Annotated in this window: 57 protein-coding genes and 4 pseudogenes (1 of these 61 cut by a window edge); 29 read left to right on the top strand and 32 right to left on the bottom strand. The window is 59.3% G+C overall.

Going from position 1 to position 53,878, the window contains the following annotated elements; all coding sequences use genetic code 11:
• Nucleotides 1–648: 648 nt before the first annotated feature.
• Both NDO48_RS17065 and NDO48_RS17070 read right to left on the bottom strand, forming a co-directional pair.
• Entirely contained in the window at nucleotides 649–903 is a 255-nt protein-coding gene (locus NDO48_RS17065; protein WP_267321844.1) for a DUF1344 domain-containing protein, read from the bottom strand.
• Nucleotides 904–1,081: 178 nt separating this feature from the next.
• Entirely contained in the window at nucleotides 1,082–1,399 is a 318-nt protein-coding gene (locus NDO48_RS17070; protein WP_267321845.1) for a hypothetical protein, read from the bottom strand.
• Between the two features lie 200 nt (nucleotides 1,400–1,599).
• On the opposite strand from NDO48_RS17070, the gene NDO48_RS17075 reads away from it, so the two are divergent.
• Nucleotides 1,600–1,869, top strand: a complete 270-nt coding sequence (locus NDO48_RS17075; RefSeq protein ID WP_267321846.1) for a hypothetical protein — start codon at nucleotides 1,600–1,602, stop codon at nucleotides 1,867–1,869.
• A 156-nt stretch (nucleotides 1,870–2,025) separates the two neighbouring features.
• On the opposite strand, the gene NDO48_RS17080 is transcribed toward NDO48_RS17075, so the two are convergent.
• On the bottom strand, nucleotides 2,026–2,274 hold the full coding sequence (locus NDO48_RS17080; RefSeq protein WP_267321847.1) for a hypothetical protein: 249 nt from the start codon (nucleotides 2,272–2,274) through the stop codon (nucleotides 2,026–2,028).
• A gap of 180 nt (nucleotides 2,275–2,454) precedes the next feature.
• Here NDO48_RS17080 and NDO48_RS17085 point away from each other — a divergent pair, with 180 nt between their 5' ends.
• Complete coding sequence (locus NDO48_RS17085) at nucleotides 2,455–2,580, top strand: hypothetical protein (RefSeq protein ID WP_267321848.1); 126 nt, start codon at nucleotides 2,455–2,457, stop codon at nucleotides 2,578–2,580.
• 591 nt (nucleotides 2,581–3,171) lie between these two features.
• Here the strand turns inward: NDO48_RS17085 and NDO48_RS17090 are convergent.
• Nucleotides 3,172–3,621, bottom strand: coding sequence for a MucR family transcriptional regulator (locus NDO48_RS17090; protein WP_267321849.1), 450 nt, complete (start codon nucleotides 3,619–3,621; stop codon nucleotides 3,172–3,174).
• A gap of 171 nt (nucleotides 3,622–3,792) precedes the next feature.
• Between NDO48_RS17090 and NDO48_RS17095 the strand changes: the two genes are divergently transcribed.
• Nucleotides 3,793–4,269 (top strand): hypothetical protein, encoded by a 477-nt coding sequence (locus NDO48_RS17095; RefSeq protein WP_267321850.1) that lies wholly within the window; start codon nucleotides 3,793–3,795, stop codon nucleotides 4,267–4,269.
• Between the two features lie 189 nt (nucleotides 4,270–4,458).
• Nucleotides 4,459–4,854, top strand: coding sequence for a hypothetical protein (locus tag NDO48_RS17100; protein ID WP_267321851.1), 396 nt, complete (start codon nucleotides 4,459–4,461; stop codon nucleotides 4,852–4,854).
• Nucleotides 4,855–5,077: 223 nt separating this feature from the next.
• Here the strand turns inward: NDO48_RS17100 and NDO48_RS17105 are convergent, their stop codons facing one another.
• The 4 genes from NDO48_RS17105 to NDO48_RS17120 form a co-directional block, all read right to left on the bottom strand.
• Nucleotides 5,078–5,353 (bottom strand): HK97 gp10 family phage protein, encoded by a 276-nt coding sequence (locus NDO48_RS17105; RefSeq protein ID WP_267321852.1) that lies wholly within the window; start codon nucleotides 5,351–5,353, stop codon nucleotides 5,078–5,080.
• A 21-nt stretch (nucleotides 5,354–5,374) separates the two neighbouring features.
• Entirely contained in the window at nucleotides 5,375–5,608 is a 234-nt protein-coding gene (locus NDO48_RS17110; protein WP_267321853.1) for a hypothetical protein, read from the bottom strand.
• 97 nt (nucleotides 5,609–5,705) lie between these two features.
• Nucleotides 5,706–6,203 carry an RES family NAD+ phosphorylase gene (locus NDO48_RS17115; RefSeq protein ID WP_267321854.1) on the bottom strand — a complete coding sequence of 166 codons (498 nt, stop codon included), beginning with the start codon at nucleotides 6,201–6,203 and terminating at the stop codon, nucleotides 5,706–5,708.
• Between the two features lie 8 nt (nucleotides 6,204–6,211).
• Nucleotides 6,212–6,562 (bottom strand): antitoxin Xre/MbcA/ParS toxin-binding domain-containing protein, encoded by a 351-nt coding sequence (locus tag NDO48_RS17120; RefSeq protein ID WP_267321855.1) that lies wholly within the window; start codon nucleotides 6,560–6,562, stop codon nucleotides 6,212–6,214.
• Between the two features lie 338 nt (nucleotides 6,563–6,900).
• Between NDO48_RS17120 and NDO48_RS17125 the strand changes: the two are divergent.
• The 3 pseudogenes from NDO48_RS17125 to NDO48_RS17135 form a co-directional block, all read left to right on the top strand.
• A pseudogene (locus NDO48_RS17125) lies at nucleotides 6,901–7,375 on the top strand (ParB/RepB/Spo0J family partition protein); the annotation flags it as partial.
• Nucleotides 7,326–7,721, top strand: a pseudogene (locus NDO48_RS17130) (SDR family NAD(P)-dependent oxidoreductase); the annotation flags it as partial. The pseudogenes NDO48_RS17125 and NDO48_RS17130, both read left to right, overlap by 50 nt.
• Nucleotides 7,715–8,369: pseudogene (locus NDO48_RS17135) on the top strand (alpha/beta fold hydrolase). The pseudogenes NDO48_RS17130 and NDO48_RS17135, both read left to right, overlap by 7 nt.
• A gap of 75 nt (nucleotides 8,370–8,444) precedes the next feature.
• Here the strand turns inward: NDO48_RS17135 and NDO48_RS17140 are convergent.
• Entirely contained in the window at nucleotides 8,445–9,395 is a 951-nt protein-coding gene (locus NDO48_RS17140) for a DMT family transporter (RefSeq protein WP_323848107.1), read from the bottom strand.
• Nucleotides 9,396–9,500: 105 nt separating this feature from the next.
• Between NDO48_RS17140 and gcvA the strand changes: the two genes are divergently transcribed.
• Nucleotides 9,501–10,409 carry a transcriptional regulator GcvA gene (gene gcvA / locus NDO48_RS17145; RefSeq protein ID WP_267321998.1) on the top strand — a complete coding sequence of 303 codons (909 nt, stop codon included), beginning with the start codon at nucleotides 9,501–9,503 and terminating at the stop codon, nucleotides 10,407–10,409.
• 319 nt (nucleotides 10,410–10,728) lie between these two features.
• Here the strand turns inward: gcvA and NDO48_RS17150 are convergent, their stop codons facing one another.
• Nucleotides 10,729–10,884 (bottom strand): hypothetical protein, encoded by a 156-nt coding sequence (locus tag NDO48_RS17150; protein WP_267321856.1) that lies wholly within the window; start codon nucleotides 10,882–10,884, stop codon nucleotides 10,729–10,731.
• A gap of 212 nt (nucleotides 10,885–11,096) precedes the next feature.
• On the opposite strand from NDO48_RS17150, the gene NDO48_RS17155 reads away from it, so the two are divergent.
• Together NDO48_RS17155 and NDO48_RS17160 are read left to right on the top strand one after the other, a co-directional pair.
• Nucleotides 11,097–11,420: a hypothetical protein gene (locus NDO48_RS17155; RefSeq protein WP_267321857.1), complete on the top strand. Its 324-nt coding sequence runs from the start codon at nucleotides 11,097–11,099 to the stop codon at nucleotides 11,418–11,420.
• The gene (locus NDO48_RS17160; RefSeq protein ID WP_267321858.1) at nucleotides 11,395–11,895 is read left to right on the top strand and encodes a ferritin-like domain-containing protein; all 501 of its coding nucleotides are present in this window, start codon (nucleotides 11,395–11,397) and stop codon (nucleotides 11,893–11,895) included. The genes NDO48_RS17155 and NDO48_RS17160 overlap by 26 nt, the downstream gene beginning before the upstream one ends.
• Before the next feature lie 138 nt (nucleotides 11,896–12,033).
• Here NDO48_RS17160 and NDO48_RS17165 read toward each other — a convergent pair whose 3' ends face one another.
• Nucleotides 12,034–12,642, bottom strand: a complete 609-nt coding sequence (locus tag NDO48_RS17165) for a cysteine hydrolase family protein (RefSeq protein ID WP_267321859.1) — start codon at nucleotides 12,640–12,642, stop codon at nucleotides 12,034–12,036.
• A 374-nt stretch (nucleotides 12,643–13,016) separates the two neighbouring features.
• On the opposite strand from NDO48_RS17165, the gene NDO48_RS17170 reads away from it, so the two are divergent.
• Nucleotides 13,017–13,280 carry a DUF6894 family protein gene (locus tag NDO48_RS17170; protein ID WP_267321860.1) on the top strand — a complete coding sequence of 88 codons (264 nt, stop codon included), beginning with the start codon at nucleotides 13,017–13,019 and terminating at the stop codon, nucleotides 13,278–13,280.
• A gap of 1,031 nt (nucleotides 13,281–14,311) precedes the next feature.
• On the top strand, nucleotides 14,312–14,938 hold the full coding sequence (locus tag NDO48_RS17175; RefSeq protein WP_267321861.1) for a hypothetical protein: 627 nt from the start codon (nucleotides 14,312–14,314) through the stop codon (nucleotides 14,936–14,938).
• Between the two features lie 19 nt (nucleotides 14,939–14,957).
• Here NDO48_RS17175 and NDO48_RS17180 read toward each other — a convergent pair whose 3' ends face one another.
• The 3 genes from NDO48_RS17180 to pobA form a co-directional block, all read right to left on the bottom strand.
• Nucleotides 14,958–15,497 carry a DUF6894 family protein gene (locus NDO48_RS17180; RefSeq protein WP_267321862.1) on the bottom strand — a complete coding sequence of 180 codons (540 nt, stop codon included), beginning with the start codon at nucleotides 15,495–15,497 and terminating at the stop codon, nucleotides 14,958–14,960.
• A gap of 14 nt (nucleotides 15,498–15,511) precedes the next feature.
• A complete protein-coding gene (locus tag NDO48_RS17185) occupies nucleotides 15,512–17,623 on the bottom strand; it encodes a catalase (protein ID WP_267321863.1) in 2,112 nt (703 codons plus the stop codon).
• Between the two features lie 1,017 nt (nucleotides 17,624–18,640).
• Nucleotides 18,641–19,813 carry a 4-hydroxybenzoate 3-monooxygenase gene (pobA, locus tag NDO48_RS17190; RefSeq protein WP_267321864.1) on the bottom strand — a complete coding sequence of 391 codons (1,173 nt, stop codon included), beginning with the start codon at nucleotides 19,811–19,813 and terminating at the stop codon, nucleotides 18,641–18,643.
• Between the two features lie 113 nt (nucleotides 19,814–19,926).
• Here pobA and NDO48_RS17195 point away from each other — a divergent pair, with 113 nt between their 5' ends.
• A complete protein-coding gene (locus NDO48_RS17195) occupies nucleotides 19,927–20,811 on the top strand; it encodes a helix-turn-helix domain-containing protein (protein WP_267321865.1) in 885 nt (294 codons plus the stop codon).
• A 138-nt stretch (nucleotides 20,812–20,949) separates the two neighbouring features.
• Here NDO48_RS17195 and NDO48_RS17200 read toward each other — a convergent pair whose 3' ends face one another.
• Nucleotides 20,950–21,720 carry an alpha/beta hydrolase gene (locus NDO48_RS17200; protein ID WP_267321866.1) on the bottom strand — a complete coding sequence of 257 codons (771 nt, stop codon included), beginning with the start codon at nucleotides 21,718–21,720 and terminating at the stop codon, nucleotides 20,950–20,952.
• Nucleotides 21,721–21,817: 97 nt separating this feature from the next.
• A complete protein-coding gene (locus tag NDO48_RS17205) occupies nucleotides 21,818–22,633 on the bottom strand; it encodes an AraC family transcriptional regulator (protein WP_267321867.1) in 816 nt (271 codons plus the stop codon).
• Between the two features lie 353 nt (nucleotides 22,634–22,986).
• On the opposite strand from NDO48_RS17205, the gene NDO48_RS17210 reads away from it, so the two are divergent.
• Complete coding sequence (locus NDO48_RS17210; protein WP_267321868.1) at nucleotides 22,987–23,430, top strand: DoxX family protein; 444 nt, start codon at nucleotides 22,987–22,989, stop codon at nucleotides 23,428–23,430.
• A gap of 58 nt (nucleotides 23,431–23,488) precedes the next feature.
• On the opposite strand, the gene NDO48_RS17215 is transcribed toward NDO48_RS17210, so the two are convergent.
• On the bottom strand, nucleotides 23,489–24,661 hold the full coding sequence (locus NDO48_RS17215) for a DUF5624 domain-containing protein (RefSeq protein WP_267321869.1): 1,173 nt from the start codon (nucleotides 24,659–24,661) through the stop codon (nucleotides 23,489–23,491).
• An 18-nt stretch (nucleotides 24,662–24,679) separates the two neighbouring features.
• Entirely contained in the window at nucleotides 24,680–25,783 is a 1,104-nt protein-coding gene (locus NDO48_RS17220; protein WP_267321870.1) for a hypothetical protein, read from the bottom strand.
• Nucleotides 25,784–26,066: 283 nt separating this feature from the next.
• Between NDO48_RS17220 and NDO48_RS17225 the strand changes: the two genes are divergently transcribed.
• The 6 genes from NDO48_RS17225 (at nucleotide 26,067) to NDO48_RS17250 (ending at nucleotide 33,422) form a co-directional block, all read left to right on the top strand.
• A complete protein-coding gene (locus NDO48_RS17225) occupies nucleotides 26,067–26,870 on the top strand; it encodes an HpcH/HpaI aldolase family protein (RefSeq protein ID WP_267321871.1) in 804 nt (267 codons plus the stop codon).
• Between the two features lie 26 nt (nucleotides 26,871–26,896).
• The gene (locus tag NDO48_RS17230) at nucleotides 26,897–27,775 is read left to right on the top strand and encodes an amidohydrolase family protein (RefSeq protein ID WP_267321872.1); all 879 of its coding nucleotides are present in this window, start codon (nucleotides 26,897–26,899) and stop codon (nucleotides 27,773–27,775) included.
• A 103-nt stretch (nucleotides 27,776–27,878) separates the two neighbouring features.
• Entirely contained in the window at nucleotides 27,879–29,915 is a 2,037-nt protein-coding gene (locus NDO48_RS17235; protein ID WP_267321873.1) for an ABC transporter ATP-binding protein, read from the top strand.
• Nucleotides 29,916–29,919: 4 nt separating this feature from the next.
• Nucleotides 29,920–30,873: an ABC transporter permease gene (locus NDO48_RS17240; protein WP_267321874.1), complete on the top strand. Its 954-nt coding sequence runs from the start codon at nucleotides 29,920–29,922 to the stop codon at nucleotides 30,871–30,873.
• Between the two features lie 4 nt (nucleotides 30,874–30,877).
• Nucleotides 30,878–31,792: an ABC transporter permease gene (locus NDO48_RS17245; RefSeq protein WP_267321875.1), complete on the top strand. Its 915-nt coding sequence runs from the start codon at nucleotides 30,878–30,880 to the stop codon at nucleotides 31,790–31,792.
• Between the two features lie 40 nt (nucleotides 31,793–31,832).
• Nucleotides 31,833–33,422: an ABC transporter substrate-binding protein gene (locus NDO48_RS17250; RefSeq protein WP_267321876.1), complete on the top strand. Its 1,590-nt coding sequence runs from the start codon at nucleotides 31,833–31,835 to the stop codon at nucleotides 33,420–33,422.
• 52 nt (nucleotides 33,423–33,474) lie between these two features.
• Here the strand turns inward: NDO48_RS17250 and NDO48_RS17255 are convergent, their stop codons facing one another.
• Nucleotides 33,475–34,365 carry a LysR family transcriptional regulator gene (locus NDO48_RS17255; RefSeq protein ID WP_267321877.1) on the bottom strand — a complete coding sequence of 297 codons (891 nt, stop codon included), beginning with the start codon at nucleotides 34,363–34,365 and terminating at the stop codon, nucleotides 33,475–33,477.
• 202 nt (nucleotides 34,366–34,567) lie between these two features.
• Here NDO48_RS17255 and NDO48_RS17260 point away from each other — a divergent pair, with 202 nt between their 5' ends.
• Nucleotides 34,568–35,386, top strand: coding sequence for an AraC family transcriptional regulator (locus NDO48_RS17260; protein WP_267321999.1), 819 nt, complete (start codon nucleotides 34,568–34,570; stop codon nucleotides 35,384–35,386).
• Between the two features lie 106 nt (nucleotides 35,387–35,492).
• Nucleotides 35,493–36,530, top strand: a complete 1,038-nt coding sequence (locus tag NDO48_RS17265; RefSeq protein WP_267321878.1) for a threonine aldolase family protein — start codon at nucleotides 35,493–35,495, stop codon at nucleotides 36,528–36,530.
• A gap of 86 nt (nucleotides 36,531–36,616) precedes the next feature.
• On the opposite strand, the gene NDO48_RS17270 is transcribed toward NDO48_RS17265, so the two are convergent.
• Entirely contained in the window at nucleotides 36,617–37,558 is a 942-nt protein-coding gene (locus tag NDO48_RS17270) for a LysR family transcriptional regulator (RefSeq protein WP_267322000.1), read from the bottom strand.
• A 95-nt stretch (nucleotides 37,559–37,653) separates the two neighbouring features.
• Here NDO48_RS17270 and NDO48_RS17275 point away from each other — a divergent pair, with 95 nt between their 5' ends.
• Nucleotides 37,654–39,069 carry an aldehyde dehydrogenase family protein gene (locus tag NDO48_RS17275; RefSeq protein WP_267321879.1) on the top strand — a complete coding sequence of 472 codons (1,416 nt, stop codon included), beginning with the start codon at nucleotides 37,654–37,656 and terminating at the stop codon, nucleotides 39,067–39,069.
• Between the two features lie 233 nt (nucleotides 39,070–39,302).
• Here NDO48_RS17275 and NDO48_RS17280 read toward each other — a convergent pair.
• Nucleotides 39,303–39,747 (bottom strand): annotated as a pseudogene (locus NDO48_RS17280) (Lrp/AsnC family transcriptional regulator).
• A 778-nt stretch (nucleotides 39,748–40,525) separates the two neighbouring features.
• Nucleotides 40,526–41,452: a hypothetical protein gene (locus tag NDO48_RS17285; protein ID WP_267321880.1), complete on the bottom strand. Its 927-nt coding sequence runs from the start codon at nucleotides 41,450–41,452 to the stop codon at nucleotides 40,526–40,528.
• 578 nt (nucleotides 41,453–42,030) lie between these two features.
• Here NDO48_RS17285 and NDO48_RS17290 point away from each other — a divergent pair.
• On the top strand, nucleotides 42,031–42,921 hold the full coding sequence (locus NDO48_RS17290; RefSeq protein ID WP_267321881.1) for a DUF6328 family protein: 891 nt from the start codon (nucleotides 42,031–42,033) through the stop codon (nucleotides 42,919–42,921).
• Nucleotide 42,922: 1 nt separating this feature from the next.
• Here the strand turns inward: NDO48_RS17290 and NDO48_RS17295 are convergent, their stop codons facing one another.
• Nucleotides 42,923–44,224 (bottom strand): Nramp family divalent metal transporter, encoded by a 1,302-nt coding sequence (locus tag NDO48_RS17295; protein ID WP_267321882.1) that lies wholly within the window; start codon nucleotides 44,222–44,224, stop codon nucleotides 42,923–42,925.
• Between the two features lie 590 nt (nucleotides 44,225–44,814).
• Here NDO48_RS17295 and NDO48_RS17305 point away from each other — a divergent pair.
• Entirely contained in the window at nucleotides 44,815–45,057 is a 243-nt protein-coding gene (locus NDO48_RS17305; RefSeq protein ID WP_267321884.1) for a hypothetical protein, read from the top strand.
• A gap of 173 nt (nucleotides 45,058–45,230) precedes the next feature.
• Here the strand turns inward: NDO48_RS17305 and NDO48_RS17310 are convergent, their stop codons facing one another.
• A complete protein-coding gene (locus tag NDO48_RS17310) occupies nucleotides 45,231–45,578 on the bottom strand; it encodes a hypothetical protein (protein WP_267321885.1) in 348 nt (115 codons plus the stop codon).
• A 178-nt stretch (nucleotides 45,579–45,756) separates the two neighbouring features.
• On the opposite strand from NDO48_RS17310, the gene NDO48_RS17315 reads away from it, so the two are divergent.
• On the top strand, nucleotides 45,757–46,215 hold the full coding sequence (locus NDO48_RS17315; protein WP_267321886.1) for a nuclear transport factor 2 family protein: 459 nt from the start codon (nucleotides 45,757–45,759) through the stop codon (nucleotides 46,213–46,215).
• A gap of 58 nt (nucleotides 46,216–46,273) precedes the next feature.
• Here the strand turns inward: NDO48_RS17315 and NDO48_RS17320 are convergent, their stop codons facing one another.
• The gene (locus NDO48_RS17320) at nucleotides 46,274–46,444 is read right to left on the bottom strand and encodes a hypothetical protein (protein ID WP_267321887.1); all 171 of its coding nucleotides are present in this window, start codon (nucleotides 46,442–46,444) and stop codon (nucleotides 46,274–46,276) included.
• Between the two features lie 651 nt (nucleotides 46,445–47,095).
• On the opposite strand from NDO48_RS17320, the gene NDO48_RS17325 reads away from it, so the two are divergent.
• Nucleotides 47,096–47,686: a DNA-3-methyladenine glycosylase gene (locus NDO48_RS17325; protein WP_267321888.1), complete on the top strand. Its 591-nt coding sequence runs from the start codon at nucleotides 47,096–47,098 to the stop codon at nucleotides 47,684–47,686.
• Between the two features lie 227 nt (nucleotides 47,687–47,913).
• Here the strand turns inward: NDO48_RS17325 and NDO48_RS17330 are convergent, their stop codons facing one another.
• Together NDO48_RS17330 and NDO48_RS17335 are read right to left on the bottom strand one after the other, a co-directional pair.
• Nucleotides 47,914–48,216 carry a hypothetical protein gene (locus NDO48_RS17330; protein ID WP_267321889.1) on the bottom strand — a complete coding sequence of 101 codons (303 nt, stop codon included), beginning with the start codon at nucleotides 48,214–48,216 and terminating at the stop codon, nucleotides 47,914–47,916.
• A 64-nt stretch (nucleotides 48,217–48,280) separates the two neighbouring features.
• Nucleotides 48,281–48,511, bottom strand: a complete 231-nt coding sequence (locus NDO48_RS17335; protein ID WP_267321890.1) for a hypothetical protein — start codon at nucleotides 48,509–48,511, stop codon at nucleotides 48,281–48,283.
• A gap of 161 nt (nucleotides 48,512–48,672) precedes the next feature.
• On the opposite strand from NDO48_RS17335, the gene NDO48_RS17340 reads away from it, so the two are divergent.
• Nucleotides 48,673–48,924, top strand: a complete 252-nt coding sequence (locus NDO48_RS17340) for a DUF1344 domain-containing protein (RefSeq protein WP_267321891.1) — start codon at nucleotides 48,673–48,675, stop codon at nucleotides 48,922–48,924.
• Between the two features lie 51 nt (nucleotides 48,925–48,975).
• On the opposite strand, the gene NDO48_RS17345 is transcribed toward NDO48_RS17340, so the two are convergent.
• Entirely contained in the window at nucleotides 48,976–49,341 is a 366-nt protein-coding gene (locus NDO48_RS17345; RefSeq protein ID WP_267321892.1) for an NUDIX hydrolase, read from the bottom strand.
• A gap of 100 nt (nucleotides 49,342–49,441) precedes the next feature.
• A complete protein-coding gene (locus tag NDO48_RS17350; RefSeq protein ID WP_267321893.1) occupies nucleotides 49,442–49,684 on the bottom strand; it encodes a hypothetical protein in 243 nt (80 codons plus the stop codon).
• Nucleotides 49,685–49,870: 186 nt separating this feature from the next.
• On the opposite strand from NDO48_RS17350, the gene NDO48_RS17355 reads away from it, so the two are divergent.
• A complete protein-coding gene (locus NDO48_RS17355; protein ID WP_267321894.1) occupies nucleotides 49,871–50,590 on the top strand; it encodes a DUF1236 domain-containing protein in 720 nt (239 codons plus the stop codon).
• A 67-nt stretch (nucleotides 50,591–50,657) separates the two neighbouring features.
• Here NDO48_RS17355 and NDO48_RS17360 read toward each other — a convergent pair whose 3' ends face one another.
• From NDO48_RS17360 to ligD, 3 genes are all read right to left on the bottom strand, one after another.
• A complete protein-coding gene (locus tag NDO48_RS17360) occupies nucleotides 50,658–51,209 on the bottom strand; it encodes a hypothetical protein (RefSeq protein ID WP_267321895.1) in 552 nt (183 codons plus the stop codon).
• Nucleotides 51,210–51,224: 15 nt separating this feature from the next.
• Complete coding sequence (locus NDO48_RS17365; protein WP_267321896.1) at nucleotides 51,225–51,929, bottom strand: DUF4142 domain-containing protein; 705 nt, start codon at nucleotides 51,927–51,929, stop codon at nucleotides 51,225–51,227.
• A 363-nt stretch (nucleotides 51,930–52,292) separates the two neighbouring features.
• Nucleotides 52,293–53,878: the 3' portion of a DNA ligase D gene (gene ligD, locus NDO48_RS17370; RefSeq protein WP_267321897.1), read on the bottom strand. 922 nt of this gene lie beyond the right edge of the window; the window shows 1,586 of its 2,508 coding nt (coding positions 923–2,508); its start codon lies beyond the right edge, outside the window; its stop codon occupies nucleotides 52,293–52,295.

A 53,878-nucleotide genomic window follows, 5' to 3' on the forward strand; every position in this document is an offset into this window, starting at 1 on the left:
CAGTGCTGCTTAGGCGGCGACTTCTCTAGCTGTCGCTCAATGGCGAGGAGCAGCGCTGTCCCTATGCGGAGGGCCAGGTTGTCGTCGTGCAGTGCCTCGGCCTTGTGTTGGGCCTGCGCGAGCAGCGCAATTATCTCATCCATTTCGCGCGTCATGCACCCTCCCGACGCCGCCGGGCGCGGTTCTAATAACCTACATCAAAGACGGTCTCAGTATCTGGATTTGCGCCAACCTGCGGAGCGCAGAGCAGAACCACTGTTCGCCGAACTCGGGCCTAATGATCGTCTCATCATAGCGCCTCTGGCCGGGCACGTGAAAGATGCGCTCGCCGGTGTCTATGCTGATGTTGCCCTTGATGTCGCAACTTCCCGACGCCTTGCTGACGACGGCCTGAGGGGCAAGCGAGACAATATGGTCAAGGTAAAATCCTGCAGCCGCAGACCCTGCCAACGCAGCCACAATTGGTGCGCTGATGGTTCGGGATCGTCTCATAGTTGCAAAAATAGCTAGCCAGCATTGCCGAATTAGCAAAACCGACTGTGCAATCTTAACAAACCATCAAGTCAGGGCAGGGGCAATCCGGTAGCTCGTTGCGTTCGCAACACCCAGCCGCATCGCTCCCACCCCAACTTGTGAGGCGGGAATCGTTTACTTGGCGGGTTCGATGCTCTGCACTGTGGTCTTGCCGGCGGTGTCTGTGTAGGTGATCAGGACTTTTTCACCTTCCTTCAACGTGCTGGCCTTGATGGTTGCCGGAAGCACGACTGATTTGCCATTGTCCAGCACGACGGTGCTTGTTGCGGCGTCGATAGTCTTGATGGTCGCCGTCATATCTTTCGCGAAAACTCCAGTCGCAGCAACAACGAAAAGCGCTGCGGTGGCAATGAGAGCGCTAGTTTTCATGGTTCACTCCCTTTTGTTGAGCGAAGCAGGATAACAGCCTGAACTACGAGCATGTTGCCGCCAGTATGACGATTGGTAAGGCGAAATCGAAAGCGCCTTACGGGGCTGACTTCGCTTCGCTGGTCGCCTGCTCAAGCGGCTTCAACGGCGGCTGCCAGGACGCCCACTCTATAGGGGATTACCCGCACACCCTGACCTGTTCGATCACCCTGTGGTGGTGACGCCAGTGTCGTATGATTTCTGTCCGACAGTGCTGCCGATGGTGGCGGTATTGCCAATTCCCATCCCGCATATCGCCGTACTGCTCGCCACTATAGTCTCGTGCGTGATGATGGCGCACGTACATGCCGCCATAGTCCGGCGAATACCGGTCGGAGTAGCCATCCGAGTACATTCCGCCGTCACCTTCAATGGTAATGGATGTCGCCCTGGTTGGACCAATAAGGGCAGCCATCGAGCCTACAGCGATGATCGACGCGAAGATCACGTTTTTCATATCGGCCTCCTCTGCTGATCATTTCTAAACTCGCTGTGGTCGGCTGGCGTTCCTTTACAAATTCGTAAAGTCTACCACCAGCCGAACGTGGCGCCGAAGGAATGAACGCCCGGCGCATCCTTCCATCACTCTCGACACCCGTCGAGATAAGTTCCCGGCCGGGCGGGCGATCCCGGCAACCAACCCCGAAAGGAAACCTGATGCGATTGATCCGAAGCTTCTTCGGTGGCCCCGCCATGCTTGCGCCTGCCATCTTCTTCAGCATGCCGGCGTCGGCGCTGGACCGTTTCGACGGTCTCCACAGCGCGTCACCTGCCGTCTATGTCCACGTGCTGCCCGATGTGGCGCCGGTCGACGCGTTCATCGTCGCGGAGCGTCGACATGAGACGCGATGTCGTGACGCCCACGCTGTGGCCTACGCCGTTGCCAACCAGCCGCTGACCGCTTGGCGTCTCGCGGTCGACAGCTAACTCGCACATCGACCCGCACATTGCGGTTGCCTGCCCCTCAAAGGGCCGGTTGCCTAAAGCGGCGCCGGCCCGCTCCGCTTCTGTGGTTTGCCAAGAGCTGACCTATCGCTCAAGCCTCCCGCTATACTTTGAGAAGCGAGCGGCCAAGCAATTTTGCTACCGTGCGATCTTAACGTGTTCGCACAGCGCAGTGATCTCGCTCCAGTGATGGACGCTTCCAGATCGCGTCGTGATCATGCAGCGCGGCCGATGGCTATCGTGCATAGTCTCGACGGCATACTTCAGCGCAGCTGACAAGCTCGCGAACGGGATCATGTCGATTGCGGCAAGTGCTTGCCCCTTCTTTTCTTTGAACGAAAGTTCTGCAGGCTCGTCCAGGTTCACGGCCTCAAAACGGCTGTTCATAAGAAGCTCCCTTCCAATGTGTGAAAGCAACCACAGGTAAAGCACCAATGGCGCTGACCGACAAGCAGCATAACTTCGTCACCGGATACCTTGGCGGCACCGCGTATGGTTCCTTCAAATCAGTATGGAGAAGCCCGGCTCGCCGGCCGTTATTCGGAGTTTGGGAGATTCGGATTCCTCGTGACCATCGGTCTCCCAGGTGATGCTAGCCGTCCCGTTGCTGCGTCAGGTCCGCGCCACTTCACCGGCCGCGAGAAGCTGATCGCACAGTTCAACGAACTGAACGCCCAGGCGGCCAGCGAGTAGGCGCCAACTCGAGGGACGATCATGGCCGATATCTACGGAACCCTCGCAGGGGCTACGGCCTATCACGCCGATTGGGACAATTCGGCCTGGGTTGCTACCGGCGTCACCGATGCCAAGCGCAACGCCGCCCTTGTACGCGCCGCCGCTGCGCTTGATGGCTATTATGGGGGACAGTTCCCCGGCCGAAAGACCGGGGGGCCGTGTGCAGGCCCTGGCATGGCCGCGAACGGGTGCACGAGACCACTGTGCCGGTGAGGACATCCCGGATGATGAAATCCCGGCTCAGGTCGTCAGCGCGGCCTAGGAGCTTGCACTAACCGAGCTGCAGTGGCCGGGCTCTTCATCGCCGACGGTAACACCGGGCAGGGTGGCCAAGCGACAGAAGGTCGAGGGCATCGAGCGAGAGTTCTTCTCTGCATCAGAGGGCGGGTTCCATGTCGCCCGATGCTAGGAGGTCTGAATTGATGGCCGTGGAAGACGCCCTGCGGTGCATCTTCACGCCGGCCAGCGCGTCGGTAGATTTGCTGCGGGTGTAGTGCCTGCTGGTCCCCGCTACTGGGGCCAGCGCCCGCATCATCAGTAGGGCTTGTCCTATGCCTTCGCCTTCCGCGGGGCTCGCTTCGCAGGCGTCTTCTCGGCAGGCTTGCGGCCAAGGCCGAGTTCCTTCGCCAGCTGTGAACGCTGTGCGGCATATTTGGCGGCTACCATCGGATAGTCTGCGGGCAGGCCCCATTTGGCGCGATATTGATCCGGAGTAAGCCCACGGATCGATAGGTGGCGCCTCAGCGTCTTGTACTGCTTTCCGTCCTCAAGGCTGATGAGATAGTCGGGCGTAATTGTCTTCTTGATTTGGACCCGCGGCGTCGGCGGTACTTCCGCTGGGACTGCTGGAGTGCCCAGAGTGCTGATGCTCGTGTGAATTTGGGCAATCAAACCTGGCAAATCCCCGGCGGGAATGGGGTTATTGGAAACATAGGCCGATACGATGTCGGCGGTCAGCTCAATCAGCTGATCATTCGGTTTGGACAATACTTCGGTCATTAGATTTCTCCGGCTATATCTCCCCGCTGAAATTCGGGTAGCCGAGATTTCGTTCCTGCGAAAGCAAAAATGTCAGTGCTCTGATGGTCGGCTTCTACGACGAGATGGCAGACATGGCGGGAACTTCTCGCGCCTGAACACGAAGGCGGGTTAGGGCACGGTATCGTCCAGTTGAAGCGCGTCACCACAGCACCGTGGCCGGACGAATGGACGCCGGGAGTGGAGACCGTCGCGACTTGGCCACTGTCCGCAACGGCCAAGAGGCTGCACCAACGCTACGAGAATGGCGTACTGATCGTCCAGGCCGGCGACATGGTGACGTTGGCGATGCCGGAGGTTGAACCCCAGATCACCGACAAGCTTGTCATTGATGGCGCTGAACGTGCCATCACGAACCTAACACCGATTCCGCCGGCAGGAACGTCGTGGTTTGGAAGGCGCGGTGCGCCGCTTAGGAATAGGCCGCACTTGCAATCAAATACGCCACCAGTGCTAGCGCGAGTAAAAATTGCATCGTCATTGATGGTGCATTCGCTTGTCTTAATGCTCAAACGCCGATCACCTCGCGAGCGGGTAGAACAGCTTGTCCCGAAAACGGTCGTAGAGTGGAAGGCGCGCGGGCGGCTTGGGGCTTCAAGTTGCGCCTGACTTCTTCGACTTCTTCGCGAGCAGGCGTGTCTGGGTTCTGTGCCGGATTGTCGCGAGTATCCCTAACGGGTTTCTCTTTCGCCGGATCTGGCTTGGGCTTAGGCCGCTTCTCCGTCTTCACATGTTTGGTCATGGGACCGATCTCCCTTTGAGATCGACCAACCCGTTGACCACAACGATGGTTCCCCGATGCTTGTTTCTCTGACGCCTAGGCAGCGGCTGGAAATCCTCGCCAACCCGCTCGAGCCTCTATTGCGTGCTGCCTTCATGGAGGCGATTGAGGATATCAGGTCGCATGGCGTCCTGCGCCGGATTCTTGAGCGTCTGGAGCGTGATGACATCGCCGGCGCCCTGGATGGCATGAACCTCGAGTCTCAGAACCCAATCGACCAAGTCGACAAACCCAAACCGAGCGCTCTCAAATGTCCCGACACCAACGGGGGAGTATTTGAACTGCTTACGAAAACGCAGTCAGGGCAAAAGATCAAAACGCTCGTTCAGTTTCGAGGCGCAGAGATTTGGACATCAAAATCATTGATGTCTATTACACGAAAGGCTCCACCGAAGTCTGGGACGAGCCTCTGACAATCGATCTCAGTAAGAAAAATTCCCATGACGCGAACGTGGCCGCTGAGAAAATCCTGAAAATCGTCCGAGCCATTACGCTCAAGGTTTGCAACGGCACTTCAGAGCAAAAGGAGCACTTTGAACGATACCTCCGCGATAATGAGGCCAAGCTATAGCCCCAGCCGCTACCTTTCGCCAGACTTCTCCGCCACGATCATTTCCCACCTCTGCGCTACCATCGTCACCCAAGGCCGTGGTGCCCCTGTGCTCCGAAATGCACGAACGCGGCATAGTTCGCGCTATAGCCGAGGTAGATCGTGTCCCTGAGGCCGGCGCCGTTGATGACCAAGATCACGTCACCCAAGTCCGCCGGCACCGCAACGCCGGGGTTGGCTCGCGACAGCGTTGGCATCGCGTCTGTCGACGCCATAAGCGCCGCCCGGAGGAAGCCCGTATCAACTGGCGCAAGCTGGTTCAGTTGCGACACCAACTCCTGGGCGGCTTCCTTGACCAACATCGCCGGTGCCACCGGTGCGACCTACGCACTGGTGGCCGGTGACGCGACCAGGAGCATTTCGGTCAAGCGATAGGCAACTTCGAGAGCGAGCAGGAACGCTATCACCGGCATCTGGCCGATGCGCGCCGCAGGCTCGCATCCTACCAGGCCCAGGGCGATGGCGGCGAATTCGCGTTCTCGGGCGATCTCGCGGAAAAGCGGCGGCAGCTTGCGGAGGTCGAGGCCGTGCTGGCGAAGGACATCGATGTCATTCATGAGCCTGCGACGATCGCGGCATAATGACTGAATTGGCCGGTTGCGCCGTTGTGCTCAGCTGGCCTTTTTCATGTCGATAGGACGGTCCGCGCCGAGGCTATCGCGACAGTCGACCTTCGTCGTCGATCAGCGTCAGCCGGCAGTGTGCCGCATCGCTCCATGTCCAAAGGACGAGGTTGGCGTCGTCTCGGGTGGCGCCGGGCGCGAAGCTTCTTACGATCATTCCATGATAGCCGGCAGCAGTGAGCCGCCCGGCGAAGGCTTGCGTCTTCGCTTCCCCGGATACCTTCATCTGGTCGCGCCATGTGTGGTCGGCGAGGCTCGCATCGTCCATGCCTTCGGCGTGCAGGGCGACATCGTCCCGCGTGTCGAAAATGCGTTCGAACGCCGCATCGTAGGAGACAAGCGTCGTCGGTTGCAGTGCACCAGCCTGATTGGCTTCGCGCAGCGCCGTGACGATCGACAACGACGTATAGAGTGCCGGCGTCCCCTTTCGGTTGAACCGGCCTCTGTAGAGCTCGGCGCCGCGCCCCGACATCGGTTCGCGCGCATAGATCGGGTTGAGCGCCCGGTAGAGTGTCCCTCGAAACCTCATCGGCCAAATTAGGCGTGAACGCCGGCGTCGACCGCGTCGATATAGTCGAGGACCTCGTCGGCGCGACCGTCGCGGACGAGCTGCATCGCCGTGAAGCCCGAAAAGCCGGGCAGAGGTTCCGACCGATACCAGGCATAGGCCATCAGGGCGGAGCCAAACCGGGGTTCGACCTTGTTGACGATCTCGGTCATTTCCCGGAGGCGTCGCTGCGTCTTGTCCGAGCGAATGCGGTCCTTCCGCTGGATAGCGTCCTTCCCGAGCCCTGCGGTCCGGGCGATCTCTTCGCTTGTGGTGTGCAGGGCACTGGCAATTTTGCGTGGCGAGAAAAGCCCGCCATCGGCATATTGGGCGAGACCCATCTCGCAAATCTCCATTCGATCGGCCAATGATTATGACGCAATATAGCGTCAGAAAATGCGGACTTCAATATGATTGGGGAAAGGATGGGAGAGGGAAAAGGGTAAAGCATCCTGCTCGCAGATCGGGCAGGCCGGTGACGCTGGCGCTCAAGCGCGCCGCTCGCGATCCCGGCCCGTCGTCCTGCGCAGGGCTGTCAGACCCGCTTGTCCGGCCAGGCAGGGATGCTCGGCCGCAGTTGCATCGGCCCGCCCGCTCCACGGGCCGGAGGGTCTTCTGGAAGAAGACGGAAAAAGGACCGGTGCAGGCTGAGTCCGCAATCCCCTAAAGGAGCAATACCATGCATCTCATGAAGGTCGATCCGCGCGCTGAAGGACAATCCCGACCGCGCACGTCAGACGAAGTCCAGCCCGCAGGCGCTGCTACTGGCCACGATCAAGGCCGTGGGCGTTGTCCAGCCGCCCGTCATCGCACCCGAGATGGGCGGCGGCAACGGCTATATCATCGATAGCGGCCATCGCCGCGTGAAGCAGGCGATCGCGGCCGGCCTCGAAGAGATCGACGTCATCGTCATCGAGGCCGCGAATGACAATGGCGCCATGCGCTCGATAGTCGAGAACCTCGCTCGCGAGAATCTCAATCCAGTCGATCAGTGGCGCGCGATCGAACGCTTCGTCGCCCTCGGCTGGACTGAAGAAGCAATTGCTGTCGCGCTCGCGCTTCCGTTGCGCCAGATCAGGAAACTGCGACTTCTCGCGAACGTGCTTCCTCAACATGACGCAGTTGGTCGTGCGCCAGATGGTCGAACAGAAAGGTGGCGGCAGCATCGTCAGCATAACCACTCCGTTGCAGCACCATCCGATCGCCGGCATGAACGTCTCGGTCGCCATGATGACCAAGGGCGGCATCGAAGTCGGCTCCAGGAACATTGCGATGGAGTATGCGCCGGAGGGCATTCGTGTGAACACGGTGGCTCCGGGCATTGTCGATACACCGTTGCACAAGAACAACCCAAAGGACTTCCTGAAGACGCTTTCGCCGATGAACGGCATTTCGGGCCCTCAAGAGATCGTCGATGCGGTTGTCTTCCTGACTGAGGCTCCGCGTATCACTGGGGAGGTGTTGCACGTCGATGGCGGCGCACATCTGGGCAGATGGTAATGCGCGGCGAGGCTGCAGATGTGAAGTCCGTGGTGCTGGTGCACGGAGGTTTTGTGGATGGTTCGGGATGGCAGGGCGTTCATGATATCCTGAAGAAGGACGGTTATGACGTAACCATCGTCCAGAATCCGACGACCTCACTAGCCGACGATGTCGCCGTCACCAAACGTGCCATCGCTGCCGCTCCGCGACCGGTGGTCCTCGTGGGGCATTCGTATGGTGGCGTGGTCGTTTCAGAAGCCGGCACCGATCCGAAAGTGGCCGCGGTCGTCTACATCGCTGCCTTTGCGCCCGATGCCGGCGAGTCGGTCGCAAGCCTGATCGCGAACCCGGCACCTGGCGCTCCCGTCCCGCCGATCCTTCCCCCTGTCGACGGGTTCCTGTTCCTCGACAAGGCCAAGTTCGCCTTGGGGCATTGCAGCGCTTGATGGCAAGGTGAGCGCTCCGGCTTGGAAGGTGAAGCCGTCCTGGCATCTGGTTGCGACTGAAGACAAAATGATCCCGCCAGAGGCGCAGCGCGCCATGTCGAAGCGCTCCGGAGCGACCGTGGTCGAGGCGAAGGGCAGTCATGCGATCTACGTTTCGCACCCAGGCGCTGTGGCCACTGTCATCGAGAAGGCGGCCAAAGGCGTGAGCGCCGGACAATAGTCACGGGGAAAGGGCATCGCAGCAACGAGCACCGCTGGCTTTTGCCAGCGGTGCTATCAGGTGGGTCTTTCCTATCTAATCAAGTGATTTGCGCACCTGCCTCGCAGGGCGACTTCTTATCGCTAGCGCAACGCCGGACAGGATGAGCCCGACCCCGATGATGAATTGGGTCCCGATCCTGTCGCCAAACATCCAGGCGGAAGCGGCGATCCCAAACACGGGCTGCAGGTATTGGACGCTTGCGGCGATTGGGGCTGGCACTTCTCGCAATATGCGCAGCCATAGAAACAAGCCGGCCACGGTCACAACGAGGCCGAGGTAAAGAGCTGCACCAAGCGCCGTGCCAGTGATTTCGAATGGAGTGTATGAGGCTTCCCAGGCTGCCCAGGGTATCAACGCGACAAAGCCGAAAAATGTGCTCCAAGTCGCCACCACCACGGTGCCATGTTTAGTGGTGAGTTCGACACTCCAGACATAGTAAAATGCCACAGCTACCGCTGACACCAGCATCCAGGCAGGGCCCAACGCGGTAGTCACCGACGTGCCCGTTGCGCCGGAATTCTCCCATGCAACCAAAACAATGCCTGCGAAGGCGGACGCTACGCCCAGAATCTGAAGAGGCGACGCAACCTGCTTCAGCCGTAGTGTGGCAAACAAGACAATGAACAGCGGGATCGTGGCCGAAAGGATCGTGCCAATCGAAGCAGAAGTCCCCGCGACTCCGAATGTTTGCGCGACCTGTCCCACACCGATACCAAGAATGCCTAGGCATACGACGGCCGGAACGGCTTTCCAGGGCAGGGGCTTCTTGCCAATCAGCAAGAGCATCATCAAAGGTATCGCAACAGCGAACCGGATTGCCGTCAGGGTCAGCGGCGGCATCGTGACAAGCCCCAATTTTGTCACCGGAATGGAAAGACCCCACATCAACGCGAGCAGCAGCATTGCCCAGAAGCTCATCAGTGTGACAGGGCGACTCGCGTACGTTGCGGCCGAAGAGGTGGTGGCTGAGGCAGGCTGGCTCATGAGCTTCACGTGAAGTTTGTTTGGCTCAGATGTAGGTTGACGTATCCCTTGCGCACAAACCATTTGTTGTCACATGATGCGTGAGCGAGTCTCACGTATATGGTTATGATCGAGCGTCTTCCTCCCCTTCAGTCGCTGCGCGCGTTCGAAGCTGCTGCGCGCAGATTGAGCATGACGCTGGCGGCGGAAGAACTGCACGTTACCCATGGCGCGGTGAGCCGCCAGGTCAAGTCGCTCGAGGAGTATCTCGGTGTTCCCCTTTTTCGTCGAATGGTTCGAAGGATCGAGCTGACGGTCGAAGGGATTGCGTTTTTCGCTGTCGTCACACGTGTTCTGTCTGACCTCGCCCGTGAGGCCGAGCATATTCGTCAGAGTAGGGACAGAGCGAAGCTAGTTGTGAGCTGCGGCGTATCCTTCGCCAGTAAGTGGCTGGGACCGCGGCTGCATAGGTTGATGGCCCGACTGCCGGATTTCGACATCCATCTCGAGGTGACGGACGCTCCAGTGGACTTCACCGTCGGCCACGTCGACGTGGCCCTCCGCTATGGGACTGGGCAGTATCCTGCTTCGGTGGCCGAACGAATAATGAATGAAACTGTATCCCCCGTGTGTGCGCCAAGCTATCGCGCCCGCATGGGTGGTCTTCAATCACCAGAAGAACTGGGGAGATGTCAGCTGATCCATGAGATTGGGATGATCACGACTTGGGAGCGATGGTTCGCGGCATGGCAGCTACCTTATCCAACCCCGCGGGGCCCAGGTTACAGTCACGGGAGCATGTCGATTGAAGCTGCCATCCGTGCCGAAGGAGTGGCGTTGGGGCGGAGTGTGCTTGTCGCGGAGGATGTCGCCAGTGGGAATCTAATCGAGCTCTTTCCCGAAACTCGGCTGGGAGTCGAATGGGGTTACGACCTGCTGTACGGGATAGGAAGCGAAGGGGATCCGAAAGTCTGCGCCTTCAGGGACTGGATAACGGACGAGGTTCGCCAGGGCGCAACTGGACATCGGTCATGACAGGACTTGCAGGTGCCAGGTAAGAGCCAGCGTGTAGCGTAACAGCAGCTAGCTGAGGAAGACGGGAAAAGTAGCCTCTTGCCGCGTGATCTCGACACGCCCGCTCGCCGCCGTCGCGAAAATGAAGTGAAAGGGTTCGTTCGTCTTCCGACACGGCCAGGCACGTCAGTTGGCCTGAAGCATAAGCCCCCGTATCGATCGCGACACGCCATGGCGAGAGCTCCGGTATCAGACTCTTCGTCGGCGTGTTTCCATGTACGGTCACCCTTGGCAGAGGGCCTTCACTGTGCACCGTTTCCGAAGCGCGACAGAGCACTGCTCAGACGATGCTTGATCCTGCATCCTCGATGTTGAGTTCGAGCTGGCTTGAAACGCGACCATTTTCTGGATCAGGAACACCGTCAGGAATGTAACGATTGTCGTGCTGTGTTGACAACCAGTTGTCAGCTTTCGCCAAATCCGAGCGGCGGTCCACTAAATGCTCACAGCACGACGAGGTCGACACAGACAACAAAAGTGAATGGTCGTCCTGCAGCCCGCGCTACCATATTGGCCATATGGGAGAATTTGCGTCGGCGGCGCCCAACCGAACATCGCCATATCTCCGTAGGCGATCCATAGGAACATGAGTCGCATCGACAGCCTGGGTGGATTTGCGTGCCTTTCTGGAACCAAGCGGCAAGCCCCATGTTGTTTGTCTCCACACCAGAGACCCACGAGATGACATTTCCCGACATTCTCCAGAGTCCTCTCCTTTCGCGGGAGGAGAAGGTGGCGAGGCTTCGGGAGCTGGAAGCGAACGTCCGCAGTCTTGATCGCGCACTTTCCCAGGAGGGTGATAGCGACAGCCCTTGGGCTGAACAGCTGGTCGAGATCGAAAACGAGATCCGGTTCCTCACAAATCCAACGCCATCTGCCTCCAAATTGGAACCTGAGAAACCGTCTATCGTTCTGGAGCCGGAGGGGTCCACAGAAGGAGTAGAAAATGCCGACCAAAGAGAAGGGTCTTGATGACCTGTTTTATGACACCCTTCGCGACATCTACTATGCTGAGCGCAAGATCCTGAAAGCTCTGCCGAAAATGGCTCGTGGTGCGAGTTCGCAAGAACTGAAGATGGCTTTTGAAAAGCACCGCGATCAGACCGAGGGGCATGTCGAACGCCTGCAGCAGGTATTCGAGCTGCTTGGCAAACGTGCGCAGGGCAAGACGTGTCCGGCCATCGACGGCATCATAGAGGAAGGCGAAGAGATCCTTGAAGAATTCAAGGGCACACCAGCCGGCGACGCGGGACTTATCTCGGCGGCCCAGGCGGTCGAGCACTACGAAATCACCCGCTATGGGACGCTCCGCCGCTGGGCCGAAATTATGAAGATGCCGGATGCGGCGAAACTCTTCGGTGAAACATTGGCCGAGGAAGAAACGACCGACAGGGATTTGACCAGGCTTGCCGATAGCAAGGCCAACAGGCAGGCCCTGGCTGCGTGAGCTGCGTCGAGGCCCGCCTGTTGGCGGGCCTCGCGCTATTAGAGCAGGCTTTCATCGGTTTGGGCCAGAAGGCCCCTCCAACATCATTGGGAGTCCTGGCGATCTGGTTACCTATGTGATCCCGGACAGTTGCAAGGGCTACCGCCACGCGCCCAGAACCTCCTCCAGATTCGCGATCTCGATCTGTTCGCTGAAGCGCGAGCGATACAGTTCCATGAGCGCATCGTGGGTCTTGTCTGAAGAGCTGCACAGCGCGTCCGTCACCAGCACCACGCGGTAGCCTCTGTCTATCGCTCCGAGAACCGTAGCCAGGACACAAATGTCGGTCTCACCACCCGAGACGACCAGCGTGTCGAAATCCGATCCTCTCAACTGTCGATCCAGGGAACCTTCGGTCCAAGGCGAGTAGACGTGCTTGTCCAGTACCCAGGCGGGAGGGGCAAGTCGTGAGAGCGTCGGCAACAGTTCGACATACTTTGGATCTAGATTGGCGAGCGTAACCTCTGCCCACCGCATATAGTACCGGGACCAGGCGCCTGGAGCTTCTCCTGGTCGGTTTGCGGGAATGAAGCGGGTGAACAAGGTCTGGCTTGCGTGCCTGCCCGCCAACTCCTCTATCGCTGGAAGAACCTTCTGCGCCCAAGGGATTGCCCATGGGCTGCCGACGGAAAACAGACGCTGCATGTCGACGCAGACGTGCAGACAGGTGTTGCCCAGCGTACCGTGGATTAGGCCATGCGCGGCCATCACCGCTGCTCCCCTACCATGTTGGACACGCGCTTTGCATGGCGTCGCCTTGCACGCCGATCATGGTCGATATGCGCCAGGTTGCGGATGCCAGCCATAGATTTTCCCATAGTGGATGTTGCGCCACAATGCCGGGGATGGTCGGTTGGTTCCTGGTGGCGTGCTGCGTGAAGGAATGCGGCTCCGCTGAGTCCGGTACGCCAGTGGTAAGATCTCGAGCTCTTACTCCTTTTGATTTCTCAAAATCGGAAAGGTGTGTGTGATGATGCACCATTGGAGCCAGGCAACGATCACAATTTCAGCCTTTGAGGAACTTTCTCACAGTGGGGCTCTTCACCAACGGGCGGCCGGCATTCTTACCCAGGAGAAGCAAAATGCCGAAGTATCGATTTGAGTTTCTGCATGAACCGGGTGCGGCGCCGCTTGTGCTGGAATTGGCTGACATGGACGCAGCAAGAGCGGAGGCGAGCCAAGGCATGGCCGAGAGCGCCGCAGACCAAGTCCGAGAGCTTCAAGATCCAAGCACGCTGTCCACTCGCATAAACGATGAGGCCGGATATCTCGTTGCGAGCGTAGAGTTCGGATCAGTCTTTGCAGATAGCGGGCTGAGCGAAGCGGAAGGCAAGAAATCTGGCTAGGCGAGAATGTCTCGCCCCGGAGAGGGCGCTCTACGGGCGCCCATTGGTTTGCTGCGAGTTCCGGGAATCGGAGGGTGCCTAGTTTACCGTCATCCTGCCTATTCGGTCGCACTGCGATTCAGTTTGGTGGTTGAGCAGGCACTTCATCAGGCCGGATGATGGGAGTTGTCCCCGTAGCTGGAGGTGGCTCTTCTATCCGATCGCCGGTTCTTGGAGGAGTAAGCACGCCATCACAATGGTCGAGTTTGCTTCCTGCCAAGGCCTTTTTCGGGTTGCTCTTTTCCTTGTCAGGGGTGTTGCCCGGATCGGGCTGTGTTTGGCAGGGGGCGGAAGGGATTTCCTTATGGCCATTGTCGGACAATTGGCCCGCCGTCACGGTGACTGTATCGACAAAAATCAGCAAGAACGCGGCGCTGAACCTGAGAGCCCGATCGGCAAAGCTCTTAGGTCGGAGAACCTTCGTGCGGGAAGTAGGTGCCGGGAAGCTTGGCTCGGAAGGTACTTCTGGCGGAGATGTGGGTGGTATCTCGACGGGTTCATCCTCTGGGAGTGGCCCTGGATCAGGAGATGGCGGTGGCACGCCTGGTGGTTCTGGAGCAGGTCTGTCGGGCGGAGGTTGGGGATGCGCAGGCTCCGGGTTTGGATTGCCTGGTGTCGGAATGGGATTGTTCGGGTCAGGTCTCTGCGCGGCCATTTTTTGACCTCCTTTGCAGTTGTCCCTATGTCTTCAATCCCTGGACTTGGCGTCGGTTCCGCTTGCCAATATGGCTCGGTCGGCAAGAGCGGCACGCTATCAAGAATGATACCGGCCGTTTCTATCTGCGCAGGGGGCTTTGGCTGGAGCGGAAAGACGGGTCGAGTGGTTACGCTCATATCCGCCGTTGGCTTATGATGTGGGCGGTCAGGACAGATACTCGCACCGGAATGGTTGTCTCTGGCCGTAAGTTGCATCAGCATCGCCGTTGCGCTTTGCCATCTGCTGTTCGTACGAATAGGTTATGGAAACAACGTTGGCAGAAGCGAGGGGGTAAATGAAAATACTACTGGCAACGATGTCAGTGGGCGTGATGCTGTGTTTTACGGCACAGACAGTGGCCTGCGGGGGTTCACGGGTGCTTTTCGAGGATCAGTTCTCAAGTGCCGATTTGGCCTGGGGGAACTACTCGGACCTTAGGATTGAAAACGGGTCGCTCACTTTGCTCGTCAATCCCGGCGCTGGTTATCCGCTTCACAGGGAGGGGACTGTCTTTTCTGGAGATTACGAAATCTGCACCAGCGTCGTGCAGAAAAATATGGACCCTTCAGTTGCTTGGGCGAGCCTGCTTTTCTGGGGTGCCGACTACGAAAACTACTACGTTTTCCAGGTCGCTACCAATGGCTACGTCAACGTCGCGCGCAGGAAGGGCGGCGTCTGGCAGCAGAATCCAGTTGGCTGGAAAAAGACCAGCGGCCTCGTGAATCCAGGTATGCAACCGAACGAACTGCGCCTTGTCATCAAAGGCAGCCAGGTGACAGGCTATGTGAACCAGACAAAAGTGCTGTCGTTCAAAGGCCGGGCCCCGAAGGGTGCCAGCTTCGCCGGTGTCTACGGAAACGCGCCTGACGGTCTCACCGCAAGCTATGACTTCGACTACTTCAAGGTGACAGAGGTCGATTGATCATTTGCGGTTATGCTGCTTACGAAGCGTCGGAGCGAGCGGACGCTCCATCCGCCTCTGATGCAGCCTTCGCCTCCTGCCCGTCGATCACGATGGCAAGATCGCCGCCTTGGTCGTACACACGTACCAGCCAGTCCCGTTCGGTCTGCATCGCAATCTCAGCGTCTGGCAACAACTCTATCGCGCATCGTATTGCTTCATCTCGCGCAATCTGCAGGCTTGGCATGTGAGCAGGCGGCACGCGTCGAACACCTTCGCCGTCACGATACTCAAAGACATACATGCCGCCGACTTGATCATGGGCTGCCGTCACAGCCACCTGGTCGAAGTCGCCATTGCTTTGGGCATCGTACTCATTGACCGCAACATCGAAGGTGGCAGTCTGCACAAGAATGGCTCTTGCGCGCGCGATCGCCGCAGAATGGTCGCCTGCCAGGCTCTCCACATTGGCCATATCGACAGTGACGCAGTCGCCGCCTTGTCCATGAAACGTGACGCGCAGGATCGGAGGTCCATCAGAAACGGTGGGCTGCGCGATTGCGGTTTCGGTAATCTGCATGGGTTTTCTCCTCGTTAGAGTTTGACGGCCGTTTCTCGGCTCCATTGCCGAAGTTTCCGACAAAGTTCGACGAAACCCTTTGTAGCGTTTGCATCCGCCAGCTCGACCAGACCCTCATCTGCCTCGGGATCGATTCCTGCTTTTTCCAGCAGCGCTGTGGCATCCGGAGTGAAGGCGATGAATTTGCAGTGAGCGAACGCATCGGAGACGAAATCCCGTGCTGCCGCTTCGCCGGCGAGATGGTCGGCGCCTTCCTGGGACAAGACGAGGGCTACCGCATCGAAGAGAACTGAAGGCCCGCCATCGATCATGTGCTTGGCATCGATCCAGGTTCCGTCGTCCGCCTCAACGCCCCCGACCTTTGGCGCCACCACCTCCATGGTCGCCCCTTCTTGTTCGATCGAGGACTGGAGCTTCTTGAGCACCGCGGCGTCCATGCCGGGACTGACCAGCACTCCAACTTTCCGTCCCGCGAAACTGTCAGGTCCATTCTCGATGATACTGAGCGCGGGCGAGGGCGGCAGATCGGTGCGCGGTGCGACGGCTGCGTCCGCAGGCTGGGGCAACTCCCTCAGGCCGAGCTTGCCAGCCACCGTTTCGGCCAGGCCCTCGTCGATATTCAACAGATGAGACACCATCCGTTCGCGGATTGCCAGCGTTTCGACCTTGCTGAGCTCGAACGTCAGCGCCATTGCGATATGGCGCTGCTCGGGAGAGGTCTGACTGTGGAAGAATTGCTTGGCCTGACTGTAGTGATCCGCGAAGCTCTCGGCCCTGACACGAAGCTTTTGCCCATCTTCGACATCGGCGAACGAACGAAAGCCTTTCTGAGGGGATTCTCGCGGCCCTTCTTCGAAGGAATTCGGCTGGTAGTTTGCCCGGCCTGCTGGATTGCGCATCGCCATATGGCCATCCTGTTGAAAATGGTGAAACGGACATTTGGGAGCGTTGATCGGCAGATGGGTGAAGTTGGGACCGCCCAACCGCTTCAGCTGAGTATCGAGGTAGGAGAAGTTGCGCCCCTGAAGCAGCGGATCGTTGGAAAAGTCGATCCCGGGCGGCACATTCTGGGTCATGAAGGCGACCTGCTCGGTCTCGGCAAAGAAATTGTCGGGCATCCGGTCCAGCACCAGGCGGCCGACCGGGATCGGCGCCAGCACCTCTTCGGGGATGAGTTTCGTGGGATCGAGGATGTCGAAGTCGAAGCTGTCGGCAAAATCCTGATCGAAAAGCTGCACGCGGAGCTCCCATTCGGGAAAGTTTCCCGCCTGGATCGCCTGCCATAGATCCCGTCGGTGGAAATCCGGATCGGCTCCGTTGATCTTGACGGCTTCGTTCCAGACCACCGATTGGAGCCCCAACTTCGGCTTCCAATGGAACTTCACGAATGTCGATTCATCCTTGGCGTTGACGAAACGGAACGTGTGAACCCCGAAGCCCTCCATGAAGCGGAACGAGCGCGGGATTGCACGGTCGGACATGATCCACATGATCATATGCATCGATTCAGGCGTAAGGCTTATGAAGTCCCAGAAGTTGTCGTGAGCTGACTGAGCCTGCGGAAACGCGCGATCCGGCTCCTCCTTGACGGCATGGACCATGTCGGGAAAGCGGATTGCATCCTGGATGAAGAAAACCGGGATGTTGTTGCCGACCAGGTCCCAATTGCCTTCCTGTGTGTACAGCTTGACTGCAAAGCCCCTTACGTCACGCGCGAGGTCGAAGGATCCTTTGCTGCCTGCAACGGTAGAGAACCGCACGAATGCCGGTGTCTTTTCGCCAGCACGCTGAAAGATGTCCGCCCTGGTGTACTCCGCGAGCGACTTGTACGTCTCGAAGAAGCCATGAGCCCCATAACCGCGCGCATGCACCACTCGTTCGGGGATGCGCTCATGGTCGAAATGGAAGAGCTTCTCGCGGAAATGAAAATCCTCAAGAACGGTCGGGCCTCTGGCGCCGATCTTCAGAGAATTGTGGTCGTCGGCAACCGGACCGCCTTGCGCGGTTGTCAGGATGTCCGCGTCGGTTTCGGCAATCTGATGCAATTCTCCGCCGTCTTTTCGTTCCAGTTTCTGATCGTGGACGGCAGCAAGATTGCGCTTCGGCGAGTTCGATGTCCTGGCCATAGCATGTCCTTTCCTGAGGCAAGCGTCCTTCTCAATGCAGCGATGTCGATCGGGTTCCTGAGGTTCTTGAGCCCTCCGGACCGATGGTGACGCGCGAGTCTGGTGGTCTTCGGCCTGGAGACGGCTATTGGTGGTGTGTTGAAAAGGCGCGGACGGACGTCATCCAGGGGTCTCCAATCGGTCGTGAATGACCGGGCAGCGTCGTGCCCCTATAGCCCGAGAAAATTAGCCCCTTTGCTCATAGACCTGCCATCTCACGATCACGGGGCCTTTTTTGTTTCGGGAGGAACCGATCCTCAAGTCCGCCTGTTTACCAGTTACCCGCACACGAGGCCGGGTAACGGAGTCCCTTTCAGCCACGTTCGAGAGAGGGGAGCCTGTCGATCTTTGCCTGGCAGGCTTCACGTAATCGCATGATCTACGGGCTTCATCCGTCACCGCAAATATTTTGCCGGCAGAGAACCAGGCGCCGCCACTCCGGCCGGAGCCAGCCCTTCTTTGGAACCTCCGTGCATAGCCCGCGTTCCGTCTGGACCAGTAGCCGGTCCGCCATGCCCGGCTACGCCCGACGGAACTGGCCCACCCTTGTGGTGGGCCATTTTTCGCGGGGCGTACCGATATCCAATAGAACCCTGAATGAATCCGTCTTGCCTTCCTTCGAGATCCCCAGCTCGTGTCCAGCAATCATGCCGGAGGCGAAAAATGCACTTGGCATCTTTTGCACCTTGCGACTTGGATCATTCTCGCGCCGGCCACGCCGTTATAGGCTTTTGAGGTGGGCAAGAGTTATTCGCAGCGTCGCTGGTGTGCCCTGTATGGATCAGGCGTCACAGGTCGCGAGCGGTTGCGGTTTCGGCCGAGTTGGCGCCGACAGAGGGCAAGTGTTCGTTGGTAGGCGACCTTAGCCGAGATCGAGCACGAGATAGAAACCTGAATCGTCGAAACCTGCTTGCAGTAGCGTCGCAATCGACGTCGACGCTCCGGGATACCTCCTTTGCTGCGTCGCGGCGCAAATGCCTAATAGGGCAGGCCGACATAGTTTTCGGCGAGCACCTTTTCTGCGGCATGGGAGTGGGTGAGGTAATCAAGTTCCGCCTCCTGGATCTTCTGGTCGAAGTCTCCGGTATTGGGAAACCGGTGAAGCATTGTCGTCATCCACCACGAGAAACGCTCGGCCTTCCAGACGCGGGCGAGCGCCCTTGCAGAATAGGCGTCAATCCCGGATGCCGAGCGATCTTCATAGTATTCGCGCAGGCCGGCGAAGAGATAGTGCACGTCGCTCGCCGCCAAATTCAGTCCCTTGGCGCCTGTCGGTGGCACGATATGGGCCGCATCGCCGACAAGAAAGAGACTGCCGAAACGCATCGGCTCGGCGACGAAGGAGCGCAGCGGCGCGATTGACTTCTCGAAACTTGGTCCTGTCACCATCGCTTCGGCGTGGTGGACCGGCAGGCGGCGGCGCAGCTCGCTCCAGAAGCGGTCGTCCGACCATTCCTCGATGCTCTCATCGAGGGCACACTGTATGTAGTACCGGCTGCGCGTGTGCGAGCGCATCGAGCACAGCGCGAAGCCGTTGGGGTGATTGGCATAGACCAGCTCATCGCTGACCGGCGGCACTTCGGATAGGATGCCGAGCCAGCCGAATGGATAGATCTTCTCGAACGTGCGGATCGCGCTGTCAGGAACGGCTCTGCGGCACGTCCCGTGATAGCCGTCGCAGCCGGCAATGAAGTCGCAGTCAATGCGGTGTGTCTGGCCGTTCTTTTCATATGTGACATAAGGTCTGCTGCCATCGAAGGCATGCGGCGCAACGTCGATGGCCTCGTAGACCGAAGGCTGGCCATCAGCATCGCGTTTGTCGATCAAGTCGCGGGTCAGTTCTGTCTGGCCATAGACCAGCATGCGACTTCCACCGGTAAGGGCAAACAGATCGATGCGATGGTCGCGACCGTCGAATGCGAGCGAGAAGCCGTTGTGAGGTAGGCCTTCGGCGTGCATGCGAGCGCCGACGCCTGCCTGATCCATGAGCCTGGCGGTCCCTTCCTCCAGCACACCGGCGCGCACGCGATCAAGGATATGATTGCGGCTCGCGCGGTCGATGATGACGGTTTCGATGCCTGCATTGCCAAGCAGTTGGCCAAGCAGAAGGCCTGACGGGCCGGAGCCTATGATGGCAACCTGAACACGCATGACATCCTCCCGAGCCGGCGTGGGCAGATAGTCGGGAAAGAGGCGGGAGCGGACAATGGACGGAACGACCTTTGACTTGTACAAATCGAACATTTCAAACAGCCGGCATTATGATGGCAAGACCTGTCCCGACATATGACCTCTATGGCGAAAATACTGGCGATACGCCTGATTTCTGGTTGCATTGCGAAACGATCCCGTCGCGAAGCAGCATGCATGGCTACGAGATCCGTTTGCACAGGCACGGAAGCTTCTTTCAGATCCTGTACATTTCGGCCGGATCGGGCGAGGCGCTGTTTGGTAGTGATCGTGTGGAGTTGCAGCCATTTGGTATCGTTACCGTTCCTCCCGGCGTCAGCCATGGCTTTCGCTTTTCAAAGGACATCGACGGCTACGTCTTCACGATGCTCGCTCCTTTTGGGCAGCTTGCTGGAGAAGCTGGGCGCTTTGCGGCGGAGCCGCGCGTGATCCAGTTTGATCCTGAAGATTCCGACGGTGCCTATGTGACGGCGACGCTTGAACGGCTTGCGGCAGAGTGGGCGCGCCGGCGAAGCGGGCGCACCGGCCTCATGGAGGCCTATCTGATGTCGGTACTGATGCTGACGTCACGGATTTGGAGGCAGACCATCCCGGCGGATGGGACCGGCGACACGCTACGACGAATGGAACATCTCAACGGGCTCATTCAGCAGCATTTTCGCGACCAGAGGCCAGCCAGCTTCTATGCCCGTGAACTTGGGGTGTCTCCGACTCATCTCAATCGTATCGTCAAGACGGCGACGGGATCGACCGTGCATGCCTATATTGCGCGCAAACTGATCGAAGAGGCAAAGCGCACGCTCGTCTTCACGGATTTGCCGGCCCAGGAAGTCGGCTTACGGCTGGGGTTTGCCGACCCTGCCTATTTCTCGCGCTATTTCTTGCGTGCAACCGGCGAGGCCCCCCGCACCTTCCGATTGGCAGAGCGGGGGCGGCTTGCGGCCCAAGCTTCGCAATAGCGCTGTCTAGGCGGGGATCGCCGCACATCAAGATCGAGTTCCGGGTGAGCGAGATCGCTGGATGCGAACGTCGCCTGCAAGCGAACGCCCCCGGAAAGCCGGCCAAGCCGGCCTTTCTGCTTTCCGGGGGAGTGAAAACTAGTGCCCCTTGGCGCCCTTGGCTGCGCTCTCGACCAGCTTGGCCACTGCTTGCGGCTCGGAGACGTAGATGGCGTGGCTGCCCTTCGCTTCGACAACGGTAGAGCCGGCACGCTTGGACATGGCGCGCTGCGCTTCGGGCGGGATCATCTTGTCTTCGGTCGCCACCAGATACCAGGTCGGTTTTGCCTTCCAGGCAGGGGCGGTCACCTTGCCGTCGAGGGCTGCGAGTCCCCACGGAACCTGCGAATTTGCCATGAAGGCCGCCAGTTCGGGTTTGACGTCTGCAGCAAACGAAGCGGCAAACTTGCCCTTGTCTAGGAACAGGAAGCCGTCGACTGGGGCAAGGATCGGCGGTACCGGTGCGCCGGGCGCGGGGTTGGCAATCAGGCTTGAGACGGACTCCCCGCTATCGGGTGCAAAGGCTGCGATGTAGACCACAGCTGCAACTTTGGGATCGGTGCCGGCCTCCGACACGACCACGCCGCCATAGGAATGGCCGACCAGTATCACCTGGCCCGGTGCTGCGGCGATGGCGCGCTTGGTTACGGCAACGTCGTCAGCCAGTGAGGTCGTCGGGTTCTGGACGATCGTGACATCGTAACCATCCTTTTTCAGGATGTCGTAGACGCCTTGCCATCCAGAGCCGTCGACAAAACCGCCATGGACGAGAACAACCGATTTCACGTCGGCTGACTGGGACCTTGCGGCTGTCACGCCAACCCCCAGAGCAAGTGCGGAGGCGGCAAGCAAAGTGAATACGCTCGACATTTGAGTTCTCCTTTCAGAACATTGACGAGCGGATGTTATGAATGCCGGTTCCCAGGGTCCTGAATGAAAGAGCCAAACGTGGAAGGTTCGGGCCAAACTAGGCAAGCTTCGTTCGCCGCCATGCATTGGGGGGAATACCCGCGATGCGAGAGAAGGCTCTGGTAAAATGGCTCTGGTCAGCGAAACCACATTCGAAGGCGATGTCGCTGAGCGAGATGGCTGTTTTCGCCAACAGATCCATCGCCCTGTCGATCCGCCGGTGCTGGAGCCACTGATGCGGCGCCATCCCGGTCGATTGCCGAAAGGCGCGAGTGAAATGCCGCTTCGACAGACTGCACGACAGCGCGAGCGTTTCGAGCGTAAGGCCGCCGTCCAGATTGGCTTCGATCAGGTCTTTGGCACGCCGTTCCTGCCATGGCGCCAGACCGCCGCCCCATTGTCGCGGCAGTTGCGCCACGTTCCCATAGGCGCCGGCAAGATGGATCGAAAGCGCCAGCGCGAGATGGTCGATGAACAGCTCCGATGCGGCTCTCGGGCTTGCCAGGGCAGGGCGCATTGCAAGCAGAAGATCGCGGGCAACGGGGTCGCGAACGGTGCTGCCAACCGTATGGCGAAGTTCCTGGATGTGTCGGGGGACATCGCCGTCCTCGCCCAAGGCCACTAGCGCCCTGTGAGGGATGTAGAAATTGACGGCGTGAAAGGGATCCCTGAGGTCTGTGGCCAAGTTCATCCTCAGGTCGAAGATCGCAACAGCACCAGCGTCGAAATCCCGCGGCAGCACGGCCCGGCCGTCGGCATAAAGGTCGAAGTCGTTGGCCCCTCGCAACTGCAACGCGATGAGGAACGCGTCCTCGCGCACGGGCTGGGTTATGCCAGCGTTGCGTACTCTGCAATTGAGTTCGAGGAACGCCATGCCCGTTCCCCTGGCCGCGCGCGTGATCAGAACGGGCGCGTCGGGGAGGCCGACTGCCGCAGCGACGGGATTTACAGTGGGGGCTGGCTCACGACGGGGCATTGGCTACTCACCCCTTGCGGTAGTCGCAAACTGTAGCATCGGCACAGTTTCGCAGAAAGCCGCATGCCGATGGTCCTTGTCCAGCTTCGGTGAGGATGAGCCCATTGCCATTCCAAGATTGATTGGTTTTGACCATCAATTGACGCCTCGATTGAAATTGGACCTCGGCAATTGTGCAGAATAGCTTCCTCCTACGCCAAAAGCTTCGAATTAGCGTGAACTGAACTTAAGCGGCGTCAGGAGATCGAAAGATGAATGGAACTGTTGCGGCTAATCTTGTTTTTCCGGCACTTGCTCCCGTCTATGCCAGGACGAAAGCCGCCAGCGAGACAATACTTCGCCTGGTGACGGGTGGACTGCTCGTAGCGCATGGATCGCAGAAAGTCGTCGATCCCTTCGGGTCCTCGGATCTTGTGGGCATGCTCGGCTTCTACCCCGCTCCCTTCTGGTCGGTCCTGCTTTCGGTGACCGAGTTCGCAGGCGGCGTGCTGCTGGTCCTTGGCCTGCTGACCCGACCAGCGGCGTTGGCAACCAGCATCATCCTGTTGGTCACGATCTGGTTCCATTGGGTCACCGTGGATCAGGGGTTTGCAGGCGCGGAAAAATCCATTCTCTGGTTTGCGGTCCTCGTCTATTTCGTCGCCCATGGTGGCGGTCCTGTTTCTGTGGATGCGCGCCTGAACAAGCAAATCTGAAAACAGTTGTCAGTATGAAGGAGAACGGCGGGTAGCCGTTCTCCAACCGGTTTGGCGGCTAGCCTCGGCCTCGCGCGGGATATGACACGTTGGTGAAGCCCGGAATGACGACGGCTGCCGGGTTCAGATCCTTGTGGCAAAGCTCGTCGATGATGAACTCGGATACCGAGTTCGACAGCAATTGACGCGGATCCTCCATGACCAACCTCAATCTTGCGATCGCGGTCAGTCGGTCGTCTGGATAGCGCAGGCGCGGCATCTCGCTCAGTGTTTTGGTGTCCGTCGTCATGATTGGCGCTGCATTGATATCGGGTACGAAGCCCGGAAACCCCTGGAACATCTTGCCACCGATCTCGGCGGTAACGCGCGTGCGCGTCCACATCGCACGGTAGCGCGCCTCGATCTCGGCGAGGTTGGCACCGCTGTTGATCATGTCGAGCGTCAGCCCCGGCGCATGTGGCGCAATCAGCATGTTTTCAGGCCGGAACCGTTCGCCAGAAGCGCGCCACAGAATATGGCAGGTGCTGTTCGTCGCCCATGTCAGGCCTGCGGTGGGGCGGCCAGAGCTGCCGCAGATCATCACCATCAGTTCGGACCAGTCGAGATCCTGCGCGCGCACCCAGGACAGCGTGCGATGGGCGATGTCGAGGAAGGTCAGCGCGAAGGTCGCCACCATGACGTCGTTGAATGGCACCGCAATTGTCTTTGTCTCGACCGGTTCGAGATAGTGCTCGCGGAGATACGCATAGGTCATGCGCTCCGGGTGTGCCAGCACATCGGCCAGCAGCGCCTCGGTTGCCCGACAGGCATAATCGACCACATCGGCGATCTTTGTCTCCATGCCTTTCCACGCCGCAACGCGGACGACATCGCGCCAGTAGGCGTCGGCGTTGACCGCGCGCACGGCCCGGCACTGCGCCGCAACCTTTTCGGCCCAGCGGCGCCAGTCGCCGTCGCCGCTTTCGTTCATTTCGGCAAGCCAGGCAGCGACCGTGCCTAGATGCGACACGGCGGTCAGTTCCTTGAAACCACGGGTACTCAAGCGAAAGCTTTCGACGATTGGTGCAGCACCCCCGCCGGGGAAAAGCACAAGATCGGATCCGGTCGAAACGAGCAGCGACCTGTCGCCGGCGGACTGCGAGCGCTTTGCGCCTAGCTCGGCCGCCATGCTGTTGGGGCCAGTATAGGCGTCGAACAGCTGCAGAAAGTCAGGGTGGGGTTGGTAGCTCATGTCATGTTGCCTGCGTGATCAGCCGAGGAATTCGAAGACGGCACTATCCTGACGGAACCGCACGTCAGGCGTCAGGCTGTTGGTGACGACCAGATAGGTCTTGCCTTGATCGCTGAAGAAGGCCGCGTCGGTGGCTCCAAAGGTTTCGAATTCGAAGACCTTTTGCCACTGATCCCCGTCCCATTGGTGGATGAAGGAGACAAGTGCGGTCTTGGGCTCCTTGGGCGAGCCTTCGATGAAATTGATCTGGACGAGGTAGTGGCTGTTATCGCGCGTCAGCGCGGCGAACTCGCGGCCACCGGGGCCGCCAAGCGTCTGGAAATGTTCGAATGCCTGGCCATTCCATTGCAGCACGGTGGTGTCGCCGGCGATGGTGGCGAAGGCAAGCTGGATTTGCCCGTCCACCTGCATCACTTCGAATGCGCGGCCCGTTTTGCCCTCAAGTGTCTGGAACAGTTCAAAGCGCTTTCCATCCCATCTGAGGATGCGCGAGGCTTCGACATGATCGGCGTAGGCGAGGAAATGCTGGCCTTCGATCGTGAAATGGCGCCAGTTGTAGCCCCATGGGCCTTCCAGCGTCTGGAGCAGCTCGAAGCTCGTCCCATTCCATTCGAGAATGCAGGAATTGCGCGGATTGGTAGCCACCGCACCTTCGATCGTGACGCCAAGGGCAAGTCCGAGAAAATGCCGGCTGCCGATCGAAAAATGACGGAACTGCTTGGCGAGGAAGCCCGGTACCGACTGGAAATGCGACCATGCCGCGCCATCCCATCGGAAAATCGTCGACCCGATATTGGGTTCATAGGGGCCCTTGCCTTTGCGGGCGCTGGCAGTGGCGAGATAGTGCGCGCCATTGATGGTGAAGAACTCCGCATCCTCGCCGCCCGGCACGGACAGGCGGGAATGTTCGATGAAGGCGTCGCCGTTCCACCGGAAAATCAGCATGTCAGTGTCGCTGTCGCCACCATTCATATGGGCCGGCGTGGCGGCAAGATCATAGGCAAGCTGCGGGACCGCCAGAAAAGTCTGGTGGTTCATGCTGTAGATTTCGGCTGCGCGCGCACCTGATGTCGGCAGCGTGCCGATCTGGCGCAAGAGTTTGGTGTTCTGCCGGGCGAGCATGGTTCCTCCGAAATGCTTGTCCTGCACCATGCCAGAGCGAGAACCTATCCGCCAATTCGATCAAACGGCGATTTTGATTGGCAATGTAGATCAATGGGGCCTTCGGCTGGACCATAACGACAACGGCGTCAGCGTGGCCGACCGTCTGCGCTTTGCTCGACACATTGATCTACATTGCCAATCAATAAGTCTCACAATTGAATTGGAGCTAATCAAAGACGCTGGCTAGCATCGGATCCGTGGTGAAGTCGTGGTTCACGCGACAGCATCTCGGGAGGAATACATGCTGCCTGTTGCCTCGAGACAGAGCGTCTCGATCCTCGATCGTTTGCGTGCCGGTAACCCTTGTTACTCACTGGGTATCCGCACGGCGCGCAATGTCGACTTCGTCAGGATCGCTGCAAGCGTCGGCTATGACCTGGTCTGGATCGATCTCGAGCATTCCACCATCTCGCTCGACACCACCGCCCACATGTGCGCGACGGCAGCCGACCTTGGACTGGAGGCCTGGGTTCGTATTCCCGAAGGTGATTTTGGCGCCATCGGCCGCGTTCTTGATGGCGGGGCCTCGGGCCTGATCGTGCCTCACATCGTGACCGTTGACGATGCGCGGCTGGCAGCCTCTTTCTGCCGATATCCGCCCGCAGGCGGGCGCTCTCACAACGCGTTGACGTCGACCTTCGGCTTTCGCCGCTTGCCCGGCGCCGAGCGTGTCGAAAAGTCCAACAAGCGGGTCACCCTGCAGGTATTGCTTGAAACGCCTGAGGCCGTCGCCAATGCCGATGAGATCGCCGCGGTCGACGGGGTCGACATCATCGGACTGGGCCTGAACGACCTTTCCGCGGGAATGGGCATCATGGGGGATGTTCATAGCGCAGAAGTCACCGACCTTTGCCGCCTTACGATCACGGCTGCGCGCCGTCATGGCAAGATCGCGATCATCGGTGGCGTGGCCGGGCCGGAGCACTATGCCTCGCTTGTGAAACTGGGTGCTGCGCCCTTCGTCTTCACTGCAATCGACACCGACCTCTTCGTCGAAGCCTTGAACCAGCGACTGGATAAGTGGCGCGCGGTGGCGCGCGCCTGACCTCATTCGAAACACGGAATACCCAAATGAATGCACCTCTCAAATCCGAGCCCATGCTGCCGCTTGAAAGGCTGACGCTGCCGAACTTCTCGGTACCACCAGGCGCCTGCGACGCGCATATGCATGTCTTTGGACCTGAAGACCGCTATCCGCATGTTTCAGCGCCCCACTATACGTTGCCCGACGGCAAGCTTGAGCATTTCCAGGGGCTGATGAGTGTGCTCGGCATCGAACGCTTCGTGATTGTCCAGCCGAGCTTTTATGGGACCGACAATTCATGCCTGCTGGATGCGCTTGCCAAGGCAGGCAAGGCGGCGCGTGGCCTGGTCATGGTCGAGGACGATGTCAGTCGCACCGCGCTGGAGAGCTTCCACGAGGCCGGTGTCAGGGGTATCCGCCTCGATCTGTTCAAGCGCGCCCAGCAGCCGATCGACGACATCAAGGACTACATCGCCAGGATGGCGAAGATGGTCGACGCGCTTGGCTGGCACCTGCAGTTCTATGCGCCGGGTTACGTCGTGCGCGATCTGGTCGATTTCCTGCATGGCGTCGAGACACCTTATGTCATCGACCACATGGGCTACATGCTGGCATCCGATGGCCTGACGCAAGCCGATTTCAAGCGCCTGCTGGCCCTGATGACCGAAGGCCAATGCTATCTGAAGCTGAGCGGTCCCTACCGTATCGCCAAGGACAAAGGCTACGAGGCGGTCGCGGACGTCGCCAGGGCCATCGTTGCGCAGAATCCGCGCCGCGCCATCTGGGGATCCGACTGGCCGCATATCCCGCATTCCGGCCGCGACACAGGCGAACTGCTCAATCTGCTTGTCGACTGGGCGCCGGACGCAAATGACCGCAAAGCAATACTCGTCGACAACCCGCAAACCCTTTTCGACTTTGAGTAAGCCTGTCATGCAAGCGCACTGGACCACGGCCGACGCAGCAGCTCGCGACGCCATCGCGAAGCTTCCGGCCGAATCCAAAAAGAGCGCGAAGGTAAACGACGTTATGGCATCAACTGCAAAGGCGGCGTTGGTCGACGCAGATGGCTCCGGGACCGCACTTGCGGACACAACGCCGCTGCTTTCGGTGCGCGACCTTCATGTCCAGTTCGTTTCGCAGGACGCCTTGCTCAATGCGGTTCGCGGCATCAGCTATGACGTGCATGCCGGCGAAGTGGTTGCCCTTGTCGGTGAATCCGGCTGCGGCAAGTCGGTGTCGTCGCTTGCGGTGATGCGGCTTTTGCCCGGCGGCGGCGCGACGCGTTTCACCGGTTCTGCAAAACTCTGCGGCAAGGATTTTTTCGCGCTTCCCGAAGAAGCGATGCGGCGCCTGCGTGGGCGCGACATCGCCATGATCTTCCAGGAGCCGATGACCTCGCTCAATCCGCTGCTCACCATCGGCCGGCAGATCATCGAGCCGATGCTCGAGCATCTCGACATGACGGTGAAGGATGCCGAGGCACGCGCCGTGGAGCTGTTGACCAAGGTCGGCGTAACCGACCCCAGACGTCGGTTACATCAATATCCGCACGAGTTTTCCGGCGGCATGCGCCAGCGCGCCATGATCGCGATCGCGCTTGCCTGCAATCCGAAGGTGATCATCGCCGACGAGCCAACCACAGCCCTTGACGTGACCATCCAGGCACAGATCCTCGAATTGCTGCGCAGCCTCGTCGACGAGCTCGGCGTCGGCCTGGTGCTGATCACCCACAATCTCGGGCTGGTCGCGCGCTATGCCGACCGCGTCAATGTCATGTATGCGGGGCGCATCGTCGAATCCGGTACCTCAAGGCAGGTGCTCAACCATCCGCGCCATCGCTACACGATCGGTCTGCTCGAAGCGGTGCCGCATCTCGACCAGCCGCGCCAGGACCGCCTCAGGACGATCCCCGGCCAGCCGCCAAGCCTGCGCTGCCTGCCTTCGGGCTGTGCCTTCCGGTTGCGTTGCGAAGCCGCCACGGAGACCTGCGCCAGGCTCCCCGGGGATATGGACGAGGAGGGGCATCACTTCGCCTGTTTCCACCCCGGCGAAAAGGACAAGGCAACTGAGCACCTGTCCGGGCGGGAAGGGCAGGGCAGAAAGGCCGGTGGTGAAACCGCCCTGCGTGTGCGCGGCCTGAGCAAGGATTTCCATCTCGGCAAGGGCGCTGTCGTGAGGGCGCTGCAGGCCATCGATTTTGACGTGCCTCAAGGCGGCACGCTTGGCCTGGTTGGCGAATCCGGCTGTGGCAAGACCACGGTTGCCCGCACGCTGCTGCGGCTTGAGGCGGCGACCGCCGGCCGCGCCGACTATCAGGGACACGACATGCTGGCAGCGACGAAGGCTGAGATGATCCGGCTGCGCCAGGATGTTCAGGTGGTCTACCAGGACCCGTACACATCGCTCAATCCGCGCCACAGGGTCGGGCACGCCTTGGCCGAACCGCTCCTCGTCCACGGCATCTGCAAGACAAAGATCGAGGCGGCAGGGCGTGTCGAGGAACTGCTCGGACTGGTCGGCCTGCCCAGCGATATCGCCACACGCTATCCGCACCAGATGTCGGGCGGTCAGCGCCAGCGCGTCGGTATCGCCCGGGCGCTCGGGATGAACCCGAAATTCATCATCCTGGACGAGCCCGTATCCGCGCTCGATGTCTCGATCCAGGCGCAGATCATGAACCTTCTGGCCGATCTGCAGGCGAAGCTCGGCCTGAGCTATCTGCTCATCGCGCATGATCTTGCCGTTATCCGTCACATCTCCGACCGCGTCGCGGTCATGTATCTTGGCCGCATTGTCGAGACTGGCACTGCAGGCGAGCTGTTTGCAGCCCCAAAGCATCCCTACACCCAGGCGTTGCTGGCAGCGGTCCCGTCTCTGAAGGACGTCGGCGGTGACCAACGGCAGGCCATAGCCGTCAAAGGCGAACTGCCTTCGCCACTCGACCCTCCGAGTGGCTGCGTCTTCCGCACGCGTTGCCCTCTGGCCAGCGCTGAATGTGCAACAGCCGTGCCCATGCCCGTCGCGTTTTCCGAAACGCATCACGTCGCCTGCATCAAGGTCTAGCGCCATGCTTCGTTATGTTGCCAGTCGCCTGCTGCTTTCCATCCCGACACTGCTCGGCGTCGCGACACTGATCTTCTTCATGCTGAACGTCTTGCCGGGCGACACGGTGGAAACCATGCTTCGCGCCGAAGGCGGCAATCCGACGCCTGAACTGGTTGCTTCGGAGCGTGCCCGCCTCGGCCTCGATCGGCCGATCCTTGTGCAGTATGGCGACTTTCTGGCTGGTCTCGCCACCTTCGACCTGGGAACGTCAAGCTGGACCAGCAAGCCGGTTACGGAAGAGATCGCACTGCGCCTGCCTGTCACCTTGCAGGTGGCGGTATTGGCCATGCTGCTTGCGCTTGTGATTGCCATTCCGCTCGGCACGATCGCTGCGATCTATCGCGAAACGTGGATCGACTACGCCATCCGCACCTTCGCCATAGGCGGCATCGCGCTCCCGTCATTCTGGTTCGGCATGCTCATTGCCCTTGTCATGCTGTGGTACTTTAACTGGCTGCCTCCGCTCGGCTCACCGTCGCTTTTCGACGATCCGCTTCGGCTGCTGCAACAGCTGGCGCTTCCGGCGATCGCCATCGGCTACCGCTACGCGGCAATCCTCATCCGCATGATGCGATCTTCAGTCATCGAGGTAATGCACGAGGATTTTGTCCGCACCGCCCGCGCCAAGGGTCTCAAGGCACGCAGCATCATCCGGCGCCATGTCATTCCAAACTCGTTGCTGCCGACCATCACCATGATCGGGCTCGAATTCGCGCTCCTGATCGGCAGTCTTGTCGTCATCGAGCAGGTGTTTTCGCTCAATGGCATCGGCCGGCTGTTCCTCGATGCGGTATCGCGCAGCGACCTCGCCATCATCCAGGGCATTGTCATGGTGCTGACCGTCATCTTCGTGGCAGTAAACCTCCTCGTCGATTTCGCCTATGCGGCGATCGACCCTCGTATCAAGCTGGCCTGATCCCATGCGCGACATCTTCCCCGCTACGGTTGCCACTGAACTGCTCAGCCAACAGCCCAAGCAACGCAATGCCATCTTGCGTTTCGTCATCAACGAACCGCTCGGCGCATTGGGCCTGCTGGTGATCGTCACCAGCGTGTTTCTGACGCTGTTTGCACCGCTGATCGCGCCTTATGACCCGCTCGCCAACGACTACGGCGCGGCGGTGCAGGCGCCGTCGGCTGCGCATTGGCTCGGTACCGACAGCTTCGGCCGGGATATCCTCAGCCGTGTGCTTTATGGCGGTCGAACCGCACTTCTGATCGGCGTCACGGCGAGCTTCATCGGCTGCACGATCGGCGCGCTTCTGGGCATCGGTTCGGCCTATTTCGGCGGCTGGGCGGACATTATCCTCGAACGCTTCATGGAGATATTGTTGGCGATCCCGATCACCGTGCTGGCACTGGTGCTGGTTTCGACGCTGGGTCGCAACATGATGCTGGGTGTCGACGTCAATCTGGTCTTCGCCATCGCGTTGCCGATCATTCCTAAGATGGCGCGTGTGGCCCGCTCCCAGGCACTGTCGATCCGGCGCATGTCGTATGTCGATGCCGCGCGCACTCTGGGGTTTGGCCATGCCCGCATCATCGCCCTGCACATGGCGCCGAACATTTTCGGGCCCTACATCGTCATGCTCACGGCATTCGTCAGCCAGGCGATCCTGATCGAGGCGTCGCTGTCCTATCTCGGCCTTGGCGTGGTCGAGCCTGTGCCGTCCTGGGGCCTCATGCTTGCCGGCAACGCCTTCAACACCGCCATGACCGCGCCGTGGATCGTCGTGTTCCCCGGCCTCGCCATTGCGATCGTCATCTTTGCCTTTTCGATGTTCGGCGATGCGCTGCGCGATCTTCTCGATCCGAAATCCAACCGAGACAGATGACTGACTGACAGTTCAAAAACTTCACCATGGGAGGAACATTGTGAACCTACGACGTCGACTGAGCACGCTGGTGCTCGCCACAACGCTTGGCATAGCAGGCAATTTCCCTGCAACAGCCCAGGATCAGCCGAAGTCCGGCGGTACGCTGCGCTACGCGGTCAGCGACGATCCCGCTGATTTCGACTGCCACAGCGCCAACCACTTCGCAGCGCTGATGCGGCTGGCGCCGCATTACTCGACGCTGCTGCGCTTCAAGCCCGGCGCCTATCCCGAAATCGATGGTGATCTGGCCGAGAACTGGCAGGCCGATCCGGCCGCGCTGACCTATACGTTCAAGCTTCGGCCGGATGTGAAATTCCATGACGGCACACAGCTGACGGCGAAAGATGTGGCGGCAACCTACGAGAGGCTGGCCTTTCCGCCCAAAGGTGTCGTTTCCGAACGCATCGAAGCGTTTCGTCAGATCGCCAAGATCGAGGCGGTAGACGACACCACCGTCCGCTTCACGCTGAAGGCGTGGGACACCTCTGTGCTCGGCACCTTCGCATCGCCGTGGAACTGCGTCTATTCGGCCGCCTTGCTGGCATCCGACCCGGATTACCCGAAGCGCAAAGTCATGGGCAGCGGGCCCTACAAGTTCGACGACTTCGTCTCGGGATCCGTCTGGAAGGCGTCGCGCTTCGACGGATACTTCCGCCAGGGCCAGCCCTATCTCGACGCGCTTGAATCCTACACGATGGAGGGCCCCGCGGTCGCCAATGCTATCCAGGCGGGACAGGTCGCCACCGATTTCCGCGGTGTCAGCCCTGCCAGTGCAGAGCGCCTCAAGGGTGCCATGGGCGAGGGCGTGACGGTCAATTCCGGCCCGTCGCTCACTCATTTCCTGGTGACGTTCAATTCGACCAAGCCGCCTTTCGACGATGAGCGGGTACGACGCGCGCTCAATCTCGCCATCGACCGCTGGGGCGCGGCCAAGGCGTTGGGGACGACGACTGAGATGCGCTTCCCTGGCGGCATCTTCATGCCGGGCGGCGCCTTCGCTTCGTCGGATGAGGAGCTGAAGCAGTTCACCGGCTTCGGGGCCGATATCGAGGCATCCCGGGTCGAGGCTCGCCGCTTGCTGAAGGAAGCAGGGCAGGAGAACCTGACCTTCGATCTGACCGTCCGCAACGGACCGCCTATCGTCGTTGATTTCGGCGTGTTCCTCATCGATCAGTGGCGCCAGATCGGCGTGACCGCCAACAACCACGTCGTCGAGACGCCGCCTTGGGCAGCAGCCATCAACAGCGGCGATTTCCAGGCGATCACCGATATCTACTCCGCCTTGCGCGAAGAGCCGACCGAACAGATGACGAAGTATGTTTCGTACGATCAGTCGGCGCGCTCGGCCGGCCGTTTCACCGATCGCGAGTTGGACGGCCTGTGGGTCAAGCAGACGACCGAGACCGACGCGGCCAAGCGTAAGGAACTGCTGCGTGCCTTCGAAAAGCGGCTCTATGAAAAGTCCTATTCGTTGCCGGTGGTCTGGCTGGAGCGTGATGTCGCCATGGCGTCGTCCCTGAAGGGTTGGACATTCAGCCCCAGCAACTTCCTCTACCTCGACCAGTCGTCGACCTGGCTGGCCGAATAGACTAGCGACCTTCAGTTCATCCCCTCCGTCACCGGCGGAGGGGATGTTCCAGTCATGCAAATGCGCTCTGTGCCAGGCGGATGAGATGCACGAGCCGCGGGTTTTCTTCGCCAGCCCGGTAGGCCAAAAGCAGGTCGGTCTCAGCGTCCGCGTCGGCAAGGTCCCTGAAGATCACATTAGGGATCTGGATGTAGGCGAGGCCGGACGGTACGATTGCAATGCCGAGGCCCGCTGCAACCAGCCCGACAATCGTCGTGGTCGACTGGGACTCCTGGACGATGTCGGGCATGAAACCACGCTTGCCGCAGAGTTCGATGAACTGGTCGTAGATGCCGACGCCCATCTTGCGTGGGAAGAAGATGAAGTGCTCGCCGGCGAGATCGGCAATGCGGATTTCGTCCCGATGCCGCAGAGGGTGGGTACCATGCATCGCCACCACCAGCTTGTCCGTCTTGAGCTTGCGGAAGGAGATCGCGGTCGCCAGCTGCTGTCGCGGACGGCGAATGACACCGACATCGAGGTCGCGGTTCTGGATGGCGTCGAGCTGCACCAGCGTCGCAGCCTCTTTCAGCGTCACGTCGATGTCGGGATACTCGAGGCGGAACGCGTGGATCAGTGCTGGAAACGGCGAGAGTAGCGACGACGCTGATGTAAAGCCAATACGCAACTGGCCCGCCTTGCCGCCGATGACGGCTTTCAGGTCCTGCTCGCAGAACTCGACCTTCTCGATAATGCTGCTGGCATGGTTGCGAAGTCGTTCACCGACTTCGGTGAGCTGGACGCGCCGTTGCGTGCGGATGAAAAGCTGGCAGCCGAGCTCCTGCTCCAAATTCTGGATGGCGATGGAAAGCGGCGACTGGGTGATGTTCAGCTTTTCGGCTGCGCGGCGGAAATGAAGCTCTTCGGCCAGCACATGGAAATACTGCAGCTGCTTAAGATTCATGGAACGCCTAGGCCCGATGGGGCAGATTGAGATTTACCGCAAACATCGCTGCGAGTGGATTGTTTGGCAACATGTATCGATTTGCGGTTGCTCGTGAAAGCCGACGTCGCGTTGCCAGGTTTTGAGGTCGGCCAATCAGCGATGTAAACAGGTAGCTGGTGGCTGCCCCGTCGAGGGTCGGAAGGAAGTGATGCCTTTGAGCGTGAACACGATCAAGATGTGGCGCCCTGGTGTCTTGGCCGACACCCTGTTCCTGTGGGCCAACTATCGTGACCATCGTTTTCAGCGGCATTTCCACGAAGAATTTGCCATCGGAATCATCGAGGATGGCTGTCAGGCTTTTGCCTATGACGCCAAGCATCGTGTCGATCTGCCCCGGGGAACTGTTTGCCTGATCTCCCCTGGCATGGTTCATGAGGGCTGGGTGGGAGCCGAAAATGGTTGGACGTATCGGATGTTTTATCCTCCTGCGGCCCAAGTCGGGCAAGCCGCCGAGGATATCTTTGGGACGCCCGACGTTACCTTCAACTCCCCAGCGGTCGACGATCCAGAACTCCATTTGCTGCTGCAGCGGCTTCATCAGATGACGGCCTCTCGCCATCTGCAGGGGCTGGAGTTTGAAACACTGTACCTCGCCGCCATTCGCATGGCTGTCGAACGCCATGCGGGCCGACGTCCTCAAGTAGTCCAAGGTCGACATTGGCCTGCCCTGCGCCAGGTCCGCGATCTGCTCGAAGAACGCTATTGCGAGCCCATCAGCCTGTTTGAGCTAAAAGAGCTGGCCGGTATCAGCAAGTTCCACCTGCTGCGGCAGTTCAGGGCTACTTATGGCCTGCCCCCACACGCCTACCTGTCGCAAGTGCGCGTACGTCGAGCTTCAAGCATGATACTCGCGGGCAATTGCCTGGCAGACGCCGCAGCGGCGGTTGGTTTTGTCGATCAGGCGCACATGACCCACGCGTTCCGTCGCTCTTTGGGCTACACACCCGGCATGTTGCAGGCCACAAGATCCGCAGCCTGAGCAATTTCCTACAAAACATTACGCATGGCCCGGCCTAGAACGAACCGCACGTCGAAGCGATTTCGTTCGCTTGACATTGGACCGGTACGCCATTGAGGAGATCGAGATGACGCGACACAGCTTCTTGGACGACTACAGCGAAGGCGCACACCCAGACATTCTCGAGGCGCTTTTGGTGACCAACATGGTCCAGCAAACGGCCTATGGAGACGATATCTATTCGCAGGAGGCGCGCGGATTGATCCGTCAGCACATGGGTGATGTCGATCCCGACGTCTGGTTCGTTTCCAGCGGCACGCTTGCAAACATCCTGATCATATCTGCGGCCTTGCGATCTCATGAAGCGGTGATCGCCCCGGCAAGCGGCCACATCGTCGTTCGGGAGACTGGTGCGATCGAGGCCACTGGCCACAAGATCATCACTGTGCCTCCTGTTGGAGGAAAACTGACGCCGGAAAGTATTGATGCCGCTCTAAAGGCGAATGCTCACTTTCCGCACATGGCAAAGCCGAGGCTCGTCTATCTGTCAAATGCGACGGAGGTCGGTACGCTCTATACGAAGGCGGAATTGCGCGCGATTTCAAGATTATGCAAGGAGCGGGGGCTGCTTCTGCTGCTGGATGGCGCCCGGCTCGGTGCTGCCCTTTCGGCGACGAGGAACGATCTCACCTTGAAAGATATTGCTGAACTGACCGATTTTTTTTGGATCGGCGGCACGAAGGTCGGCGCGCTCCTGGGCGAGGCAATTGTGATTTCCAATCAAGAGCTGCGCGAGGAGTTCAGGTTCCACATCAAGCAACGCGGGGCGCTGCTTGCCAAAGGACGTGTTTTGGGATTGCAGTTCAGGGAATTGTTCCGCGAAGGGCTCTATTTTGACCTTGCTCGCCATGCCAACGACATGGCCATGCGACTGTCATCGAAAATCTCAAATGCGGGTTACCGCTTCGTAGCTGAAACAGAAACCAACCAGCTGTTTCCAATATTGCCCAATACGCTCATCGAGAAAATCAAGGCCGACTTTGATTTCTATGTTTGGGAGGCCCATGACGAGTCTTCTTCGGTTGTTCGCCTGGTCACTTCATGGGCGACTGAGGAAGCGCATGTCGATGCATTCGCGGCCAAACTGGAAGAGTTTGCTTCATGATAAAAGATGATACTTGAAGCATCCGGCTCAAGCGACGTTCCTCGCCTTGAGCCTCGGGGGGAAAGAGCGGCGAAGGAGATGGATGTCTAGGCAGTGGGAGTCGCGCCATGCAGCGTGGAATCCCTGCCGACACCGTCCGCTCTGTAGAGTTCCCTGGCCAGGTCAATCATGGCTCGAAGTTTAGTCGGGACATGGCGGCGGCCGGGATAATAGAGGCACACACCGTCATAAGGCGGCGTCCAATCGTCCAGTGCCCTGACGAGGCGTCCGGCTGCGATGTCGTCTCGCACCAGCCATTCCCACAAGAATGCCAGGCCTGCGCCGGCGAGTGTCGCTTGATGGATGAGGCTGCTCTCATCAAGCACGAGCCTCCCCGGCACATCGACCTCCATACTTTCACCGCGTCTGGCGAATTCCCAGCGATAAACCCGTCCGCTGGCCATTCGTGCGCGAATGCAATCATGTGAGACAAGATCATGAGGATGTTGAGGTGCAGGACGTCGCTGGAAATAAGCGGGTGATCCAACCACGATCATCCGTTCCTGCCGCGTCACTGGAATAGCGATCATGTCGGGCGGTACGGCTTCGGCCAGGCGGAAGCCTCCATCGAAGCCCTCGCCGATGACGTCGATCAAGGCCCCCTCAGTCGCCAGTTCCAAGGACATCTCCGGGTATCGCCGAAGATACTCGAGCAGCAGCGGTTCCAGCAGCATGCGCGCAGCGCCTAGCGATGTATTGAGGCGCAGCACGCCAGTGGGCCGCGCCTGGGTCTCCTGAGCCTGTTCGACCGCCCGCTCGATGGCGGCCAATGCCGGGCCTATGTCAGCCACGAATGCCACGCCAGCGGCAGTAAGGACGACGGACCGAGTGGTTCGGTTGAATAGACGGACATTGAGGCGGGCCTCAAGTGCCGAAACGGCATGGCTCAGTGCGGATGACGAAACGCTGAGTTCTCTTGCGGCCGGGCGAAAGCCGCCGAGCCGCGCAATGGCAGTCACGGCTTCAAGTTCGTTGATGCTCGCCTTCATTGTACGAAAATACTCATCAGACTGGTGCTTATTGGTGATCTTATCACACCAGCGCTCTGGAGGCATATCTTCTCTCATCAACAGGAGACAGCCCGATGAGAATGATCGATCGCATCTATGTCGACGGGGAGTTCGTGGCGCCGCAGGGCGATGAGCACTTCGACCTCTTCAATCCCGCAACTGAAGAGAAGATTGGCGAGGTCCGCCTCGGGAACGTCGAAGACGCGCAGGCTGCAATTGCAGCTGCCAAGCGCGCCTTCCCCGCAATGCGGCAGACAACATTGACCGAACGGATTGCCATGCTCCATCGGCTGCGCGATGCGGTACTCGCTCATGCAGATGAGCTCACCGAAGCCATGGCTCTTGAGTATGGAGCCGCACCAAGCTTCCTGGCATTTGCAGCCCCCTACGCGGCTGGAGTGTTCGACGCCGCGGCAAAGACCGTATCCAGCTACCCCTTCACCCGACAAATCGGCAATGCAGAGGTGACGATGGAGCCAATTGGCGTTGTTGCTGCGATTACGCCTTGGAATTCCAGCAACGGCTTCATTTGCTCGAAACTCGCCATGGCAATCGCAGCCGGCACAACCATCGTCATCAAGCCGTCCGAGATGAGCGCGATCCAGACGCAGACCTTGCTCGAGGCGCTCCACGAGGCCCGATTGCCACGTGGGGTGCTGAACGTTGTGAACGGATATGGCAACACGGTTGGCGCCGAACTCAGCAGGCATCCCGATGTCGCGAAGGTCACCTTCACGGGTTCGACCGGAACTGGCCGCGCAATCCTTCGGGCAGCAGCAGAGACGTTCAAGCGCGTGACGCTGGAGCTCGGCGGCAAGGGGCCACAGGTCATGCTCGACGACGCCAATCTTGATGAAGCGCTTCCGCACATTCTGGCTGCCGCTTTTCGCAACAGCGGGCAAGCCTGCATAGCCGGCACACGGCTGCTGGTGCCCGCTTGGCGCCTGGACGAGGTCTGCGCGCGACTGCGCCAGGTGGTGTCAGCGATGAAGGCCGGACCGTCCAGCGACCCAACCAGCGACATCGGGCCGATGGTCAGCGCGAGGCAATGGGAACGAGTTCAGTCGTATATCCGTCTCGGGCTGGATGAAGGGGCGACGCTGATCGCTGGGGGAGCAGGCCGACCCGAAGGGCTCGAGCGGGGCTGGTTCGTGAAGCCGACCGTCTTTGGCAATGTGACGAACGATATGCGCATTGCCCGTGAGGAGATCTTCGGGCCGGTGCTAAGCGTGATCGCCTACGAGAATGAGGACGATGCCGTGCGGATCGCCAACGACACGGAGTATGGTCTGCAGTCCTACGTGGTCGGCGCGAACGAGACCGAGATGCGGCGCGTTGCCCGTCGACTTGAAGCCGGGCGCGTGCTGCTGAACGATCAGGCTGGCGACTATTCCGTGCCTTTCGGCGGCTTCAAGCATTCGGGCATTGGCCGCGAGTTCGGCTCATTCGGCCTGGATGCCTTCCTTGAGCCGAGAGCAATTGTGGGCTGAACTGAAGCCGCCTGCGATTGCTGTCCCCGCGTCACGGTTTGATGCGCGACCGATGCGGCGAGAGGGATGCTCGAGCCAAAGGCCGATTGCGACGTCAGGTCGATGTCGGCACATCGCACAAGCCGATCGCCAATCAGCCCGTCATGCCTGCAAACCGCTTTCGATATTCGGCAGGGGTTACGCCGACATGCCGGGCGAAGGCGCGGCGCAGTGTATCGGCATCGGAAAATTCGCTATTGGATAGGCAGCGGTTGCGCGTGCTTCACTTGGCCCAGTGCAAAGCTCGACTCGATCGAGGCGACGCCTTCCAGCAAGGCTTCATAGGCTTCCAGGTCCTTCACCACGATCCGCAACAGATAGTCCCGCTGGCCGGTCATCAGATAGCACTCGACGATCTCCGGCCAACTCTGAACGGCTTTTGCGAACCGGTCGAGTTCTTCCTCACGTTGGCGCTCCCGCTTGATCGAAGCGAAGACGCTGATGGGCAGTCCGACTTTCACCTGGTCGACGACCGCCACATAACTCCTGATCACGCCTGTCGCCTCTGCGGACCCTGCGTGCACATGGCGACGGCGACAATCCCACCTGCTCGCTCAGCTGTTCGCTTGTCGCATGCGCATTGGACTGTAGGATCGCCAGGATTCTTCGGTCGATCTCATCGATCGCTAGTTTTGACATGTTTGGTCCATTTGAGTCTGAATGGCGACAGAATGAGCTAGGTCGGTAGTGGTCGCGCTGATCGCTTCCCGACCAATCGCAGCTATCCCGCCGTCGGTGCCTGATAGCCGCCGCCCGTCTGGAATCGGCCCCCAATACAGACATCGACGGCTCGGAGCGCGCCCAAGAAGAGTGAGGGCGACATCGATTCGGCCCGCTGGATGTCAACGCGAGGAGGCCTTATCACTTCACCCGTAGACACAGCACCGCGTCGAAATCCTTAACCCGCCCCGACTCGGAGAAGTCCTCGGCAGCTGCGGATGCGCGGCTGTCGCTCGTCGTCTGCGTGGAAGACGACGGTGGACAGTTACCGTTTCAACCGCATTTCGAGGGGTCGCACGAACCACGGAACCGCTGATCGGCCAAGCGTGGCACGCGGCCCTGGTAAACAATAGATGGGTGGGAGAGGTGCGATGGGAAAAGACGCGTATGATCGCTTCGGTCACGATAGTCCCTTCGACCTTCGCTCGGCACGCAAGACCGATACCTAAAGGTGCGGTACAAGCATCCGCCAGCAGTACACGGTCGCATGCCCCGGTCTATTTTTTCACATAGGCGCCTGGCGATCGTCCGCCCTTTGGAGCCTTGGCATCCTTGGAGCGTTCCGAGATTGCTGGCCCGGCCCCGGATGTTTTTTGGGGATCCGGACTAGGGGTTGGGTGGCCGCGAGTGCCGACCTTTGCCTGCGCCATTCGACTTTGAAGCTTTCATATGCTGTCTCCGCTGGCTCGGGCTGAGTTCACGCTTTGCGGTTCCGGAAGAGCTCTTCTTCTTCGTCACGCTGAGCTCCACCCAAGGCTGCGGCAGCGCTGGCAATAAACGCGCCGATCACCAATGAGAGCGCTCCCACCAAGGCCAAAGCGGCTGCGGCCTTTCGACCAGTATCTGCCGCTTCCTGCGTCTTCTGCTTGGCGGCGTCGACTTGGGCCAACACCGCGTCTACCCGCTTGGCAGCGTCCGGCTGCGAAAGTCCTGTTCGTGCGGCAACGAGCATCTCGAGGTAGCTTTTGTCTTCAGCCGAGACTTGGCCGTTGATCGCGCTGGTCACGAGAATTCGGCCAGCCTGCGAGACCGCGGCTGCATCTCCTTCAGCGCCCGGCCCAGTCAGTCGAGCTGGATCGGTGGAACGGAAAAGCGCATCGACAAAGTATGAGGTGGGATCATTCTGTCCTGCGCCATTTGATGTCGCGCCGGCGGACGCGCCCATGGCGGCTCCCGAGGCTACGCTGGACACGGCCTGAACGCCCGTTCCTACGACAGAAGAAAAAGCGGAGGCGAGAAGAAATACAACGAGAAGCGTCGCCAGCGCCCAAGTAAGGAAGCCATGGGCGGTGTCGCGGAAGAATGTCTCATTGGTGTGGATCCCAACCCATTTCGTCCGAAGCCTGCCAGTCAGGTAGCCGCCGAGGCCTGCGGACAGCCACTGAACGATCACCAGCCACACCGCAGTCGATGCCGCGAGACTGGTCAGGGAGACGCTCTGGGATGGCCACGGCGAAACAGCTGTGAAACCGAGTCCTGATCCAAGCAACATCAAAAGCAGGGTAGTGGCTGCAGCGGCGACTGCGCCCGCAATCACAGGGCCCCAACTTACGGCAGACGACGAGGATTCGGAGGAGCTGCCGACGTCTTGTTCGGCGATGACATCGTCTCGAACCAGTGACATGGCGATGCCTCCTATCGCATGAAAAGTAGAAGCAGGATGATTATCGGAATTGGCACGCCGAGGAGCCAGAGAAGGATTCCGCGACCCATGTTTTCCTCCATAGGAATACGGGGACGACCTGTGCGACACGCCGAGGCCGTTCCAATGTGGTGGAAGAAGGAAGAGCGGGAACGGAAAAAGGTTCCCTGTGTCGAGCGCCCAACGGGAAGTCACATGGCGATTTCGGCGCGCGATCATCAGCCAGAAAATTGCAACCATGCCCGCAAAGGCAGGCAAGCCTGGGGCGAACCAACAGCCAAAAAACGCGTGTCACGTTTTGGCAGCTGTTGGCCATTCCCCTTTGCGCCGAGGACCAATCGTAGCATTCCATTTGCAGGCTATGGTTGCTGCCGCGATCGCTCCAAGCAAAAGACGAAAAAGTTCCTACGAGGATAAGCTGCTTCGAGGCACCGACAGCTGGCCGATTTGCGGGCATCGTTTGCGTCCCGGCCACGGAACCATCTGCCAGCAGACGGATTTCCGAATGACTTGGCAACTTGAGCCGGGTGCGGGCGCTGGCGAACCGCGTAGTGAGGCAAATGACCAAACTCGAGGAAAAGCACCAAAATTTGCTCGATGAAGTACGAATGCTGGTTCTGGGCGTTGAAGTCTTGCTCGGTTTCGGCTTCCGTGCCTTCCTGGAACCAAGATTCAACAGGCTGCCACCGGAGACACAGATCGAGAAACTCTGTGCGTTGTTGCTTCTCGTGATGACCTTTGCCTTGTTGGTGTCTCCGATTGCCGATCATCAGATCCGAGAGGGCGGGGAGATAACACAGGGTGCGTATGGCTACGCAGCTACAATCATGGCGTTGGCATTAGCCCCATTTGGAGCATCGATGGTTCTCGATGGGAGGGTTGCCTTGGAAGCATCGTTGCAATCGTTCTTGCCAGCAATGACGGTGGGAGCGACTGCGGTTGTGGCAGTTTGTTTATATGGCCCCATAGTTCTCAGAAGAGGGAACGCCAAGATGGCTGAGGAGAAACTGCCAACATCCGTTTCGACCAAGGTCCGACAGGTATTGACAGAGGCGCGCGTGATCCTTCCAGGCGCTCAGGCATTGCTGGGGTTCAGCCTTATCGCAACCTTGATGGACGGTTTTGAAAAGCTGCCTTTATTGGCGCAGCGGATCCATATCCTGGGCCTTTTGTCGGTGGCACTGGCCGTGATAATCTTGATGACACCTGCTGCCTATCATCGACTGGCTGAACAGGGCGAAGATACCCAGAGCTTTCATCGGATCGCCAGCGCACTTGTCCTCGCTGCCTTGGTGCCGCTTGGTTTCGGGATAGCGTGTGGGGTGTATGTGGCGGTCGCAGCGACGATCCATTCCGCGATTTTTGCAATCCTTGCGGCGGGTGCGGTCTTTGCCTGTCTGCTCGGCTTTTGGCTGGGCTTTCCCTTGGCCAGGCGTTTTCGACACCGCTGAATTACAGAAACGGTGAAACGCCCATGCCAAGAACAGCTAAAGCCATTGTGGCTGTTGCCAGCCATCCCAGGACCCTAAGGGTCCTGCCAATGACAAACTGTTTCATGATCTTGGAATCCGAAGCCAGAACCATAAGGATCGCCATGATCGGTACGGCGACAACCCCGTTGATGACTGCGCTCCAGAACAAAGCCTGCATCGGTTCGACCGGGGTGAAATTCAAACCCATGCCAATAAGCGTCGCCAGCACGACGGTCATGTAGAAGGCTTTTGCCTCCCGCGGCTTTCGCGACAGGCCGACGGGCCAGTGCCCCGCTTCACCCACGGCATAGGCGGCAGACCCTGCCAGCACAGGCACAGCAAGCATACCGGTGCCGATAATCCCGACGGCAAAGACCAGCGACGCGAATTTTCCGGCGACAGGCTCCAATGCCTTGGCGGCTTCTACCGAACTGGTGATGCTGGTAACACCCGCGGGATGAAGAGTTGCTGCCGTGGTGGTCATGATCGCCAGGGCTATGAGATTAGACAGACCCATTCCGATCAGCGTGTCGAGTTCAATCCGCTTTCGTGCAGGTTTGGCCTCGGCAGGGTGCTCGACCAGGGGTTCCTTCTTTGGCTTTTCCTTCAGGTCTTCCGCCTCTTGGGAAGCCTGCCAGAAAAAGAGGTATGGGCTGATCGTCGTGCCGAAGATCGCGACTATAAGAGACAAAAATTGAGGATCAGCTGTGATCTTGGGGAGGAAAAGCCCGCGAAGAAGCTCTGTCCAATCGATTTCCACCACGAACAGGGTTGCCATGTACATCAAGAGCGTCAGGCAGAGCCACTTGAGCACCGACACATAGCGCTTGTACTTTAGCATCACCTGTAATGCGATGGCGATGGCGCCAAAACATGCAACGTAGAGCAACGGATATCCGCCCAGAATCAAGGCCAGTGCATCTCCCATCGCCCCCAGATCTGCTCCGATATTGATTACGTTGGCGACGAGCAGCGGCACGATGAGGCAGTAGACGGCCCAACCGGGATAGCTGCGTGCAATGTTGCCAGCCAAACCGTGGCCGGTCGTTCGACCGACCCTCGCGCTGATCATTTGAATTGCCGCCATCAGCGGATATGTGAGAACCAACGACCAACTGGGGGCATAGCCAAATTGCGCTCCCGCCTGTGAATAAGTGGCGATGCCGCTCGGATCGTCATCGGATGCGCCAGTCAGAAGGCCAGGTCCAAGGAGCTTCAATAGTCTGGGTTTGCTCGGTTCGACCACAGGGTCGCGGCGTTTTGCTTCGGGTGAGTCTGACATGGAGGCGTGCGTCCTCGCGACGGCACCCCTCTCTGCCGTCCAACAGTTTGTGTTTCCGCTGCTGGACACACAAACTCGGACATCCGCTATCGGTTCCAGTACATGTTTTGATCGTGGGTCGCGACCTGAACCACACCGGACGTGGGCAAACCTGACCGGTCGGCCCATGCGAAGGCCCGAGGGAAGAAACTTGCGAGCTATTCTCCGGCACGCAGAAAAACGACCAGGCATTCCATGGCAGTTGCGGAGAATCTGAGCTCTACATTCTCGAACTCGCAGCGCTCCTTCCCATCTGCGTGGCCGTTGACAAGGAACTCGACCTGGAAGCGCGATCACGTTTTGGCTCAGTAAGGAACCTTATCGTGGAAAGGGTCTTGGGTATCACGCGGTCGGCATCCCGTCGGCTGTTCTTACAAGGAGAAGCGATATGCCCAATCAAGGTAGCCACGGCCAAGGCGGCAGCAGCGAACAGCATCGCAAAGCGGGCGAGCAGAGCCACAAGAACGACGACAGGAAGCAGGCCAGCAGCGGCCGTGAGAGCGGCGGCAGTAAGAACTCGTCAGACAGTGACAAGCGTGGAGCCAGTGGTCGTGGCGATGATCGGAAGCGGTGAGGTGCAGGCAATGCAAGGACGCGAAAACTTCGACAATCCCGACGATCGTTATGAAGGGCACGAAGGAGTTCCTGGTAGGGACCAGACCAAGCCCCCTGCAGAAGACCAGCCTTTGCCTGACACAAATGACGAACCAGACGATGCTGATGCCGAAGGCGAGAACGAACCTCTCGACGAAGATATTGACCAGACCGACGGCGATCCCCGCCGTCCCGAATGAGGAATGGCAGGCCGTCTGCTTTGCAGGCGGCCTCATTTTTTTGGGCCTTGGGAGCGGGCGAAACAACCGGGGAGGAGACATCGAATTCGGTAAATGACGAAATGTCATAGGCTATATGGCGGACGGCAAATGAGAACCGCCGAGTGCCACGTTAAGCCAGGGCGCATCTTTCGTTATCTCGCGTCTCGATTGAGCGAACCGAATCGACAAGGGGCTGGCGGCAGCGAGCTAATGAAACTGACAGGTGGGCGCATGGCATGCGCTGCCAGGTCGTCGAAGATGGCGCGCATTGGGGGTTTGCCGACATCGGGCATTTCAGCTGTTTGCAAAAAATGGCAGGGCATGATGTCGAGTAGCGGGTAATGTCGGCCCTTGCCAAGGACATTGCCGGCTTGAACTTTTTGCGCGGAATTCTGACTGCATCCATGCTCGGTTGCGCCGTCAGCACGTCGTGTCATGCGAATGCGTCCGCCGGGGTCTATGAACAGGCTGAAGCTCTTGGCCGTCAGTTGACCGAGCAATACATAACTGGTGTCCCGAGAGCGTCGCGTCCGTGGCGCCTTCCGGCTTTGATTTGATGGTCGTGGCACCGTCTTCGGTGATTAACCCGAGGCCACGATCATGGTTCCCGGCCCTATTGCCGACAACGGGGCGCGGCCAGCAACAATCTGCATCTTGCCATGACCTGGAACCTTTCCCATGAGCGCGCTGTTCATCATGTTCCAACGCCAAGGGAGACAGCCAATGGTCCGACCCGAAAAACAAGAGATCGAGGAACTCGAGCACCGGTTTTGGCGGATGATCGTGGACAAGGATGTCGAGGGGTCAGTTTTGATGCTGACGTCCGAATCCATTGTTACCGGCGCGCGAGGAACTGTCATGCTGACGCATAGCGAGTATCGCGCCATGGCGCGGCAAGGCGAGGGCATGTGGCAACTCAAGTCCTTCCGTCTTGACGATGTGAAAGTGACATTCCCTTCAGACGATGTGGCCGTAATAGCCTATGAGGTGACCGGGGAGATGGAGGTCGATGGCGAGGCGCTGACGCTGAAAGCTGCCGACGCCACCACCTGGATACGGAAGGAAGGCGAATGGTTGGCAGCGCTGCACACCGAATCGGTTCTGGGGGATCCCTTTGGGCGCGATCGACTGGCGTGATCCACTTCGGCCCCGTACGACCGCTGGCGAATGGCGGGGCCGAAAGCTTGAGAGATCGCTAACTTGATAGAGTGCCTGACTGCACGGCTTTCTGCTCTATGATTTGCCCGTAAATCTCTGCCGCGCCCCAGGCGGCGGCAGCGAGGACGAGGGCTATCACAAGAACAAGCAATACCTGATAACCGCGGCGCCCCTGACGAGCTTTCCAGGCGGGGATATTCTTAGCCATGGTGTTTCTCCATACGGTTCGTAGACGACCACCTGACTTTCGAACCGCTCTGCATTCATATTGTTCCATTGGTCCTTGTCTCCCGAACTGAAACCATTGGCGCGTTGGCGCGTTGGGCAACGACCGTGGCCTGGTCGGCATGAGGGAAGCAGAACAGGATGTCTGTCTCTGTTTCTCGCAAAAAAAAGCCGGGAAGCATCCACCCTCCGGCCGGTGGCATTCACAGGAGAACACGAGTATGGCCAGCCGAATCCGCGAACGGCGATGGGCATTCGAGACTGGGAAGCGAATTCCCCTGGAACGAAAAGGGCCCGATCCGAGTGATGAGTTTTCCTTGGACGCTGCCGGGAACAATGAGCCTGTTGACGCCTTTGGAAACACAGCTCCAGTGAATGAGCCGGCTGAAAAAGTTGGACATGGCGACGGCAAGAACCCTCCGGGCTACGCCGAGGACATTAGCGGCGAACCTGGCAAAAGCGATCAGCCGGGCTACAGGATGAAGAGGGCCGCTTCTGGCAATCATGAGAGCTAGCCCGTGGACAAACAGGCAAGCATCGGGGAACATTTCCCGGTTCAACGGTTGGCAAGCCTGCCGTGCGCGGAAATTTCCGCGGCTGCCAGTTTGCATGTCGGCGCTTCTTGACAGATTCAATGCTTGAACTGCCCAGCAGCATCTCGAAGCATGGTGCGACCCTGTTCTGGGATCGCTCGGCGTTGGAGGTCGCGTTTGAGCTCATCGGCTTTGAGTTTTGTGTCGATGGGGTCGGGGGGATCATTGTCGAAACGGAAGCCTATTGCCCCGACGATCCCGCTTCCCACAGCTACGGAGGGCAAACGCGCCGGAACGCTGTCATGTTCGGACCGCCAGGCCACGCCTATGTCTACCGCTCGTATGGTCTCCACTGGTGTCTCAATTTCGTCTGTCAGCGCGGAAGCGCGGTATTGCTGCGCGCCCTTGAACCCAGATGCGGCCTCGATCGCATGTTCGAGAGGCGCAAGATCACCTCATCACGTCAGCTATGTTCGGGTCCCGGGCGTCTATGCCAGGCTCTTGCAATCGATGAATCTTACAACGGGGCATCTTTGATGAATGACAGGATTTTCCTTGGCCCGCCAGCCGGCAACGTGCCTGTTGCATCAGGAACTCGTATCGGAGTTTCAAAGGCAGTCGACAAGTTGTGGCGCTTTGGGTTCGCCGGCTCCCCATATCTTAGCAAACGTTTCGTACAGCCTTCCGCTTGACTGCACCATTGCTGTTCGCGGGGCGCCTGGCTGACATGCGAGCGGGCCGTACGTCGGAGGTGATCAGTGCCGGTTCCCGCCCTGCGGCGCTTGCCGAACCTCCTTAGGTCACCTTGTTGGCCGATCGGATGGTCGCGAATTTGCTGCGGCCGCCTCAAGTCCTGGCGGAGCTGTGCCTGCGCCTTATGCGCTGCGTTCTTGGTGAATGTGCTCAGCTGTCCGTTTGTCTACATCTGGTCGTTATAGGCTTCTTTTTGTTGACCCACGGCACGGGCCAATACGGAAAATGGCGGCATTTCGCCATGTGTATGCCGGCTTGCCAATTGCAGCAGTCGTATTGGAAAATTGATCGCGTCCCTGTTTGCAGGAGACAGGCTCTCCGAACGCTCCTCGCTCGTCTGGCCAGACTCGACCTTGCGGAGCGCTAATTCAACCTCTTCCTGGGACAAGACGCCTTTGCGTACGAGAATCTGGTTGAGGGCTGCGACCGCCATGACGAGGCCCTCAAGTTGAAGGTTGGCAACATTCATAGTCTTCTCCTTCATGTCTTTTTGGAAGAGCTGCCTCGTAGCTCTGGAGGAAGGCAAAATGGCGTTAATCCAGAAAGGCCATAAGTTGTGAAAAGGGGTGGCAGTCGGGCGCGCAGCTGTCTGATGAAGCAATGGCGGCGATGGTCATGAGACATGCCAGGCTCACCGCAACCCCCGTGGCTGCCATCGCAATCATCCTTGAATCTTGACGATGCCATGCGACCCAACCTGCTCCGGCGAAGGCCCACAGCAGATACAATGTCGCGGTTACGGCCAGTGCCCAGATCGTCGTCATGACAACTCTCCCGGTAGGCATGCGATCGGGCAACGCCAAACTGTCGCGGTTGTTCCATCTCGGTCGGGCAGGCAGGGGAAGACAGGAAAACAAATAATGCAACCTTGGCTGGATTTGCTCGTTGGTCCCACCAGAAGGGACCCAACAGCAAGGAGAACGTCATGAGAAAGCTGATTATCTCGCTTGGAACGCTTGCTCTGTTGACCGGCGCCAGTTTTGCCGCAACAGCAGAGGGCACTGTCCGGGAGTACATACCCGAGACCAAGGTGGTTACACTTGAGGATGGCAAAAGTTACACCATTCCTCAGGACGTGGCTGTTCCTGCAGGATTGGCTCCTGGCGTCAAGGTCTCCATCAATCTTGACGATGACGATATAACCAAAGTCACGTCGGTGACGTTGTCGCCTGGCTAGGCGAGTGGGCTAACCCCGTCGGCGCTTTGCTGGCGGGGTTCCAGCTTCTTGCTAATTCAGGACATGGTCGGCGTTGTTGACAAGAGTAACCAGCCCCGGCGCGTCCACCAGCAGCGCCGCATCCTTGATTTTCAGCCATTTTCTGCGCCGCTGATTGCTTTCCTTCCAATCGTTCAGGACTTTACCCACCTCCATCGGGAACAGATGAACGTCGACGGGGACGAACCCTTTGGGCAATCGCTTCCAGTACCGATACGTGCCCATGGGAATGTCCGATATGCGCCCGACGACACCGGTTTCCTCCCGCGCCTCGCAGGCGGCGGCAGCGGAGGCCGATTTTTTCTTTATCGGCCACCCCTTGGGAACGACGAACCGACGTGTCTCACGCGGTAATGAGCAAGATACGAAGACAGCCATCCCGGTCTACCTTGTAAGGCAGTGCTCCCACCTGAAAGGTAGGCTTGCCCTTGATGGCTCTGCGGATTGCGCGTCTCTTCCTCTTTTTCATGATCGCAATCTACAGGCTTGCCGCTCCTTTGCGGATACGTTTGGCTCCCAAGGCCTCGAGGGCAAGGCGTACATATCTGAGCTCGGCCTGCCAGCCGTCGTCGCTGTTCATCGAGCTCTCCGATGCAGCTCGTTGCAGGGCCCGAGCATCGTTCTCCAGATGGCGTAGACGCTGAATCTTGATGTCCTTGGAGGCGAATGGATCTTCGACGATCTTGCGGATTTTTCGTTCGCAGGGGGTGTCCATCTGCATCTCCCAACTTGTCCTTGCATGAGAACGACAATGGAGACCGAGGCTCTTGGTTCCGCCGTCGGGTTGGGCAGAGGCCCTGCGTCCCGCCGAGGCCCCTGCATCGGTGGAGTGCCCGGCCAAGAGTTGGAACCAACCCGGTCGACCCTCATTAGCTTCCTGGGACCGTAATCGATCAGGAGAAGTATGATGCGATCAATTCTCATATCGAGTGCAATTGCCCTGAGCTTGAGTCTCGCCGGTTCGAACGCCTTCGCCCAGACCCAGCAGCCCATGGAAGGTGGCGCCCCGGCCACCAAATGCGCGCCAGGATCCAAGGACAAGGGATGTGTGACCCCCGAGGGCAAGTCCGAGCAGGGGGCCCCGGCAAAACCCCAAAAGCCGGCGTCGGGGCAGTCGGGCGAGGCGGCCAAGCCAACGCCCGATCAGATGCAGCAGGGCACGGCAGGCCAGTCTGCCCAGGGCAAGTCCGATAGAACCAAGAAGACAGAGCCCGCACAAGGTGAGGCTGCTACGCCGACCAAGCCTGAAAGCTCCTCGTCCGGACAGGCTGCGCAACCGACCCCGTCTCAAGGCGCGCAGACAAAACCTGCCCAGACAAATGGTAGCGGCTCAGGAACCTCGACATCGACAACGACAAACGTGACCAACACGAATGTCACGGTTGAACAGAAGACCGAAATCACCAAGGTAATCAAGGAAGAGCGCAGCAAGCCGGTTCGTGTCACGTTCGACGTGAACGTCGGCGTCGCTTTGCCGCAAAAGGTCAAGGTGAGTCTGCGTCCGCTTCCGGCACGCATCATCAAGATCGTTCCGGCATATCGTCACTATCTCTACTTTGTGCTCGATGATGGGCGCATCGTGATCGTCGAACCTTCGACGTTGAAGATCGTGCTGATCCTTGTCTGACCTTGTCCAGACAAGGCCTGCCGGCAACGCCGGCAGGCCTTGGAAACGCAGTCCATATTGCTGTTAATCAGCCATTGCGTGGATCAAAGCCTTTCCATCCCTCATCTTCATAGCTTTTCCTGCGAGCGGCTACGTCGACGAACGTAGGCCGATTGAGGATTTCTCGGGTCTTGTTGACCATATCGTCGGATACGCGGGCGACGACAAGGGTGCCGCCGCGTCTGATGCCTTCCGCATAGATGTCGGCATCTTCGGCAGCTACGCCCGACGCCATAAGCGCGCCGATTACCCCGCCGGTTGCGGCACCAGCCGCAGCGCCCGCAGCCAACCCGGCCGCCGTCGTCGCAAGCCAGCCCGCAGCAACCACAGGCCCCAGGCCCGGGATTGCCATGAAGCCGAGCCCGGTAAGCAGGCCGGTTGCGCCGCCCAAGGCCGCACCCAGGCCAGCGCCTTCGGCAGCTCCTTCTGCGGCTCCCGAGGATGGCTCGTCCCCGAAACGGCCGTCAGCATTGCCTGTCACAATGCTCAGGTCGTCGGCGGGAACACCTGCCATTTCGAGCTCGCTCACGACGTCCCTGGCGTCGTCATGATTGTCATAAAGTGCCGACAAGGTGTGCATGTTCATACTCCAGTGCTATTTGGTTCCAACCGAGACGTTTCCGCGAAAATCCAGCGCGACCGGCAATGTCTCGCCGTCCTTCTGCGCCGTGCCTCGCCAGATTCCGTTGTCGTCCTTGGCGAGTGCCGATACCTTGGCAAAGCCTGCCGCCTGTATGCGCTCCTGGGCCTGGGTTTCGGTGAAACTGTTGGCGCCAGCCTCCGGCCCCGACGTTCCTGAATTGACTGCCGCCCTCGCTGGCAAGGCGGCAGCGATCCTGTCGATCTCTTGCTTATGCTTTTGCAAGGTCGGCAGAACCTCAGTGGCGAAGTTTTTCAACGCAGCGTTTTCGCCCTGTTTCGAGTAGCCCTGAAAAAGGGAAACCGCGTCGCCATGGGCCTGTCGTTGCGCCTCGACATAGCTCGCATCGAAGGCCGGACCGGCGCCGACAGTATTGAGTTTGTCCAACGTCGCCTTTTGCTGGGCATCCAGCGTCGCAGGCAGGGTCAGTTTCTCGGCGCCCGCAATCTGAGCCAGCTCCTTGTTTGCCGCGCCATGGTCAGCAATCATCATGTCGGCAAACTTGCGTATCGTTGTATCGGCGGCTGACTTGCTCGCCAGTTTGCTGGTCTCGACCTCAAACAGGCCGCCAGTAGCTGCCTTGTCCACGAACTGCTGGGCGTTTTCGGCGGCGAGCAGCGGTGCTGCCGATAGAATAAGACCGGCCAGCGCCGGGATCATAGGAACGGTTTTCATGGGAAGCTCATCCTTGTTGAACCACGTGTAGACCCAACCTGTCGGGCTGCTAATGGTTCCGAACCCAATGCTTCACTTCGAACCTGGACGGTGGACGAGCGTTGGGATCAGACGGGCGAGCTTCGGCTTTCGTGAAACACGGACGTGTCGATAAGGGAAGCGTCCGCGGATGCTGCGATTGAAGACCTTTTGCAGAGGCCCTGCAAAAAGGCCAGATAGAGATCAAGAGGAACGCCCTGATAGTCATACCGCCTGCCACTGGCAGCAAACCGGATCGAGTGTTCTCTGGGGCTTCGGCGTCGTAGCTGATGTCTTCAATGGAAGCCGAGAGCATCGACCGCCCCTGCCTCAGCTGGCCTGGCGCTTGAACTGCAGCGGTGTCGCCGCCGAGCGAAAATCTCCCCACGGATCCCGCGCGATCGAGGCCAGGCGCGTTGGTGTGTTCTCGACGGTGAAGTAGCCCGGCCCGATTGACGGACTGAGTTCGTCCCAGCCAAGGGGCATCGATACCGCAGCACCCGGACGGGCCCGCGTCGAATATGCCGCAACAGCAGTGGCTCCCCGCTGATTGCGCAGATAGTCCACGAGGATCTTGCCCTTGCGCTTCGATTTGGCGATCGTTGCCACATAACGGTCCGGCGCATCATGCGCCATGGCCTCTGCAACGTCCTTGGTGAAGGCCTTTACGCTAGCCCAATTCGCCTTCGGCTTGAGTGGCGCTACCACGTGAAGCCCTTTTCCGCCAGACGATTTTACGAAGGCGTTTAGACCTGCTGCCGACAGCCTTTCTCGGGTCTCTTCGGCAGCCAGGATTACCGCCTCCCAACTCACATCCTCGCCGGGGTCTAGATCCATTGTCAGCATGTCCGGATGTTCCAAGTCGGCAATGGCAGCTCCCCAGGGATGAATCTCGAGCGTTGCCGACTGCACCAGCGCCATCAAACCATCGAGGTCGTGGATGCCGATCATAGGCTCATCTCTGGGAGACTTCGGGTCGCGCACAAGAGCAATCTTGGGGTTGAGGCCTTTCCAGGCGTGTTTCTGAAAGAATTTCTGACCATTGATGCCCGTCGGGCAGCGCAGCAGGGCGAGGGGGCGCGCAACAACGAACGGCGCCATGTGGCGCCAGACCTCGGCATAATAATCGGCAAGCCCTTCTTTCGTGACCCCGTCGTCGGGCCAATAGAGCCGGTCAGGGTGTGTCAATCTTACGGTTCGACGAGGCTCGCCCTCGACTGAGAGCGCCGCCTTTTTTGTTTCTTGGACTATCTCTTTCGCTGGTTTGTCCTCACGGAGACCTCGGAACGAGGCATGTCTCAGGATTCCGTCAGCGGTCCAGGCGCGGAACTCGACTTCGGCCACCAGATCGGGCTCGACGAACCTGACTTGCCTGGCTTCGTCGGCCGATAGCCGACGGGCGAACGGGCTGTCAGAAGTTCGCTCCTTTTCAAGCTTTTTGTAGAGCGAGAGGGCTGTCGCGACCGAGTATCCCGTGCCGACTTTGCCCACATACCGCAGTTGATCGTTTTCGTAGACTCCGAGAACAAGGGAACCGATCGCCTGTTTCGTGGTGGTCGAAGGGACGTAGCCTGCGATAACGAACTCCTGCCTCTCAGAGCATTTTGACTTGAGCCAGTTCCTGCTTCGACCGGAGCGATAAGGCGCATCCTTCAGCTTGGACACGATCCCTTCCAGGCTGAGCCTGCAGGCATGGCGCAATATCAAGTCGCCGTCCTCTTCGAAATGAGTGCTGAACCTGAGTGGTTCGACGGCATCGCCCAACAGCTTTTGCAGCAGTTGTTTTCGGGTCACAAGAGGCACTCTTGTGAGATCCCGCCCGTCGAGATGCATCAGATCGAAAGCATAAAACGCAAAGCGATCGGTGCGTCCCTGGCTCAGATCATCCTGCAAGGCGGAAAAGTCAGAGGCTCCGT

It is taken from the genome of Aminobacter sp. MET-1 (assembly GCF_026521175.1).
In the GTDB taxonomy this organism is placed as follows: domain Bacteria; phylum Pseudomonadota; class Alphaproteobacteria; order Rhizobiales; family Rhizobiaceae; genus Aminobacter.

Excerpts from the sequence above, each read along its gene's own strand:
- NDO48_RS17065 (WP_267321844.1), bottom strand. The coding sequence starts at position 903 with ATGAAAACTAGCGCTCTCATTGCCACCGCAGCGCTTTTCGTTGTTGCT.
- NDO48_RS17070 (WP_267321845.1), bottom strand. The coding sequence starts at position 1,399 with ATGAAAAACGTGATCTTCGCGTCGATCATCGCTGTAGGCTCGATGGCT.
- NDO48_RS17075 (WP_267321846.1), top strand. The coding sequence starts at position 1,600 with ATGCGATTGATCCGAAGCTTCTTCGGTGGCCCCGCCATGCTTGCGCCT.
- NDO48_RS17080 (WP_267321847.1), bottom strand. The coding sequence starts at position 2,274 with ATGAACAGCCGTTTTGAGGCCGTGAACCTGGACGAGCCTGCAGAACTT.
- NDO48_RS17090 (WP_267321849.1), bottom strand. The coding sequence starts at position 3,621 with ATGACCGAAGTATTGTCCAAACCGAATGATCAGCTGATTGAGCTGACC.
- NDO48_RS17100 (WP_267321851.1), top strand. The coding sequence starts at position 4,459 with ATGCTTGTTTCTCTGACGCCTAGGCAGCGGCTGGAAATCCTCGCCAAC.
- NDO48_RS17105 (WP_267321852.1), bottom strand. The coding sequence starts at position 5,353 with ATGTTGGTCAAGGAAGCCGCCCAGGAGTTGGTGTCGCAACTGAACCAG.
- NDO48_RS17110 (WP_267321853.1), bottom strand. The coding sequence starts at position 5,608 with ATGAATGACATCGATGTCCTTCGCCAGCACGGCCTCGACCTCCGCAAG.
- NDO48_RS17115 (WP_267321854.1), bottom strand. The coding sequence starts at position 6,203 with ATGAGGTTTCGAGGGACACTCTACCGGGCGCTCAACCCGATCTATGCG.
- NDO48_RS17120 (WP_267321855.1), bottom strand. The coding sequence starts at position 6,562 with ATGGGTCTCGCCCAATATGCCGATGGCGGGCTTTTCTCGCCACGCAAA.
- NDO48_RS17140 (WP_323848107.1), bottom strand. The coding sequence starts at position 9,395 with ATGAGCCAGCCTGCCTCAGCCACCACCTCTTCGGCCGCAACGTACGCG.
- gcvA (WP_267321998.1), top strand. The coding sequence starts at position 9,501 with ATGATCGAGCGTCTTCCTCCCCTTCAGTCGCTGCGCGCGTTCGAAGCT.
- NDO48_RS17155 (WP_267321857.1), top strand. The coding sequence starts at position 11,097 with ATGTTGTTTGTCTCCACACCAGAGACCCACGAGATGACATTTCCCGAC.
- NDO48_RS17160 (WP_267321858.1), top strand. The coding sequence starts at position 11,395 with ATGCCGACCAAAGAGAAGGGTCTTGATGACCTGTTTTATGACACCCTT.
- NDO48_RS17165 (WP_267321859.1), bottom strand. The coding sequence starts at position 12,642 with ATGGCCGCGCATGGCCTAATCCACGGTACGCTGGGCAACACCTGTCTG.
- NDO48_RS17170 (WP_267321860.1), top strand. The coding sequence starts at position 13,017 with ATGCCGAAGTATCGATTTGAGTTTCTGCATGAACCGGGTGCGGCGCCG.
- NDO48_RS17175 (WP_267321861.1), top strand. The coding sequence starts at position 14,312 with ATGAAAATACTACTGGCAACGATGTCAGTGGGCGTGATGCTGTGTTTT.
- NDO48_RS17180 (WP_267321862.1), bottom strand. The coding sequence starts at position 15,497 with ATGCAGATTACCGAAACCGCAATCGCGCAGCCCACCGTTTCTGATGGA.
- NDO48_RS17185 (WP_267321863.1), bottom strand. The coding sequence starts at position 17,623 with ATGGCCAGGACATCGAACTCGCCGAAGCGCAATCTTGCTGCCGTCCAC.
- pobA (WP_267321864.1), bottom strand. The coding sequence starts at position 19,813 with ATGCGTGTTCAGGTTGCCATCATAGGCTCCGGCCCGTCAGGCCTTCTG.
- NDO48_RS17195 (WP_267321865.1), top strand. The coding sequence starts at position 19,927 with ATGGCAAGACCTGTCCCGACATATGACCTCTATGGCGAAAATACTGGC.
- NDO48_RS17200 (WP_267321866.1), bottom strand. The coding sequence starts at position 21,720 with ATGTCGAGCGTATTCACTTTGCTTGCCGCCTCCGCACTTGCTCTGGGG.
- NDO48_RS17205 (WP_267321867.1), bottom strand. The coding sequence starts at position 22,633 with ATGGCGTTCCTCGAACTCAATTGCAGAGTACGCAACGCTGGCATAACC.
- NDO48_RS17210 (WP_267321868.1), top strand. The coding sequence starts at position 22,987 with ATGAATGGAACTGTTGCGGCTAATCTTGTTTTTCCGGCACTTGCTCCC.
- NDO48_RS17215 (WP_267321869.1), bottom strand. The coding sequence starts at position 24,661 with ATGAGCTACCAACCCCACCCTGACTTTCTGCAGCTGTTCGACGCCTAT.
- NDO48_RS17220 (WP_267321870.1), bottom strand. The coding sequence starts at position 25,783 with ATGCTCGCCCGGCAGAACACCAAACTCTTGCGCCAGATCGGCACGCTG.
- NDO48_RS17225 (WP_267321871.1), top strand. The coding sequence starts at position 26,067 with ATGCTGCCTGTTGCCTCGAGACAGAGCGTCTCGATCCTCGATCGTTTG.
- NDO48_RS17230 (WP_267321872.1), top strand. The coding sequence starts at position 26,897 with ATGAATGCACCTCTCAAATCCGAGCCCATGCTGCCGCTTGAAAGGCTG.
- NDO48_RS17235 (WP_267321873.1), top strand. The coding sequence starts at position 27,879 with ATGGCATCAACTGCAAAGGCGGCGTTGGTCGACGCAGATGGCTCCGGG.
- NDO48_RS17240 (WP_267321874.1), top strand. The coding sequence starts at position 29,920 with ATGCTTCGTTATGTTGCCAGTCGCCTGCTGCTTTCCATCCCGACACTG.
- NDO48_RS17245 (WP_267321875.1), top strand. The coding sequence starts at position 30,878 with ATGCGCGACATCTTCCCCGCTACGGTTGCCACTGAACTGCTCAGCCAA.
- NDO48_RS17255 (WP_267321877.1), bottom strand. The coding sequence starts at position 34,365 with ATGAATCTTAAGCAGCTGCAGTATTTCCATGTGCTGGCCGAAGAGCTT.
- NDO48_RS17265 (WP_267321878.1), top strand. The coding sequence starts at position 35,493 with ATGACGCGACACAGCTTCTTGGACGACTACAGCGAAGGCGCACACCCA.
- NDO48_RS17270 (WP_267322000.1), bottom strand. The coding sequence starts at position 37,558 with ATGAAGGCGAGCATCAACGAACTTGAAGCCGTGACTGCCATTGCGCGG.
- NDO48_RS17275 (WP_267321879.1), top strand. The coding sequence starts at position 37,654 with ATGAGAATGATCGATCGCATCTATGTCGACGGGGAGTTCGTGGCGCCG.
- NDO48_RS17285 (WP_267321880.1), bottom strand. The coding sequence starts at position 41,452 with ATGTCACTGGTTCGAGACGATGTCATCGCCGAACAAGACGTCGGCAGC.
- NDO48_RS17290 (WP_267321881.1), top strand. The coding sequence starts at position 42,031 with ATGACCAAACTCGAGGAAAAGCACCAAAATTTGCTCGATGAAGTACGA.
- NDO48_RS17295 (WP_267321882.1), bottom strand. The coding sequence starts at position 44,224 with ATGTCAGACTCACCCGAAGCAAAACGCCGCGACCCTGTGGTCGAACCG.
- NDO48_RS17315 (WP_267321886.1), top strand. The coding sequence starts at position 45,757 with ATGAGCGCGCTGTTCATCATGTTCCAACGCCAAGGGAGACAGCCAATG.
- NDO48_RS17320 (WP_267321887.1), bottom strand. The coding sequence starts at position 46,444 with ATGGCTAAGAATATCCCCGCCTGGAAAGCTCGTCAGGGGCGCCGCGGT.
- NDO48_RS17325 (WP_267321888.1), top strand. The coding sequence starts at position 47,096 with ATGCTTGAACTGCCCAGCAGCATCTCGAAGCATGGTGCGACCCTGTTC.
- NDO48_RS17330 (WP_267321889.1), bottom strand. The coding sequence starts at position 48,216 with ATGAATGTTGCCAACCTTCAACTTGAGGGCCTCGTCATGGCGGTCGCA.
- NDO48_RS17335 (WP_267321890.1), bottom strand. The coding sequence starts at position 48,511 with ATGACGACGATCTGGGCACTGGCCGTAACCGCGACATTGTATCTGCTG.
- NDO48_RS17340 (WP_267321891.1), top strand. The coding sequence starts at position 48,673 with ATGAGAAAGCTGATTATCTCGCTTGGAACGCTTGCTCTGTTGACCGGC.
- NDO48_RS17345 (WP_267321892.1), bottom strand. The coding sequence starts at position 49,341 with ATGGCTGTCTTCGTATCTTGCTCATTACCGCGTGAGACACGTCGGTTC.
- NDO48_RS17350 (WP_267321893.1), bottom strand. The coding sequence starts at position 49,684 with ATGCAGATGGACACCCCCTGCGAACGAAAAATCCGCAAGATCGTCGAA.
- NDO48_RS17355 (WP_267321894.1), top strand. The coding sequence starts at position 49,871 with ATGCGATCAATTCTCATATCGAGTGCAATTGCCCTGAGCTTGAGTCTC.
- NDO48_RS17360 (WP_267321895.1), bottom strand. The coding sequence starts at position 51,209 with ATGCACACCTTGTCGGCACTTTATGACAATCATGACGACGCCAGGGAC.
- NDO48_RS17365 (WP_267321896.1), bottom strand. The coding sequence starts at position 51,929 with ATGATCCCGGCGCTGGCCGGTCTTATTCTATCGGCAGCACCGCTGCTC.